Source organism: Chloroflexus sp. (genome assembly GCF_056331925.1).
This window is the reverse complement of sequence record NZ_JBWGQH010000006.1, coordinates 92,113-139,288: the sequence shown is the minus strand read 5'-3', so window position 1 is coordinate 139,288 and position 47,176 is coordinate 92,113. Positions and strand designations below refer to the sequence as shown.

Annotated in this window: 37 protein-coding genes, 1 tRNA gene and 1 pseudogene; 21 read left to right on the top strand and 18 right to left on the bottom strand. The window is 56.7% G+C overall.

Features of this window, described 5'->3' with window-relative positions:
- From AC01ZF_RS05140 to accB, 8 genes and pseudogenes are all read right to left on the bottom strand, one after another.
- Positions 1-1,025 (bottom strand): annotated as a pseudogene (locus AC01ZF_RS05140) (hypothetical protein); the annotation flags it as partial.
- A gap of 464 nt (positions 1,026-1,489) precedes the next feature.
- A complete protein-coding gene (locus AC01ZF_RS05135; RefSeq protein ID WP_424676793.1) occupies positions 1,490-3,115 on the bottom strand; it encodes a flippase in 1,626 nt (541 codons plus the stop codon).
- Complete coding sequence (locus AC01ZF_RS05130) at positions 3,112-3,897, bottom strand: ComEC/Rec2 family competence protein (protein ID WP_424676792.1); 786 nt, start codon at positions 3,895-3,897, stop codon at positions 3,112-3,114. The genes AC01ZF_RS05135 and AC01ZF_RS05130 overlap by 4 nt, the downstream gene beginning before the upstream one ends.
- A gap of 201 nt (positions 3,898-4,098) precedes the next feature.
- Positions 4,099-4,479, bottom strand: coding sequence for a RidA family protein (locus tag AC01ZF_RS05125; RefSeq protein ID WP_287908549.1), 381 nt, complete (start codon positions 4,477-4,479; stop codon positions 4,099-4,101).
- Positions 4,480-4,509: 30 nt separating this feature from the next.
- Positions 4,510-6,444 (bottom strand): hypothetical protein, encoded by a 1,935-nt coding sequence (locus tag AC01ZF_RS05120; protein WP_424676791.1) that lies wholly within the window; start codon positions 6,442-6,444, stop codon positions 4,510-4,512.
- Between the two features lie 13 nt (positions 6,445-6,457).
- Positions 6,458-6,658: an exodeoxyribonuclease VII small subunit gene (gene xseB / locus AC01ZF_RS05115; protein ID WP_012616201.1), complete on the bottom strand. Its 201-nt coding sequence runs from the start codon at positions 6,656-6,658 to the stop codon at positions 6,458-6,460.
- Positions 6,651-7,844: an exodeoxyribonuclease VII large subunit gene (gene xseA / locus AC01ZF_RS05110; RefSeq protein ID WP_428132813.1), complete on the bottom strand. Its 1,194-nt coding sequence runs from the start codon at positions 7,842-7,844 to the stop codon at positions 6,651-6,653. Before xseA ends, xseB begins: the two co-directional genes overlap by 8 nt.
- Positions 7,844-8,374 (bottom strand): acetyl-CoA carboxylase biotin carboxyl carrier protein, encoded by a 531-nt coding sequence (gene accB / locus AC01ZF_RS05105; RefSeq protein ID WP_424676789.1) that lies wholly within the window; start codon positions 8,372-8,374, stop codon positions 7,844-7,846. Before accB ends, xseA begins: the two co-directional genes overlap by 1 nt.
- A gap of 198 nt (positions 8,375-8,572) precedes the next feature.
- On the opposite strand from accB, the gene AC01ZF_RS05100 reads away from it, so the two are divergent.
- Positions 8,573-8,809, top strand: coding sequence for a YgaP family membrane protein (locus AC01ZF_RS05100; protein ID WP_424676788.1), 237 nt, complete (start codon positions 8,573-8,575; stop codon positions 8,807-8,809).
- Between the two features lie 120 nt (positions 8,810-8,929).
- Here AC01ZF_RS05100 and AC01ZF_RS05095 read toward each other — a convergent pair whose 3' ends face one another.
- Positions 8,930-9,910 carry a fructosamine kinase family protein gene (locus tag AC01ZF_RS05095; protein ID WP_424676787.1) on the bottom strand — a complete coding sequence of 327 codons (981 nt, stop codon included), beginning with the start codon at positions 9,908-9,910 and terminating at the stop codon, positions 8,930-8,932.
- Positions 9,911-9,921: 11 nt separating this feature from the next.
- On the bottom strand, positions 9,922-10,179 hold the full coding sequence (locus AC01ZF_RS05090; protein WP_424676786.1) for a PspC domain-containing protein: 258 nt from the start codon (positions 10,177-10,179) through the stop codon (positions 9,922-9,924).
- Between the two features lie 220 nt (positions 10,180-10,399).
- On the opposite strand from AC01ZF_RS05090, the gene AC01ZF_RS05085 reads away from it, so the two are divergent.
- Entirely contained in the window at positions 10,400-11,062 is a 663-nt protein-coding gene (locus tag AC01ZF_RS05085; RefSeq protein ID WP_424676785.1) for a hypothetical protein, read from the top strand.
- A 96-nt stretch (positions 11,063-11,158) separates the two neighbouring features.
- Here AC01ZF_RS05085 and AC01ZF_RS05080 read toward each other — a convergent pair whose 3' ends face one another.
- Together AC01ZF_RS05080 and AC01ZF_RS05075 are read right to left on the bottom strand one after the other, a co-directional pair.
- Positions 11,159-11,905 (bottom strand): SIR2 family NAD-dependent protein deacylase, encoded by a 747-nt coding sequence (locus tag AC01ZF_RS05080; RefSeq protein WP_476575176.1) that lies wholly within the window; start codon positions 11,903-11,905, stop codon positions 11,159-11,161.
- 45 nt (positions 11,906-11,950) lie between these two features.
- Positions 11,951-12,466 carry a histidine phosphatase family protein gene (locus tag AC01ZF_RS05075; RefSeq protein WP_428113219.1) on the bottom strand — a complete coding sequence of 172 codons (516 nt, stop codon included), beginning with the start codon at positions 12,464-12,466 and terminating at the stop codon, positions 11,951-11,953.
- A 166-nt stretch (positions 12,467-12,632) separates the two neighbouring features.
- Between AC01ZF_RS05075 and AC01ZF_RS05070 the strand changes: the two genes are divergently transcribed.
- The 3 genes from AC01ZF_RS05070 to malQ all read left to right on the top strand — a co-directional run bounded on the left by AC01ZF_RS05070 (position 12,633) and on the right by malQ (position 16,378).
- Positions 12,633-13,847, top strand: coding sequence for an ArsA family ATPase (locus AC01ZF_RS05070; protein ID WP_424676782.1), 1,215 nt, complete (start codon positions 12,633-12,635; stop codon positions 13,845-13,847).
- Positions 13,844-14,752, top strand: a complete 909-nt coding sequence (gene rocF / locus AC01ZF_RS05065; protein ID WP_424676781.1) for an arginase — start codon at positions 13,844-13,846, stop codon at positions 14,750-14,752. The genes AC01ZF_RS05070 and rocF overlap by 4 nt, the downstream gene beginning before the upstream one ends.
- A gap of 117 nt (positions 14,753-14,869) precedes the next feature.
- Positions 14,870-16,378 (top strand): 4-alpha-glucanotransferase, encoded by a 1,509-nt coding sequence (malQ, locus tag AC01ZF_RS05060; protein ID WP_428113239.1) that lies wholly within the window; start codon positions 14,870-14,872, stop codon positions 16,376-16,378.
- 67 nt (positions 16,379-16,445) lie between these two features.
- Here malQ and AC01ZF_RS05055 read toward each other — a convergent pair whose 3' ends face one another.
- Positions 16,446-17,531: a sigma-70 family RNA polymerase sigma factor gene (locus AC01ZF_RS05055; RefSeq protein WP_424676780.1), complete on the bottom strand. Its 1,086-nt coding sequence runs from the start codon at positions 17,529-17,531 to the stop codon at positions 16,446-16,448.
- 155 nt (positions 17,532-17,686) lie between these two features.
- Positions 17,687-18,409, bottom strand: coding sequence for an SDR family NAD(P)-dependent oxidoreductase (locus tag AC01ZF_RS05050; RefSeq protein WP_428113223.1), 723 nt, complete (start codon positions 18,407-18,409; stop codon positions 17,687-17,689).
- Between the two features lie 204 nt (positions 18,410-18,613).
- Between AC01ZF_RS05050 and AC01ZF_RS05045 the strand changes: the two genes are divergently transcribed.
- Positions 18,614-19,744, top strand: a complete 1,131-nt coding sequence (locus AC01ZF_RS05045) for a PAS-domain containing protein (RefSeq protein WP_424676778.1) — start codon at positions 18,614-18,616, stop codon at positions 19,742-19,744.
- Positions 19,745-19,889: 145 nt separating this feature from the next.
- Here the strand turns inward: AC01ZF_RS05045 and AC01ZF_RS05040 are convergent, their stop codons facing one another.
- Positions 19,890-20,294 carry a winged helix-turn-helix domain-containing protein gene (locus AC01ZF_RS05040; RefSeq protein WP_424676777.1) on the bottom strand — a complete coding sequence of 135 codons (405 nt, stop codon included), beginning with the start codon at positions 20,292-20,294 and terminating at the stop codon, positions 19,890-19,892.
- Between the two features lie 710 nt (positions 20,295-21,004).
- On the bottom strand, positions 21,005-22,090 hold the full coding sequence (locus AC01ZF_RS05035; RefSeq protein WP_476575175.1) for a polyprenyl synthetase family protein: 1,086 nt from the start codon (positions 22,088-22,090) through the stop codon (positions 21,005-21,007).
- 371 nt (positions 22,091-22,461) lie between these two features.
- Between AC01ZF_RS05035 and AC01ZF_RS05030 the strand changes: the two genes are divergently transcribed.
- Positions 22,462-23,070, top strand: a complete 609-nt coding sequence (locus tag AC01ZF_RS05030) for an RNA polymerase sigma factor (protein WP_424676775.1) — start codon at positions 22,462-22,464, stop codon at positions 23,068-23,070.
- 3 nt (positions 23,071-23,073) lie between these two features.
- A complete protein-coding gene (locus tag AC01ZF_RS05025; RefSeq protein WP_424676774.1) occupies positions 23,074-23,949 on the top strand; it encodes an anti-sigma factor in 876 nt (291 codons plus the stop codon).
- A gap of 72 nt (positions 23,950-24,021) precedes the next feature.
- Here AC01ZF_RS05025 and AC01ZF_RS05020 read toward each other — a convergent pair.
- A tRNA-Arg gene (locus AC01ZF_RS05020) sits at positions 24,022-24,098 on the bottom strand.
- A gap of 56 nt (positions 24,099-24,154) precedes the next feature.
- On the opposite strand from AC01ZF_RS05020, the gene AC01ZF_RS05015 reads away from it, so the two are divergent.
- From AC01ZF_RS05015 to AC01ZF_RS04990, 6 genes are all read left to right on the top strand, one after another.
- Positions 24,155-25,042, top strand: coding sequence for a dienelactone hydrolase family protein (locus AC01ZF_RS05015; RefSeq protein ID WP_424676773.1), 888 nt, complete (start codon positions 24,155-24,157; stop codon positions 25,040-25,042).
- 76 nt (positions 25,043-25,118) lie between these two features.
- Complete coding sequence (locus tag AC01ZF_RS05010; protein WP_424676772.1) at positions 25,119-25,901, top strand: TrmB family transcriptional regulator; 783 nt, start codon at positions 25,119-25,121, stop codon at positions 25,899-25,901.
- 37 nt (positions 25,902-25,938) lie between these two features.
- Entirely contained in the window at positions 25,939-27,861 is a 1,923-nt protein-coding gene (locus AC01ZF_RS05005; protein WP_476575174.1) for a heavy metal translocating P-type ATPase, read from the top strand.
- A gap of 1,104 nt (positions 27,862-28,965) precedes the next feature.
- Positions 28,966-30,315 carry a magnesium transporter gene (mgtE, locus tag AC01ZF_RS05000; RefSeq protein ID WP_424677175.1) on the top strand — a complete coding sequence of 450 codons (1,350 nt, stop codon included), beginning with the start codon at positions 28,966-28,968 and terminating at the stop codon, positions 30,313-30,315.
- Between the two features lie 162 nt (positions 30,316-30,477).
- A complete protein-coding gene (locus AC01ZF_RS04995) occupies positions 30,478-32,196 on the top strand; it encodes an ABC transporter permease (RefSeq protein ID WP_424677174.1) in 1,719 nt (572 codons plus the stop codon).
- Positions 32,197-32,268: 72 nt separating this feature from the next.
- Complete coding sequence (locus AC01ZF_RS04990) at positions 32,269-33,582, top strand: ABC transporter ATP-binding protein (RefSeq protein ID WP_424677173.1); 1,314 nt, start codon at positions 32,269-32,271, stop codon at positions 33,580-33,582.
- Between the two features lie 214 nt (positions 33,583-33,796).
- Here the strand turns inward: AC01ZF_RS04990 and AC01ZF_RS04985 are convergent, their stop codons facing one another.
- Positions 33,797-36,946 (bottom strand): hypothetical protein, encoded by a 3,150-nt coding sequence (locus AC01ZF_RS04985; RefSeq protein WP_424677172.1) that lies wholly within the window; start codon positions 36,944-36,946, stop codon positions 33,797-33,799.
- 105 nt (positions 36,947-37,051) lie between these two features.
- Here AC01ZF_RS04985 and AC01ZF_RS04980 point away from each other — a divergent pair, with 105 nt between their 5' ends.
- The 7 genes from AC01ZF_RS04980 (at position 37,052) to AC01ZF_RS04950 (ending at position 47,107) form a co-directional block, all read left to right on the top strand.
- Positions 37,052-39,439 carry a hypothetical protein gene (locus AC01ZF_RS04980; protein WP_424677171.1) on the top strand — a complete coding sequence of 796 codons (2,388 nt, stop codon included), beginning with the start codon at positions 37,052-37,054 and terminating at the stop codon, positions 39,437-39,439.
- A 185-nt stretch (positions 39,440-39,624) separates the two neighbouring features.
- Positions 39,625-40,482 carry a class I SAM-dependent methyltransferase gene (locus AC01ZF_RS04975; RefSeq protein WP_424677170.1) on the top strand — a complete coding sequence of 286 codons (858 nt, stop codon included), beginning with the start codon at positions 39,625-39,627 and terminating at the stop codon, positions 40,480-40,482.
- Positions 40,479-42,134, top strand: coding sequence for a lipopolysaccharide biosynthesis protein (locus AC01ZF_RS04970; RefSeq protein ID WP_424677169.1), 1,656 nt, complete (start codon positions 40,479-40,481; stop codon positions 42,132-42,134). The genes AC01ZF_RS04975 and AC01ZF_RS04970 overlap by 4 nt, the downstream gene beginning before the upstream one ends.
- A gap of 23 nt (positions 42,135-42,157) precedes the next feature.
- Positions 42,158-44,113, top strand: coding sequence for a hypothetical protein (locus AC01ZF_RS04965; RefSeq protein ID WP_476575173.1), 1,956 nt, complete (start codon positions 42,158-42,160; stop codon positions 44,111-44,113).
- Between the two features lie 57 nt (positions 44,114-44,170).
- On the top strand, positions 44,171-44,404 hold the full coding sequence (locus tag AC01ZF_RS04960; RefSeq protein WP_476575172.1) for a hypothetical protein: 234 nt from the start codon (positions 44,171-44,173) through the stop codon (positions 44,402-44,404).
- Positions 44,405-44,407: 3 nt separating this feature from the next.
- Entirely contained in the window at positions 44,408-45,523 is a 1,116-nt protein-coding gene (locus AC01ZF_RS04955) for a glycosyltransferase family 4 protein (protein WP_424677167.1), read from the top strand.
- A 378-nt stretch (positions 45,524-45,901) separates the two neighbouring features.
- Positions 45,902-47,107, top strand: coding sequence for a glycosyltransferase family 4 protein (locus AC01ZF_RS04950; protein ID WP_424676564.1), 1,206 nt, complete (start codon positions 45,902-45,904; stop codon positions 47,105-47,107).
- Positions 47,108-47,176: the final 69 nt, after the last annotated feature.

The window sequence follows — 47,176 nt, the reverse complement described above, 5'->3', positions numbered from 1 at the left end:
GTTTCGTTATTGTTGAAGGTTATACGCTGACCACCACCGTTAAAATTGGCACGGTAGAGTTCCCAGTAGCTACCGGTATCGATGTTCGAGGCGTAGATCAGCGGCGTGACCGGGTCGGGTGCGGCCCACGGCGTACCGAGGTGTGGATAGCGCCATTGGAAGTAGTGTTGCCCAACGTTGCCCATCTCAACCTGATAGCCGGCGGGGTTGTCAGGAGTGTAGGTCAGTACACGACGCTCAAAGAGTTGCACCAGTACATCGTGTTCGGTATCACCGACGACGGCCCGTACCCAGTAGGGATCGGTGATCGGATAGCCCATTGCAAAGAGCCAATCAACGATCGGCGCCGTCACCACACGCCCATTCTCAACCACTCGTCCACGTTGATTCATAAAATCCCAAAAAACTTTCGGAATGTTATGGCCGGTAACGCTGTTATACTGGACGATGGTTGTTTCAGGGCGGGCTAAGTCGTCGCGCACGCTCAAATTGCCACTACGGGCAATCGCTATATTCACCCGTTGATTCAGACGCGACGGATCACGATAGCCATTGTCAATGGTCGCTACACCGGCAAAGTCGCGGTAGCCTGGAGCGATGGTGTTGGCTGCACGAGGATTACCGGCAACCGGTACGTCCGATCCTTCGAGATACGTGACATCATACGGGTCGTCGCCGAACTGCATTCGTCCACTGATCAATTCTTTTACCAGTAGGCCGTTGGTAACGGTACCGTCAGCCGGGTTGTTAATCTCCATGCGCGCCTTGTCAAAATACTGTACAATACGCGCGCCATTCGGGCTTTGTCGGTAAAACTCACCGTAATCGAACCATGGTCCCGGCCCCCAATACCATGTGCGCCCACCGCGTACTGCCTCGCTGTCGGTGCGGGTCCAGATGGTTTCAAAGCGAGGGTCGGCAAACGTGGTGCGACCGAAGAAGGGTGCGGCGGTAAGTGGGGTTGCGCCCACGATCAACACCATCACCAAACCGATCGCACTCCAAAGCATATGTAGACGGTTCATGGGTTTCTCCTTTGTGTCTACTACTCACATGTAAAATACGATGTAGAGAATAGAAAAGTTCCTAAATCCTTCTGATAATAACATTACGCCTAAGTTAAAAGAAGATAAGAATAGGTTCTTTAAAAAGAAGAAATGTAGGTTTAAGTTAATTTTTGGTTTAGTGATATACTTTGTGAAAATATTACAATAATAGGGGCACGGCATGCCGTGCCCTACATCAATCCGTCCGGTGCGGTTGTACGATGATGAATGCGTGGTCATGCCCAATCCCGTGCGTGGAATCGTTTGGATTGTGGATGATGACGATGTCGGGGCGACGCACCGCGTCACCCATACGCACATCCGTCCGGTGCGGGGGTATTTTGTGGTCATGCCCAATCCCGTGCGTGGAATCGTTTGGATTGTGGATGATGACGATGTCGGGGCGACGCACCGCGTCGCGCCGATACAAATCCGTTCGTCTGTTACGATGTTCGTCCTACAATCCGCCGCGCCAGTGCGACCTCTTCCGTGCCGATGGCTCCGGTGAGCCATAACGCAGTGCCGTACACCGGCGGTCCGATCAGAAGTGCACACAGACTACCGATCCATCCCGGTAGCCAGAGGAGCGCTGGAAGCATGACACCGGCCATTGCGAGACTTGCCAATGCCGGTTGCCACATTAGGGGTAAGAGGCTCGGTTGCAATCCCTCTTGGTGTAAGACGGGACGGAAGACGGCGTAAAGTACAACTTCCGACAAGATAGTGATCAGCGCTGCCGCCAGGAGCGCGCCTTCGGGGCGGCCTAACCGGATAGCAAGCGGAATCGCGATGAGATTGGCAGTCAGGTTGAAGATCGCACCAATAACAAAAGCGCGGGTAATGGCGGTTTGGCGTTCGATAGCAATTAACACATACTGTAACAAGCCGTTAGTAAAGGAGAGTGGCAAAAACCATGCCAACACGGCGAGCACGGTAACCGACGGCAGATACTCGGCGAAGCGGCGACGGGTGAAGATCCAGACGAGATCGTCAGCCAACAGTGTCATACTCATTGCCAATGGGAAGGCAATCAACAGTAACAGACGCAGTGTGCGCTGTTGGGCGCTGAACAGCTCGCTGCGCGCACCGCCGGCGCGTCGTGCAAAGAGTGGAAAGACGGCGAAGGTTATTGCCGGTGGTAGCACGAGCGCGATGTTGAGGAGTTGGTAAGGCAAGACATATTGCTGTACCAGTAGATCGGCGTTGCTACCGCCGAAAGCACGAACAATGAAAAGGTCAAACCGAAAGAAGATGACACTGAGCAGATTATTTAGCATGAGCGGCAGCGCCTGCGGGATGAGCTTACGGATCGTAGGACCATCAAAGCTCAGGGTCGGTGCGAAAAAGGTACGGATTTGCAATCCAAGAAAGATCAAAGCCGTGATCGAACTAACCAAGACCGCTGCCCACGCGAGTCCAATGACGCCCCACCCAAGTGCAAGCACAGCGATACGGGCGAGAAAGCTGAGCAGTGCCGTCAACACCTCAACGGCTGCCGGTACTTCCATTCGTTCCGTTGCGTTGTAGAGCGCCGTCACCGCGCCACTGTAAGCACTGGGGATAAGGGTAAACAGCAAAATCCAGATCGCCCATCGGCCCTCAGCAGTGAGCGGTTCGCTCAAGCCAAGCGCACCAAGGCCGTTGTAGATACCGATGACGAGCCATGCTATCGGTGCGGCAGCAGCCACGATGAGGCATAAACGCAAGGCAAGGGTTACCCCAAACAGTTGGCGGGCTACAGCCGGACTACGGGCAACTTCGCGCGTGAGCCATACGCCAAGACCAAACTCGGTGAAGGTGGCAAGGTATTGGGCCACGAGCAGGGCAGCGGTGTTGTAAGCGCCGAGTGCTGCCGGATCAAGTGCGCCAACCAGCAAAAATAGGATGACCGTATCTAACCCACGGACAAAGAGACGTAGGCCAAAGGTAACTGCGCTATTTTTGAAGATGCGGCGAGTAGTATTGGTCGGATCGTCGTGGTAATAGCGTCGCCAAAGCCAGGTTCCCGCACCGAGTAACGTAAGCGCGGCACCAATAATGAGGAATACAAGGATCAGGCGATTGTTCATGGCGGTTGGGTCGTAATCGTTGCCCGGCGGCCATCACTGATAAGATGAATCACGCCGTCGATGTTCGGATGATAAAGATAGGGTGCAAGCTGGCGTCGTTCGGTGAAGCTATGGAGAGCCGGTTGGTCGGCCTCATAGCCGGTGCTAAACGCAACGGCCCGTAAGTGCAATCGGGTCAGTTCCGGTACGGTAATCGACCGTTGCCACGGATACACTAGCAGGTCAATTGGTTGGTCGGTAAGTGCTGTCAGGGCTGGATCGCCGGTACTTCCACCGGTATGGATCAAAATACGTACCGCGCGATGGGTGATCAGCAAGACGGCACCGCCCTCTTTGCCATCATTAACTGCTAATACCTGCAAGCGGACTCCGCCCAGGTTGAACTGTTGTCCGGGACGTAAGCGGCGAATCGGTGTAACCAGTTCGGTCAACAGTTCTCGCCATTCACCCTCAACGATAGTAGGGGTGAAAGCTACATCTGGGCGGTAACGCCGTAATATCCCTAACTGACCGGGCAGATGTTCTTCATCAGTACGGGTCAACACAATAGCCGCCAACCGACGTTGCCAGAAGGGGAGGTAGCGGCCTACCTCAACCGCTACCTCGGTCGGATCGCGTCCACCGTCGATAAGTGTAAACGAGCCGTCGGGTGCGCGGATCAGAAGAGCATCGCCTCTGATCGGTAACAGCATGACGTGAAGTTGACCATCAGGTCGTTGGAGCCATGCGATGAATGCCAGGATACCACCAAACGCGATAATTGTATGTAGCCATTGTCGCATAGTAAACCTGCCTTATCTGTACTGCTCTACTTTATAAACCGTGCGACAATGGCAAAAGATACGCTATTGTTGACAAACAGCGATTATAGTCACCCAAGGGTGAGGGTGACTACATCGATGTATCGACGTGAAACGGAATGAGAGGGGTACGACTATCGTACCCCGTTGTGGTTGGGCAATGTACCGCTGCGAACACCAGACTTACGCCAGTGCAATTACTTCGATTTCGATCCGGGCATCGCGTGGTAAGCGAGCGACTTGCACCGTCGAGCGTGCCGGTGGTTCATTGCCGAAATGTTCGGCGTAAGCTGCATTCATGGCGGCAAAATCGTTCAGATCGGCGAGAAAGACGGTCGTCTTCACAATCCGATCAAGTGAACTGCCGGCAGCTTGCAAAATAGCGGCAATATTGGCAAAAATTTGGCGAGTCATTGCGCCAATGTCATCAGTTATGAGTTCGTTGGTGGCCGGATTAATCGGTAATTGTCCGGAGACGAAGATCAAATGACCTGCTCGAATAGCTTGCGAGTACGGACCGATAGCTGCCGGAGCTGCGTCGGTAGTAATGCACGTGCGATCCATTGTACATAACCTCTCTCGGATACAATTAGGTTAGCGCACTAGCCAGAATCCTAGCATAATTATCAATTGCCATACAACAGGCAACAAACCACCGGTGATAGCCTGCACACCTTCCCATTCATATACCTCAACCCAGAGTGCGGCTGTGACCCAATACGCAATCACAAGGGCGAACAACCAGAACAGGGCGGCAAGCCATGGTACGTTGATCAGCAAACTGACCAGCGTGAGCAGCATTGGCAAGAGTCGTGGCATCTGGATTCGTGGGTACAGAGCGAATACCTGCTCTTGATCAGTACCAGATGTACCGTACATAATCATCGCAATAAGCCCAACGAGCGGCCATTCGAGTAAGCCGGCCATCCAGAATCCAATGCCACCAAACAAGGCGTTGCTACTCGGCCACCAATCGCCGTGAAGCAGGGTGGGAACGGTTAAGAACAAGCCGACGGGTAGCGCTACCAACGCCATAGTCTTCCCTGCTACCCACAAATGTTCCGCCGAGGAATTGCTCGCTATCACTAGATCAACGCGGAGAGTACGAATGGTCGCTACCGGTTGGCCGATCAACTGCACATTTGGCATGAATGCAGACGGTCGAAAACGTGGTTTCTCATCGATTGGCGGTAGGTGGCTCAGCCGTTCGGCGCATTGCTCGATGAACTGTGGCCATTGTCGCATCGTACCGACGAACACGGTTCCCGCCGTCCACCGTCCGGTCACCAGCAAACCGCAAAGATGACAAAGCCAGGGTAATCGCGGCGATTGAACAAACGCCAGAGTATAGCCAAACCCCAGATCAATCACGGAGAACGCACTGATGTGGCTCCACGGGATTGACCGCGTAAATGGCAACGGTCGTGGTGCAAAGCGGATGGTCAGGGTCTGTTGACCGGCGGTTGCGGCAACCGGTAGCGCAACAACCAACGCAATGATAGCTATTATGACCGATGCCAACATAAGATGCGCTGCGATCAGGAGCCAGATCGGCGCCGGCAAGTCAGATCGGCCAGCAATACCGAGCAAGGGGACGCTAACCCCCTGGTAGGCACTAAATATCTTGTTGTAGATAGGGATTTGGCTTACCCACAAGAAAGCGGATTGACTGCGCAAGTCGGGAAAGAGCAGGGTCAGCGCACGATCCCAGTAGCTCCGATAATGAACAAGACCGGCGATCAATGTCAAGCAAGCCGTACCAAGCGTCGTCAACCTTACGATTGACCAGGCGGACAAGGAGGTGGTAACATCTAGAGTGGTAGTGGGTGGAAGATCAACGTCCGGCAATATCTCGGCAGGTTTGCCCCGCAGGAAGAGGCTAAATAATGGTGAACGACGTTGCTCATTCACGACAACCGGTTGATGTCCTTCAAACGCACGGATTGCGCGACTATTCTCTTGCAAGATGGTATTGAGCAACTGGTCGAAGTCATCAATCGTTGATGTAATGAGGAAGGACGGTCGGATGGTGGTGCCGTAGAGCAACCCATACAACCGATGCCAATCGGTAAGCCGTTTTGCCGTCTTGGCCGGAATCACTAGGAGTACGAAGCGCAGCCCAGCCTCGTCGCCGGTCACGTGAATCTCATCCAAATCTTGCCACGCAACCGGTAGCCAACCGCCGGCAAATTCAATCAGGAGGCCGCGACTGCTCACCCGAATAGTGGGCAACGTATTGAAGAGGATCAACGCGACGCATAGCCCAACCGCTGCCCACAACAGAACCACTAATGCCTCTGAGAGCCAAACGTTCAAATCGCGCGGCGCGGGCGAAAGCCACTGGTAAAGTGGACGCAGCCATGGGGTACTACGCAGCCATGCAGCGAAAGGTGTGAACATGAGACCACGGAGCAGTTGGAAACCGGCTCCGTACAGGCTTATCACAACGAACACCCAGCCGACTGCCGAAAGCCACCAGCGTTGGCGCCAAGAATAGCGATAGACCTTTTCAGCAGCCGTTAAGCTCATAGTTGCTTATACCCTATCCAACACCTTCAAGCTGACGTACCCGCAACTCGGCAGCATCGAGTAGTTGCTGGCAAGCAGCGGCAAGTTCGGCACCGCGTTCATATAAACGCAAGGCTTCCGCGAGGGACAACTCACCTTGCTCGAGTCGCTCGACAACCGTCTGAAGTTCGGCAAGTAATGTTTCATACTGTTCGACGGCAGTTTGTTCACTCATCGGTGTGCTCCACAATAACGCGCACGATGCCGGCGCGGACGGTGAGAGTGAGTGCTTCACCGGCCTGTACTTGCGCCGGGTCGGTCACCACGTGACCATCAACCTGTTGGGCGATGGCATACCCACGGGCAAGCGTTGCCTGTGGGCTAAGTGTCGCAAGGCGAGCTTGTAGGCCTTGCAGGCGTGTTTGTTCGAGTTGTAGCCATCTTCCGAACGTTCGTCCGGCTTGGCGTGATAGATCATCAATGGTTTGGCGTGCAGCCTCGATCGTTCGGCGTGGATGGTTTCGTTGGAGAAGAGCATGCTGTTGAGCAACAATCTGACGTTGCCGATGCAGACGTTCGATAATAGCGACGGTTGCACGTTCGTGTAATTCAAGCACACGCTGACGCAGTTCGGTCAGCGGTGGTGCGGCCATTTCGGCGGCGGCAGAGGGAGTAGGTGCACGCAGATCGGCCACGGCGTCAACTAACGTCGTATCGGTTTCGTGACCAACGCCGGTAATAATCGGAACGGGGCTAGCTGCAACCGTTCGTACAACCTGTTCATCGTTAAAAGCTGCCAAATCCTCACTTGCGCCACCACCACGGGCTAAGATCACCAGATCGACGGCTTCGGTGTAGACGCGGCGGAGGGCAGCAACGATACTGGCCGGAGCTAATTCGCCCTGTACAAGACAGGGGGACAACAATACTTCCGCAAGCGGGTAACGACGGCGTAAAATGGTTAGCATGTCTTGCAAGGCAGCCGCTTGCGGTGAGGTGACAATGCCGATTCGGCGTGGCAGGGGCGGCAACGGGCGTTTGCGGCGTTCATCGAACAAGCCTTCAGCTTCGAGGCGAGCGCGTAGTTGGGCGAGTTGCGCATTGAGCAGCCCTACACCGGCCGGTACAATCTGATCGACAACAAACTGTAGCTCACCGCGTGCCTCATAGAAACCAACCCGCCCATGCACCAATACAGCATCGCCGTTCATCGGTAGGGTTGCGATACGTTCGGCAGCACTCCGCCAAAGGACGGCTCGGATGCTCGCTTGCTCGTCCTTGAGCGTGAAGTAGCAGTGACCCGACGGATACCGTCGGAACTCGACTACTTCGGCGAGCAACCAAAGGTCGAAAAACAAGCCCTCGCCCTCAAGATGAGCGCGGAGGGCACTGTTTAAATCGGAAACGGTTAATACATGCATCAAAGCGGTTCGATTACCATCAACGGTTGACCGTACTCAACCGGTTGACCATTCTTGACCAAGATACGAGCCACCCGTCCGGCGACATCGCTCTCAATTTCGTTCATCATTTTCATCGCTTCGATGATACCCACGGTATCACCAACACGCACCTCATCACCTTCTTGGACAAACGGCTTATCCTTTGGCGATGGGGCTGCGTAGAACGTACCGACCATTGGCGCCGTGATGGTATGGCCGGCAGGCATTTCAACCGGTGGCCCTTCTGGGGCAGGCGGTGGTTGCACGAATGGGGTGACGGGCGCAGTCGGTAGGGGTGTGGCAATGGGTGCAGGTACGGGCTGGTTCATTGGTGCGGAATAGATCATCCCAGTCGGCTGGCCACGTTTCACGTGCAGCTTAGAGTTGCCACGTTCTATGGTGATCTCGTAGACATCGCTCTGTTCGAGCATCTGAAGTAAATCTCGCACAGCGGAAAGGCCGAATGGATCGTTTTGATCGGCTGGTATTTCAGTAGTTTCGTCCTTCATAGCTCCCCACAGCATAAGTTCGGCGAAACAGCTTTATTGTAGCATAAGAATCAATGCGCTTTGATCGGGTGGAAACGGGACAGTGCCTCACAATTGCGATAAGCAAATGTTACACTTCGTAGCAAAATCTTTACCGACAGGGTGGAGAGTGATTGTTATGCTATGCACGAGAAAGGTCTAACGGAAAGGATGATCGCCATGTTTACCCGTAATGTTGGCACGCTTGATCGTGACATCCGGCTGGTGTTGACAATGACATTCGGCCTCATATCGCTATTCGGTCAGATCTTTTGGTTGCAGATCATTACCGGTTTTCTCGCATTGATCATGTTTGCCACTGCGGCGTTTGCCGTGTGCCCCTTGTATTGGCCGTTTGGTATCAATACCTATAAGCGTGAGCAGGAGCGCAAGCAAGCGCACGAACGATCACGTTAGCTAACGGTACATGATTTTTGTTGCGGGCTATATTTCGTATACATATCACTAGGTGGTGGGGGAACGACTCGTTCACCCCCGCTTTTTACATCTTGGTGATGAAAGAGATCACCGGTTTTTCTACCCATACCGCCGGGCAATAGCATCAACTTGTGCACCGTATCCTTCACCGAATAGGTTAAGATGGTTGAGCAAGTGATACAGATTATACAAGTCACGCCGTTCGGTGTAGCCAGGCTCTAGCGGCCAAGCAGCCTGATACGCCGCGTAAAAACGTGATGAGAAGCCACCGAACAGCTCGGTAAATGCTAATTCGGCCTCGCGGTCGCTGTACGAGATAGCCGGGTCGATCAGCACCGGTGTACCGCGAGCAGCGGCGATGACATTACCGCTCCACAAATCGCCGTGGATGAGCGAAGGGCAACGCGGCACGCCGCCAAGCCACTTTTCTAGTCGACTAACGACCCGCTCGAGGGCTTGTCTGCGGTGCGCTGGAAGTAGTCGCTGACGCTCTGCCAGCTCGATCTGCGGCCAGAGGCGTCGTTCCCGGAAGAAGGTGATCCAATCTTGCATCCAGCCATTGTGTTGCGGCGTGCCACCGATAAAGTTGTCGTGATCAAGGCCATACGCCGGCGCCGTACAGCGGTGCAGTGCGGCAAGCTGCTCGCCGAGCCGAACCGGATCGGGAGCGCGTCCATCGCTATCAATCCACTCACTGAGCACAATGGCCGGTTGCGTGATCGTCGCTTCACAGGTGAAGACAACTGCTGGAACGCGAATGGTATTTGTGGCAGCCAGTACCTGTAAGCCACGCGCTTCGGCTGCCACCATCGCTGCCGGTTTACCGCCAGCAGCCCATTTGAGAGCGAACCGTTGATCGCCGATGGTGACGCGCGCTAACTGTGCGCCAAAACTGCCGCCGAGTGGTTCGACGCGATCAATTGGGCTGTCAAGTGCGGCAGTGATCAGGTTTGCAACAGTGACCGGTAACGTTATCATTCCATCACTATCATGCGGTGAGCAGGCTTCGCTGATATGATACACCTTCTGTTTGGACAACATTAACGAAGGGCGGGGGAGAATCCCGCCCTTGTCAATCATCTTAACGTTGCTTAGCGGAGTTTCTGCCCGGTGTACGGGTCATACTTCCACTCACCGGTGGGGTCTTGAGGTGGGGAAGCGGGCAGTTCTTCCTGCGGCATAATAATCCAGAGTACGAGATAGATAAGCGGGCTAAGCCCACTCAACACGGCCAGCACGAAAATCAGGCGGACGATGGTGCTATCAATCCCGAAGTAGCGGGCAAGACCGCCACACACACCGCCAAGCATGCGGTCGGTAGCGCTGCGCGTTAAGCGATTGGTTGTCATCGTTTTTCTCCTCGTGTCACTCCGTTCGACTCCTACCTATACGACGCTGTCGGCAGCATTTTGTTGCAAGTACTACGTTATTGCGAGTTGGCTTATCTCCATAAACTGCTCATTGTCAATTCATCATCTCTTCACAATGGTTGGCTACGGTATAACGTGTCATCACCCGTATTCGTGAGGGTGATCGTCATCAAACCAGCAAACAAATGGAGGAGGTAGGATGAAACGAGCATTACTCGGCAGTTTGGCAGGTGCTGTATTGGCCCTGATCCTGCTCTGGAATCAACCGATACCGGTGCGTGCAGCGCAAACCTCTGTCGTACCGACCGTTGGTGAGACGAGCTACGGACGTGGCGGTGGCTGGCGTGGAATGTGGGTCAGTGTTGGTCAGCTTATCCGGGCGTTGAGCAACCTCACCGGCGTTGATAAAGCGACCATTCAGGCTGAGTTGCAAAACGGGCGTAGTTTGGCGCAGATTGCTGCAGCCAATGGGAGTAGTGGTGATGCGCTCGTGCAAGCGGTAGTTGATACGGCGAAAAGCCGGCTTGATCAAGCGGTCAGCAATGGTCGGCTAACGCAAACCCAAGCCGATCAAATGCTGGCGACGATCCGTGATCGGGCAACAGCGTTGGTAAACGATACGACGTTAGGTTCGCAACTCGGCGCACACGCGGCGAAGGTATCGCAGCGGAGCACATTAGGTTGGCTGATTCAAGCGACTGCCGATCAGACCGGGTTGGATGTGGCGACCATCCGAACTCGGTTGCGCAACGGTGAAACACTGCGAGCAATTGTCACTGGGGCCGGCGCTGATCCGCAGAAGGTGATTGATGCGGCGGTCGATGCCTTCCGGCAAGCGGCGACGGCAGCAATGCAGGAATAGTTGACAAAATCCGCATAGAAACTATACCGAAGAGGTATAATCGGTACAGAGGCGGGTTCATCGAGCGTGAACCCGCCTCGTGATTGAGCACAACGGTTATACCGGAAATGCCATCTTCACGATGCGCGGCAAGATCTCACCGGCCTTGCCGTTGATGGTAAACAATGGTGGCCGAGCAGCCGTTTGCTGTTCGAGGTTCAGAATTAGCACCGTCGCATTACGACTGAGAGCGACGCGCGGGAGGGAAGCAGCCGGCTCGACGACACCCGACGTTCCAATTGACATAAATACATCGCAATCAAGGGTTGCAGACCATGCCGTCTCCAATGCCGTCTGCGGTAGCATCTCGCCGAACCAGACCACATCGGGGCGGAGCAATGCACCGCAGTCCGGGCAATGGGGTAGTTCCTCATCGTAATCCCAAGTCGTATGCAGCGAGCCATCGGCCATACAGCGGGCACGGTGAAGGCTGCCATGGAGTTCGATCACATTGCGGCTACCGGCGCGTTGATGAAGGCCATCGATATTCTGGGTGATGAGCGTAAGCCGAGGAACGCGTTTGTCCAATTCGGCCAGTGCATAATGGGCAGGATTCGGTTGAGCAGCACAGGCTTTGACCCGCCGTTCGGCGTACCAACGCCAAACAAGCGTCGGATTGCGCGCAAACCCGGCTGGTGAAGCGAGTTCTTCGGGATCGAAGTGCGACCACAAGCCGGTTTGCGCATCACGAAAGGTAGGAATCCCACTCTCGGCCGAGATACCGGCTCCGGTCAGGACGGCCACGTGGTGAGCAAGGCGCAAGCGGTTGGCAAAAGCTGTGATCACGGTATCGAGGTTGTCCATTCGTTCCTCCTTATGAGAAATGCAACGGACCACCAGGTGACCATCTCAGACCGGCTTGAAGGCCAAGACAAACTGACAAGCACGTTGATGTTCAAACTTCACATGCCAGACTCCACAGGTCGGTGCGGGGTTACCACCGGCATAGACATGTCCACGCAAATCGATCTGATCGTGGCTGAGTTCAAGTAAAAATGCTCGGATCGGCGAGCCGTGGGTGACAATTCCCACCCGCCGGTACGGCGAATCGGCCAACCCGGCCAACACCTCACGCACGCGCTCACGAACGTGCTCAAACGTCTCGCCGGGGGCATGCTCTTGTACCAGCTTGGTAAAGGTGACCGGTAGACCAAGAGCATCGACCAAGACCTCGGCGGTTTGTGTCGTGCGCGCGAATGGAGAGACCAAGAGATGTTCGACCGCTTTATCGACCAGAAAAGCTGCGACTTGTCGTGCTTCAGCGCGTCCGCGTTCGGACAAATCCGGCCCCGGTGGAGTATGGTATGGAATGGTCGGGTTGTGAACCGGTTGTCCGTGACGAATAAGAAACAGATCGAAAAGCACTGATAATCCTTACACCTTGATGTAGCGACGTTGATCCGGTATGATCTACCATAGTGTACTATAGCTTATTGACGGTCCGAACTGCAACATATACAATTGATGCGGCGTCGGATTCACAGAACGGTGACCGGTTCTGTTCGGAGACAAACAGACGAAGGATTCATCAATGCGGCTGATCCTCTATCTCGGCAAAGGCGGAGTGGGTAAGACCACGACTTCGGCGGCGACAGCAGTACGAGCTGCCGAATTGGGGTATCGCACGCTCGTTGTCAGTACTGATGTCGCGCATAGTTTAGCCGATGCGCTCGATACTCCTCTCGGATCGCTCCCGACACAGATTGGCGAGCGACTGTGGGGACAAGAGATTAACGTGCTTGATGAAGTGCGTCAGCACTGGGGGGAATTGCGGGTCTATTTGAGCAATCTCTTGCGTCGACGTGGTGTTGACGAGGTAGCTGCTGAAGAATTAGCGATCATTCCCGGTATGGAGGAGGTAGTCAGTCTCCTCCACATCCGACGGCAAGCCCGTGAAGGTAATTTCGATGTGGTGATCGTTGATGCAGCTCCGACCGGCGAGACGGTACGTCTGCTGACCATGCCGGAGACGTTTCAGTGGTATGCCGCACGGGTGATGGATTGGGAGCCAACGACGCTGAAAGTCGCGCGTCCACTCGTTAAGCAGTTGGTACCGGCAACCGATGTCTTTGCGAAGCTCGAACGGTTAACGAAGGGGGTTGAGGCGTTACGGGCCACCTTAACCGATCCACAGATCAGTTCATACCGATTGGTCGTTAACCCTGAACGGATGGTGATCAAAGAGGCGCAACGGGCTTCGACCTATCTTGCTCTCTTTGGGTATCCGGTTGATGGTGTTGTCCTCAACCGGGTATTGCCGGTCGATCAGGTCGAAGGCGAATTTATGAAGGAGCTGGCCCGCATCCAACAGGGCTATCGACAAATGGTGTATGACCTCTTCCGACCATTGCCGATCTGGGAAAGCCCATACTATGCCCGTGATCTGGCCGGCATTGACGATCTCGCGATGGTTGGTCGGCAACTATTCGGCGATGATGATCCGGTGAAGGTGCATTTTATTGGGAAAACGCAAGAGATTGTCAAACAGGGTGATGAATATGTCTTGCGTTTGCCGTTGCCACACGTTGAGATCGGCAAAGTCTCAATGACGAAGCGCGGTGATGAGCTGTTCATCGAGATCGGTAATTTCCGTCGCGACATGTTGTTGCCGACAACGCTGGCCGAACGACCGGCGCGGCGAGCCTATTTTCGCAATGGTGTGCTCGAAGTCTTCTTTGGCCCGCCGGAGACATTGCCGCTGACGAACGATGATAAAGATACGGAAGCGGAGGCGGCAGCCTCATGAAGACTGACGCCGCTATTGCCATTATTGGGGTGCCGCTTGATCTGGGGGCTGGTCGGCGCGGGGTTGATATGGGGCCGAGCGCAATTCGTTATGCCGGTCTCAGTCGCCGGCTTGCCGAGTTAGGCTATCAGGTAATCGATTACGGTAATCTGGTAACACCGATGGTCGAGACCATACCGTTGCCACCACCCGACGTGCGGTTACGCTATCTCGAACCGATTACCGAGGTATGTGAACGGTTGGCCGATCAGGTTGCTAAGGTGGTTCAGCAAGGCATAACCCCGCTTATCCTCGGCGGTGATCACAGTCTTACCATTGGTTCGGCCAGTGGTAGCGCGCGGGGACGACGGCTTGGGTTGCTGTGGATCGACGCGCACGCCGATTTTAACGATGAACATACGACACCGAGCGGTAATATTCACGGTATGCCGCTGGCCGTGCTGACCGGACGTGGGCATCCACGGTTGACCGGATTGGCCGGTTGCGTGCCGGCGTTTGATCCGGCCCACGTCGCGTTGGTCGCAGTACGCGATCTCGATCCGCTTGAGCGCGAAGCGCTACGTGCCTCGCCAATTTCTGTCTTCACAATGCACGATATTGACCGACGCGGGATGGCGGCGGTGATGGAACAGGCGCTGACAGTCGTCACGACTGCTCCTGATGGCTTTCACCTCAGTTTTGACCTCGACGTTGTTGATCCACGTACCGCACCCGGTGTCGGTACGCCGGTGAGTGGCGGTATTTCGCGACGCGAAGCGCATCTGGCAATGGAGCTGATCGCCGAATGTGGTGCGTTACGGAGTCTCGATGTCGTCGAAGTGAACCCCATTCTCGATGAACGCAATGCTACCGCCGAGCTGGCCGTCGAATTGGTGTTGTCGGCGTTAGGCAAGCGGATTTTGTAAAGCTCCACCCTGCAATTGCCACGTGTATTCACCTTCCGTCTCAGTACGCATAATTGGTTCCCCATGTTATAATTGCGAATACAACGAAATATTCGGTGGGTGACATGAGGTGGTATGATGTACAATCGGCGGGTGAGCGGTATTCTTCTACATCCTGCGGCGTTACCGGGCGCGGGCGGGATTGGTGATATTGGCGATGCAGCCTATCGGTTTATCGATTGGTTAGTGGTAGCAAAACAGCGGCGTTGGCAGATCATGCCGTTGGGACCGACGAGCTACGGCGATTCACCGTATGCCGGATTATCGGCATTAGCCGGCAATCCACTGCTCATCGCGCTTGAGCAGCTCGTCCGGGCGGGTTGGTTGGACGAACGTGCCCTGACCGATGCACCGGGGGCGTATGGCGATTGGATCGATTACGGGGCAGTCATTCCGTGGAAGATGGCGCGGCTTGAGTGGGCGTTTGGCGGGTTCCGTGCGCACGCCAATGCCGAACAGCGGGCGGCGTTTGCCGAGTTTTGTGCCGAGCATGCGTCGTGGCTCGATACATTTACCCTCTTTGCTGCGTTGAAAGAGGCCTACCGCGGTGAGCCGTGGAACCGCTGGGATACGGCCCTGGCCCGGCGTGAACCGGCGGCGCTGGCCGAGGCGCGTCGCCAATTGGCCGAGCGCGTGTATTTTCAGCAGTTTTTGCAGTGGGTTTTCTTTACGCATTGGACGGCGTTACGTCGCTACGCCAACGAGCGCGGTGTGCAGATCATCGGTGACTTGCCTATCTTTGTTGCCTTTGACAGTGCTGATGTTTGGGCCAACCCCGATATTTTTCATCTCGATGCTGAAGGCAACCCAACGGTGGTCGCCGGCGTACCACCAGACTACTTTAGTCCAACGGGTCAGCGTTGGGGAAATCCGCTGTACCGCTGGGATGTGTTAGCCGAACGCAGATACGATTGGTGGATCGAACGGTTTCGTCTCCTCTTTCGTCTCGTTGACATCGTGCGGATCGATCATTTTCGCGGGTTTGCGGCGTACTGGGAAATCCCAGCGCATGCAGCGACGGCAATGGAGGGGCGTTGGGTGGCCGGCCCTGGGGAAGCGTTGTTTGCTGAAGTACGTGCGCAGTTGGGACCGTTGCCGATCATCGCCGAAGACCTGGGCTTGATCACACCTGACGTTGATCTGCTGCGGCGACAGCTTGGTTTTCCTGGTATGGCGGTATTGCAATTTGCATGGGGCGGTGACGCCAGCAGCAATTATTTGCCGCACAACTATACTCGTGATCTGGTCGTGTATACCGGTACGCACGACAACGATACCACCGTAGGTTGGTGGTCAACTCTCGATGAGCACACACGACAGCACGTGCGTAACTACCTCGGTGCGCGCGATGAGACGATTGCGTGGGATTTCATCAGAGCAGCGCTGATGTCGGTTGCTGATACGGCTATCATTCCGATGCAAGATGTACTGGGGTTAGGCTCGTGGGCACGGCTCAATTTACCGGGACGGGCAGAGGGCAACTGGGCATGGCGAATGCGGCCTGAGCAGCTCAATTTCGATCAAGCGTACCATCTGGCGTATCTGACGTCACTGTACGGGCGAGAGCCGTTGGTAGTGGCCGAATAAGATATGATCCAAAAGCGCAGCCAACCCGGCGGGTGGTGGCTGTGCTCTTGGTGGACGATCTTGGGTATCATTCGAGATAGCCGAACAATCGGTTGCCGACGCTCGGATGGCGCAAGCGGCGGAGGGCTTCGGCCTCGATCTGGCGTGTGCGCTCGCGGGTAATGCCAAACGTAGCACCAACCTCTTCGAGAGTGCGTCGCTGACCATCGAGTAAACCGTAGCGCAACTGTAAAATCTTGCGTTCGCGTTCGGGTAGCTCGTTGAGCGCCGCATTCAGTTCAGCTTGCAGCATATTCTGCTCGGCTATCTCCATCGGTGAAGCGGCGGCCTCGTCGGCGAGGGTCTCGCTCATCCGACCCTCTTGATCGGCATTAAGCGGTTGTTCGAGCGAGATCGGTTGGGTTGAAGCGCGCAACAACCGCTTGACCTTCCGTAGGCTCATGTTCAGCGCATGTGCTAGCTCTTCGGGGGTCGGTTCGCGTTCAAGCTCTTGTTCGAGACGGTAAATGGCACGACGCAAATGAACAATCGACTCGCTGAGGTGTACGGGCAAGCGAATCAGACGGCTTTGTTCGGCGATGGCACGCGTCACCGCCTGCCGAATCCACCATGTGGCATATGTACTAAATCGATTGCCTTTGGTGTAATCAAATTTCTCAACCGCCCGCATCAGACCGATGTTACCCTCTTGGACTAAATCCATGAAGGCCATCGGGCTACCGATATATTTCTTCGCCACACTGACCACAAGACGCAAGTTAGCCTGAATCAAGCGCCGACGTGCCTCTTCACCACGGGCCTGCTCGATTTCGAGCCGCATCCGCTCGCGGTCATTTGCGTAATCTTCGTTTTGCAGACGCTGACGGGCCTCTTTGCCGCGACGGTACTGCCGGGCCAGCTCTACCTCCTCTTCGGCGGTAAGGAGGGGAACTTGCCCGATCTCCTGTAGGTAAAGCTGGACCGAATCTTCGACCGGCTCGATATCGACATCGATCTCATCGCTGAGGTCTTCAAGCGACTCAACGAGTGCTTCATCCTCGGCTCCGAGTTCAACATCGCCATCCCACTCAGCATCGAATTCGGCATCCTCAGCGGTCTCTTCCGGTTCAATTTCACCGTCGGCAAGGTGATGATTCTGAGGGAAGGCTTTCACGGCAGTACTCCTTGGCTCCGGTCGGATGGGTACGACGCGGCCGGTTGTGCTCTGAGAGGCGTCGATTGTTCTTTATCTAGATATACGCCTCTTCAAAGATTTCGGATGAGTATATTTTCGATCTTTGCACAGATTTTGTCAAGATATTGAAAAGACTAATTTGACACCAATTTGCGTGCGTGGGCATCAATCGTCTGGCCGGTCTGGCTCCGCGGTGGCAGACCGGCGAGTTCAACAATCGTTGGGCCAATCTCATCGGGGCTGAGCAAGCCAGTCCGTACTTCGGGCACAGTTGTGCGCACCAGATGGGTGTCGGCGAAACCGCCGGGATGAACAAGATTGACGTTAATGCCAAAACGGCGCAGATCCTTGGCCATCACCCGTGCTAAGCCGTCGACACCTGCTTTAGCGGCGTAGTAAACGGCAAAACCGGGCACAGCAATCCGTTCGAGTGGCGCTCCGATGATAATGATGTTACCGCCACCTGCCTCGACCATGTGTGGGATCACGGCGCGTGCGCTGAGAAAAACGCCTTTGAGCAACGTATCGACCACTTCATCCCATTGCGCTTCACTTGTTTCGTAGATCGGCGCGCGCAGACCGATGCCGGCGGCTGCGACCAGAACGCGGATGGGACCAAAACGAGCACGGGCCTGGGCGACGGCCTGTTCAAGCTGGTAACTATCACGGACATCGGCGGTTAATCCTAATCCTTGTTGTCCGCTCTCTTCGATCAGCCAGGCGGTTTCGGTGACTTCGTCGGCACTGCGCGCGATGACCGTGACCGCAGCGCCGGCGCGGGCCAGTGCCAGTGCGCTAGCGCGGCCTAAGCCCCGTCCACCGCCGGTTACAAAGGCATGAACGCCGTTGAGAGTCATGGTGTTACTCCTCTGTTTGAATTTTGTAAAGCTTTTGCACACCTACTTTGTTATACCACATGTTACGTAAGTGGGTGGTTCATGGATGGGTGGTTGACAAATAACGGGCTACGATCGTAGCGGTGGCAGTATTCTGGGGTATAATGCAAGCGTTTTCAGCCTATTCTGGAACCGATACTACAAATAAGCCACGAGAGTGCTGCTATGTTGCTTGATGATTTGCCACTGCCGACGGCCTATGCCCCCGATGATGGTCCGGTTCAATGCAACCGGCGATGGTTGGAATGGCGTGATGTTACCGAACCGCCGGTCGATCTCGTTACCGCGTGTGCGCAGGTAGTGGCGTGGGAAGCGTCGGATGTGGCAGCAGCCCGTGAATGGATTGCATTACTTACGCCTGATGATCCGCCATTACAGTTGGGAGCGCCGTTGCGCTCTGATCGATCAAAGTATGTTCAGGTATTGATTCGTCGCAGTGGATCGGCATTGGTCGCGCAGCTTGTAGATGTGACGTCGTTGCTCGATGGACAGCGGGCGGCAGAGCGGCGACTTGAAACGATACTGGGGGCATTGGATAGTTTAGAGGAAGGCTTTCTGTTGCTTGACACTGAAGATCGGATCGTTATGTGCAACCGACGCTACCGGGAGTTATACGCTATTAGTGCCGATCTGATTGTGCCGGGGCGACCTTTTGCGGAATTTATTAGGTTGGGTGCTGAGCGCGGCCAATACGCCGATGCAATTGGGCGGGTTGACGAGTGGGTGGCCGAGCGGTTGCGGTTGCATGCCGAGTTGGCTCCGATTGAGCAGCGTCTTGCCGATGGACGTTGGATTCGGATCGTCGAGCGGCGGACTGCGGATGGTGGGGCTGTCGGTTTGCGGATCGATATTACCGATATTAAGCAAGCCGAAGAGTTGCGTCGGCAGTTGGTGGTCAGGGAAGAGGTGATTGCGGCACAGGCAGCGTTGTTGGCCGAACTCTCGACGCCGTTGCTCGAAGTGGCGGAACGGGTGTTGTTGGCACCGATGATCGGGGCATTTGACAGTACGCGGGTGGAGAGTTTGATAGAGATGCTGTTGCGAACGGTTCAACAGTGGCGTGCACGGGTTGTCGTGCTCGATGTGACAGGTGTTCCTGTGATCGATACGCAGGTGGCACACGCGATATTGCAGTGTGCGGTTTCGATCCGTTTGTTGGGGGCGCAGTTGGTGCTTACCGGTATTCGACCTGATGTCGCGCAAACGCTCGTTGCGTTGGGGGTTGATTTGAGTACGATTGTGACACGGGCTGACTTGCGGGATGGGATACGCTATGCGTTGCGGAGTCAGGGGTAGGAGGGATACGGATCGGAGGGGACACGGATGGGACTGATGCGACGGATTGGCACGGATCGGAGGTGTGATCCGTGTTCATCCGTCTGATCCGTATCATCCGTGTACATTGTAAGCGAGGGGACACGGATGGGACTGATGCGACGGGTTAGTACGGATCAGAGCGTGATCCGTGTTCACTCATCTGATCCGTCTTATCCGTATGCGCTTTATCATCCGTGTGCCCATCGGAATGCTCACTCGCGGGGCATCCAGCTTTACACATTGGTATACTCAAACGATACCCAACCCCACGCACACAGGTTATAATTTCGGTATGTTTACTATTGCGATTGAGTTTGGTTTGTAAGTAATACATACGTCCGCGTACCAGTTTTCTGGCGTGGTCTTCAGACAAATGATTCAGGTAAAACAGATCGATCAGGTCTCGATAGGTGTAAATATGACCTTTTGTAAGGGTAAGATACTGTAACACGCTCAACTCTTCTTGATTCAAGAACACATCTCGATCACAGAAGCGGGCAATTTGGCGTGTACTATCAATCTCAAACATGCTACACGGTCTTTCGCAGAGGCGTCTGCTCTGCTCCGAGGGTGACAGTACCTTATGAGGCAAGTGGTGCGTAGCTAAAAAGGATTGTAAGGCATCTTGGGGCGGAAGATAGGGTAAACAGATCATCCGCGATGCAACGGTGTCGGGAAGATCAGGCAAGGGTAATAGCGTGTTTCCACTCAGAACGAGTCGCTGATGTGGGCTAAGGGTTGTCAAGAGTGTGTGAAAATCTTGCCATAGATCGCTTAAAAGCTCGGTGTTAACAATGCAGAGGTGTACTCTCGGATCGTGGAGATAGTATATAAGTGAAGTCAAACTATCGGTGGCCAGTAATGGCCATGTCCATTGATAAAGGAGTTCACTCAAGACGACACGTTCCTTGGTGTCGTGATCGAGAATAAGGGCAACTGTTGGGTACATAGGGAGAGCGTTTCATAGGTGCGAGAAGAGAATTGTCGCGCCGTATTATATGCGATAGTTGAAAAATTGGCAAATCATCTTATCACTGATTTATATACATATATAGATTCTAAAATATTTCTTTATTTATACCAAAAAACTATGACCATCTGGTTCAGCGATCTATTGAGCACAGCAGCGCGGACAGGCGGTAGAGAAACCCTGCGCACCATCAACAAAAAAAGTTGAGACGTTCGATGACAACGTCTCAACCACAACCATACCTTTGCCCATGCGAATACTGAGTGCTATTACACCTTACGTTCAATCACAAAGTGTGCAATATCGATTAACGCCTGGCGAGCCGGACCAGGTGGGAAGATGTCGAGATGAGCGATTGCCTGCTCGATATAGCGTTCCGCTTCGGTTTGGGCGGCAGCCACCCCACCAACCGCAATGACTTCACGAATAACCTCACTCACAAGAGGATCAGGTGGCGGATTGTGCATCAAAACCTCGCGTAGAAGGGGGTTCGGCGATACAGCCGTCGCATAGATAAGCGGTAAGGTAATCGTTCCTTGCCGCAGATCATTACCCGCCGGCTTTCCCAGTATGCGTTCATCGCCGATAAAATCGAGTACATCATCGATGATCTGAAACGCCATACCGAGATCGTAGCCATACTGACCCAAGGCAATGATCTGATCATCACTACCACCGCCGGAAACCATCCCAGCTTTACATGCCGCTTCAAACAACACCGCCGTTTTCGCTCCGGTCTTGTACAGATACTGGCGCAGAGCACGGTCGAGCGGCTCGGCGACGGTAACGGGGCTTAATTCACCCTCGCAAATGGTTTGCACTGCTTCGGCGTAGAATGTAATAATACGCGGGTCAGGACTTCGCGCCATTTCAGCAGCAGCGAGCGCAAAGAAATAGTCACCGACCATCAGCGCAACATCGTTATCCCAGCGGGCGTGGACGGTGATTTGACCACGACGGCGATTCGCTTGATCGACTAAATCGTCGTGAACGAGCGAGGCGGCGTGGATGAGTTCGGCGGCGGCGGCTGGATGTATCACGCGGTTGAGCTGGTAATAGCCAAGCCGCGCGGCTAAGACGGCGAGCGCCGCGCGAAGCCGTTTGCCGCCGGAGCGTACAGTGTGGGCGCCGGCAGCACTAATGACGGCAACTCGTGAATGGGTTAATTCAAGGAGCCGCTGCTCGATTGCGCCGAGATCGGCCAAAATACCGGCTCGGTGGAAGATACCGGCCAAGCCACCGGCCGTTTGTGGTGGTAGTTCGCCGGTATTGTAGCTGCTATGAGTTGTTGGTATGCGCGCCTCAGGCAGCGAAACCGATCCCGACGGGTTAAGATGCGGTTGGTAGCCGGCCATGCGGCTGTTCCTTCCTAGGATCGCCGAACCGGTCTGGCGCCGGAGGCGACGACGATCCGATGACTGTGACGTGCATGTGCCAGAGCAACAAGGTGAAGTCGTTCACCTTGTGATATTCGCCACAATCCCAACTATAACATAACTAATATGTATGTCAAGCATGTTTGTATTATTCAATATAACTCTACCATAAGTTGCCGAAAAATGCACGGAAGAAAACCAAGGTACTGTCTGCCGATGCGTGATAATCGCACCGATGTACGTCGCTTGAAAGAGATGTGTATAATAGGGAATGAGCATCTTCGTACATCACCGGATTGTGAGGCATCCGATCGGCGGTGATGTACGTATTATGATACAAGAGGTTGGTAGTGGCCCAGCCCCACGATGCGGCTCGGTTAGCCCGTTTAAGCGATGAAACTTTGATGGAGCTGGTAGCGGCCGGTGATAGTGCAGCGCTCGCTCAGCTTTACGATCGGCATGCGCGAGTCGTTTACGGTTTAGCGTTGAGAATGTTAGGAGCTGCTGAGCCGGCTGAAGAGGTTGTGCAAGAAACCTTCTGGCGGGTTTGGAAGCGGGCGGCTACGTTTCAGATGCAAGGCGCCTTCTTGCCATGGATGTTCGGGATTGCCCGCAATCTTTGCATTGATGAGTTGCGACGGCGGCAAGTTCGCCCGATGACATCTGGTGCGAGTGAGGAGTTGTTGACGTCTCTACCTGACCAGATGCAGAATGTCGAGCAGTCGACGCTTGAAGCGGAACGTCGTCGGCTGATTTCCCACGCCTTGGCTGATTTGCCGCCGGATCAGCGTGAAGTTATTGAGTTGGCTTATTTTGGTGGGCTGTCGCAGCGCGAGATTGCCGAGCATTTACAAAGTCCTCTCGGAACCATCAAGACACGGATTCGGCTTGGTTTGCAGAAATTGAAGCAAGCGTTGCTTCACTACGGCATAGATGCTCACGATCACCAGGAATGTTAATGAATGATGGACTCCTCTGAGCAAGAGCAGACTGACGCCCTGCTGGCAGCAGCGGCATTGGGTAGTCTCGATCCTGCCGATCTGGCTGCACTCGAGCAGGTATTGGCAATGTCGCCCACTGCTCGGGCTGAGTTACAACAGTTGCGTGAAACGGTCGCGCTGTTGCCATACGCGGCTGCGCCGGCCGAGCCGCCTTCCCATGTGCGTGATCGGCTAATGGCCCGGATTGCTGCTGATCAAGCGCAGCGAATGCCTCCAACGCGCTCACCGCGGCCTGCGGGCTGGTTGGTACCTACAATCTTGACGGTGTTGGTCGTGGTGATCATCGGCTTAGGTGGGTTGACACTGACCTTGCAACGACAAGTAGCAACCCTTGCGGCGAACAATCAGCAGTTACTGACGGCGATCGGTGAATTACAACAAGCTGTTGCTGCCGGAGAGGCACAACAGGCGCAGTTGAGTAGGCAACTGGCCCGTTATGAGCAGCAGATCGCTCGCTTGAACGAGCAAATCGCGCAAGAGCGATTACTCGTCTCGTTTGTGAGTGCCCCTGGTGTCGCTACCCGCGAACTGCACCCTACACGGGCGGGTTTGGCGGCGCGTGGCGAGATGTATATGTATCCCGGTGAATCTCAGGCGGTGGTCGTGTTTAGTGGTTTGCCGCCGTTACAACCGGATCGCGTCTATCGGTTTTGGCTGAGCGATGGTACCCAGCGGATCGCGGCCGGTACCGTTCAGGTGGATGCTGCCGGGTTTGCAACGCTGATCGTGACTGCACCGCGAGAGGTGAATGCGTTCACCGAGGTGATGGTGACGGTAGAACCGGCGACCAATGCATCTCCGGGCGAAGGTGAGGTCATCTTGAGCGGGACGCTGTAATGGGATTGGTGACGAGTTGCGCGTCACCACACTCGCACGATAAAACCCGCCCACAATGGGCGGGTTCTTTACTGGCGACTCCGAGTGGGCTCGAACCACCAACCTTCAGCTCCGGAGGCTGACGCTCTATCCAGTTGAGCTACGGAGTCTTTCCATTTCAGAGTATACTCGATCATAGGCAGTCTGTCAACGTGAGGAGGTAGATGTGCAACGGCTGAGACGAGTGTTAGGGTGGATCGGGCTGGTGATCGGGATCGCTATCGTCGGGGTTATCCTGAGCATTCCGCTCGATGCGGTAATCGGAAGTGGGCGGGTGGAGGAGCTAACCAATGTTACGATTCCCGGCCCCGCCGGCCCGATCCGGGCCTTTGTCGCCGAGCCGTCTACTCCCGGCCCGCATCCGGCCGTGATCATGATCCACGAATGGTGGGGGTTACGACCTGACATCATCGAAAAGGCGACCGCACTCGCCGCCGACGGCTACGTGGTCGTCGCCCCCGATACCTTCCGTGGTGCGAGTACGACGTGGATCCCACGCGCGATCTATCAGGTTTCGACAACACCACCCGAACAGGTGCAAGCCGATCTCGATGCGGTGTTCGCGTGGCTGACGGCGCGACCCGATGTGTTGGCAGATCGGATCGCCGTGATCGGTTTTTGCTATGGTGGCCGCACGTCGCTGCTCTACACCTTGCACAACCCAGCGGTAGCGGCGACCGGCATCTTCTACGGCATGGCGGAAGTTGATCCTGAGGCGTTGCGCCAGATTCGCGGCCCGGTGCTGGGCATTTTCGGCGGGGCCGATGCCTCTATTCCGCTGAGTGAAGTAGAACGACTCGAACGCGATCTGCGCGTCGCCGGAGTGACGACGCGCTTTGTTGTTTTTCCCGATCAGCCACACGCTTTTGTTGGTGGCATCGACTCGATCAACGCCGGTGGTGCTCCCGGTGAGGCATGGCACGTGCTGCGCACGTTCCTCGCCGAGACGTTGTTGGGTAGGTCACAGTCGTACCCTCGCTTCCCACAAGGATCGGTTGCGCAGCATGTGACGCTGTTCGGTGTGCTCCATCATCGTTTCGTGTGTGGGTGGTAGGGGTCGTCGGTGAAAAAAACCTCTTGACAAAGTTGTGGTGCGTGGTACAATTTTAGTAGTTCGGAAGTAAACAACTATGATAGATACAAATCTGCTAGAACAATTAACGGCGCTGGGGCTAACCGAGTACGAAGCACGGGTCTATTTGGCATTGCTAACCGACTATCCGGCCACCGGCTATCAGATCAGCAAGCTGGCCGGTGTGCCGCGGTCGATGGTCTACGAAGCGTTGGGGCGATTAGAGGCGCGGGGTGTCGTTCTCAAGTCGGTTGAAGAGAAGGCGACGTTGTATCGCCCGATTTCACCGGCCATTTTGCTCGACCGGTACGAGCGTGAAGCACATGAGCGGGCCGAGACGTTGCGAAACCAGCTCATACCGCTCTTTCGGCACGAGGAGAATGACCGCTTATGGAACTTTAGCGGGCGACGTGAGGCGTTAACGGCAGCGCGTGATCTGATCGAAGGTGCTGAGCGTGAGTTGATGTTAGTACTGACTGACGCCGATGTTGAAGCGCTCTATCCGGCGTTGGCTGCCGCCCATGCGCGCGGAGTTGCGCTGGGGGTGATACTCACCGGTACAGCTCCCTTTTCTTTCGGTCAGGTGGTACGCCATCCCAAACGTGAAACCGAACTGCATGGTATGGTCGAAACGCTCATCGTGGTCGCCGATGAGCGAGAGTTTCTGATCGCTTCCGGCCATCTGGCGACGACGGCTACGGTCACCACCAACCGCAACATGGTTTTGATCGCGCGCCAATTTATCTGGATGGAGTTGTTTGCGCAGCGCATCTTTGCCCGATTAGGCGAAGACCTACTCGCCCGTCTCGATCCAGAAGATCGACAAGTTTTGCATTCGTAGCTCGGTTACGTTACCCGGCGGCAGAGAGGAGATTGTCATGACAACTATATCGAACACGGCACCCCGGCAGCGCCTGACGCTGCTGCTCAACGACGAGATCCTCGAACCGGCCTTTGTCGCTTTGACCCTGATCGGTATTGTCACTGGTCTGATACTGGAAGGATCGGGTGCGCCGGAGTCGATCACGCTGGCCGCCCACCTGGCGACCTATTTCTTTGGCAGCTTTTACGCCGTGCGCGCTATCATTGCATCGCTACGCCATTGGTCGATTGAAGTTGACCTGTTGATGGTATTGGCAGCGCTCGGTGCGGGCTATTTAGGCGATTTTACCGAAGGTGCGATTCTACTCTTTCTCTTTTCGTTGAGCAATGTGTTGCAAGCCTATGCAATGCGTCGTACCGAGCAGGCGATTACCGCGCTGATGCAGTTGCGCCCGGATATGGTGACGGTTCGTCGTGATGGGCGTGAACTCGATCTGCCGGTTGAGGCAGTGCAAGTGGGCGATGTGGTGGTGCTCCGCCCCGGTGACCGAGTGCCGCTCGATGGTGTGATTGAACGGGGTAGTGGTTCATTTGACGAATCGGCGCTGACCGGTGAGTCAATGCCGGTGCAAAAAGGTCCGGGGATGGCAGTGTTGGCCGGCACGCTCAACCAGACCGGTGCGTTGGAAGTTCGGGTAACCAAGCCGGCCAGCGAGAGTACGTTGGCCCATATTATCACGATGGTGAGTGAAGCACAAGCGCGCAAGGCGCGGTCGCAGAGCTTTCTTGAATATTTTGAGCAGCGGTATGCAATCGGCGTGATCGTCGCGGTGATTTTGTTTATCCTTGCCGTACCGGCGCTAACCGGAGCCGACTTTACCGATACGTTCTACCGCGGAATGGTGCTCCTCACGGTTGCTTCGCCGTGTGCGTTGGTGATCAGTGTGCCGGCTTCGTTGCTGAGCGCGATTGCAGCCGGGGCGTGGCGTGGGGTGCTGTTCAAGGGTGGAGTGCATCTTGAGGAATTGAGCAAGGTACGGGTGATCGCTTTCGATAAGACCGGCACGTTGACCTTTGGCAAACCGACGATGACCGATCTTGTGCCGATGAATGGGGTGGACGAAGCCGATCTATTGGCGATTGTTGCCCGTGCCGAGCAACCTTCAGAGCACCCAATTGCGCGTGCCATTTTGCAAGCCGCCGAAGAACGCGGGATCACGGTTGCGCCACCCGAGCAGTTTACGGCTGTGACCGGGATGGGTGTGCGTGCGATGTGGGAAGGGGTTGAGACACTGGTCGGTTCGCCGCACTTGTTTGCCGAGGCCGGGGTGGTTGTGCCGCCGGAGTTGTCGGTGCGGGCCGATGAGCTAATGGCGCAAGGGCGCGGGAGTGTGTTGTTCGTTCGGCGTGGCGAGCAGTGGTTGGGATTGATAGCGGTGATGGATCGCGAACGGCCCGATGCAGCCCAACGCATTGCCGAGTTGCGTGCTGCCGGTATTGAGCGGATCGTGATGCTGACCGGCGATAATCCACAGGTGGCGGAAGCGATGGCGCGCCGGCTGGGTGTGGACGAGGTGCATGCCGGCCTGTTGCCCGCCGATAAGCTGCGTATCGTTGAGCAGTTACGCCAGCGTTACGGTGGTGTGGCGATGGTCGGCGACGGTGTGAATGACGCACCGGCGTTGGCGGCGGCGACGGTGGGAATTGCAATGGGGGCTGCCGGTACCGATGCGGCACTCGAAACCGCCGATCTGGTCTTGATGCGCGACGACTTAAGCGCGATCACCTACGCGCTGCGCCTCAGCCGCCGCACACAGCAGGTCGTCTGGCAAAATATTATCTTTGCGCTGGCGGTTGTGGTCGTGTTGGTAACAACAACATTGACGGTGGGTGTGCCGTTGCCACTCGGTGTGGTCGGTCACGAGGGGAGCACAATTATCGTGGTGCTCAACGGGTTACGGTTGCTGCTGTTCCGGTAGGAAAGTCCATAATCCATAATCTAGGACTCTTGTCACTCTGGCATACTATCCTTGTTGCCTGTTACCATGCTGCATAGCGTGGTCGAGGTTCAGGAGGGTGGTATGCCTACTTGTATCCGCACCGTTAGTTCGGTGGTGCTAAGCCTCTTGTTAATGGCGATCCCTGTGCCGCCTGCGTCGCCGAATGCACAGGGCGATATTGTTCAGTAGAACTCACCAACGATGCGACTCAGCAACGACGGGATCAATTGGACGGAATGGATGTCGTATCAATCTAGCATCGCATAGACATTAGACTCAGGGAATGGGGTACAGACTGTTATTGTGGAGATCCGAAATGGCTCAACAGTCTATCAGCAAAGTGATTCAATAATGTCATTTCGAGCGTAGCGAGCAATCTTCCTCACTCCTTCCCCACGTTAGGATTGCTCGGGCACTGGCGTGCCCTCGAAATGACAAAGGGGGACGCCTCTGCGCCACGTTAAGATTGCTCGGGCACTGGCGTGCCCTCGAAATGACAAAGGGGGACGCCCCTTCCCCACGTTAGGATTGCTCGGGCACTGGCGTGCCCTCGAAATGACAGTGGGGGGCAGTACTATTTGTCATTTCGAGCGCAGCGAGAAATCTTCCTCACTCTTCCCCACGTTAGGATTGCTCGGGCACTGGCGTGCCCTCGAAATGACAAAGGGGGCGTGCGAGCGCAGTACTATCTCATGTCCGAACCTTGGTTTTCGGCAGCCCACTTGGGAGTCCGGTATTGACGTTTTATTGTTAACTTGGGTGTCCTAATCTCAATCTCCGAACCTCAGTCATGATAGATTGACAAATCCTCGCTTCAGGCGTATAGTAATGAAGCCTATTGGGCACCGGTTAGACACGATGAGGAACGGAACCGCTATGGATAGTAGTCATTCTGGCCAGCGGCAGAGTGTGGTGATAACAATCAACGCATCTACCGGCCTCATCGGTTTGTTGTGCCGGCATGAATAGGCTGTAGCCTAATCATCGCAATGCACCCCGGTGAGGTAATCCCACCGGGGTTTTCTGTGTTTGCGTTGTGGTTATCACCCCTTTGTCGCTGACACGATGTGCAAGGGGGTGACAATGACCACTTTCCCAACTCCCCGTATTGATGAAGTGCAGACGCTTATCGCCGGGCAACGCTGGCTTGATTTGCGCGATCAACTGTCGCGCTGGCCAGCCCCTGAGATTGCCGATCTCTTGCGCGAACTTTCTGCCGCCGAGCGCATACTGGTTTTTCGTGTGTTGCCACGCACGTTAGCCGGCGATGTCTTTTCTTACCTTGAACACGATGATCAATATGAGTTGTTGACCGGCCTCAGTCAGGAAGAGACGCGGTTGCTCTTGGCTAGCCTTAGCCCCGATGACCGCACGCAATTGTTCGAGGAATTGCCCGGTCAGGTGACGCAGAAGCTGCTCAATCTGCTAAGCCCGGCGGATTTGCGCGAGGCTCGCCAGTTGCTTGGCTACCCTGAAGAGAGTGTTGGGCGCTTGATGACGCCTGATTATGTGGCCGTGCGACCTGATTGGACGATTGCTCGGGCACTCGAACATATTCGTCTGCGTGGTCGGAATAGCGAAACGATTGACGTAATTTATGTCACCGACGACAAATGGCGGTTGCTCGATGCCGTTGAACTGCGTCGGTTTATTTTGGCCGAACCGTCGCAAACAGTGCGCAGCTTAATGGACGAGAGCTATGTGGTGTTGTCGGCCTTTGATGATCGCGAGCGAGCGGTTGAGGCGTTGCGCCGGTACAGTTTGCCGGCGTTGCCGGTGGTTGATTCGGATGGGGTGTTGGTTGGGATCGTCACCTTTGATGACTTGATCGATGTGGCGGAGGAGGAAGTAACCGAAGATTTCCACCGCAGCGCGGCGGTTGAGCCGTTGCGTGGCAGCTATCTTGAAATACCGGTGATTGAACTGGTGCAGAAGCGGGTGCCTTGGCTAGTGGGGCTAGTCTTTGTGAATGTTTTTTCTGGTGCAGCAATTGCAGCCTTTGAAGAAACAATCGCCGCAGTGGTTGCGCTTGTCTTTTTCTTGCCATTATTGATCGGCAGCGCCGGCAATGCCGGGTCGCAGTCAGCGACGCTGACGGTGCGCGCCTTGGCGACCGGCGATATCGAGTCGAGCGACTGGTGGCGTTTGTTAGCGAAAGAATTGTTGGTCGCGTTGCTGCTAGGCGGGGCAATGGCGATTGCGGTCGGGTTGTTGGGAGTGATCCGAGTGGGCTGGCAGGTGGCCGGGGTGGTTGCACTGACGATGCTGATCTTAGTGCTGATGGGAAGTTTGATCGGGATGTCATTGCCCTTTATTCTGCGGCGGTTGGGCCTTGATCCGGCGACGGCGAGTGGGCCGTTGGTGACGTCGTTGTCGGATATTGGTGGGGTGTTGATCTACTTCTCACTGGCGACGTACTTGCTGGGACTTTAACGCAAAGGCGCGAAGGTCGCTCACGCAACGAGCGCCACCTGTAGGGGCACGGCATGCCGTATCCCCACGACGGGCAAAAGGGCGCACAGACGGTAACGCAAAGACGCGGAGGTTCGCAGTGGATACGGTATGAGTTTGATAAGAGGATAAGAGGTTGGCGTGATGTTTAAACCGCGTACTTTTACTCCCGCGCCGCCAGCGCAATCGATCTTGACGCGGGCCGATGTTTGGTTGTTGCTAGTGCTGATCGGGTTGCTGGCATTGGTGATTGGCGCTGCCGAAAGCGCGCCGGCGACGGTACAGGGGCCAGAGATTGACCTCTCATTGAGCGCGTTGCCCTTCTACGCTTTGCGTTCGGTGGGACGGATGGCCTTGGCCTATGCGCTGTCGTTTCTGTTTACGATGATCTACGGCTACATTGCAGCCTACAATGCGCGCGCCGAGCGAGTGCTCATTCCGTTGCTTGATGTGTTGCAGAGCGTGCCGATTTTGTCGTTTCTGCCGGTGGTCTTGCTCAGCCTGAGCACGGTGCTGCCGGAAGCGCTGGCAGTGGAATTGACCGCGGTGGTGCTCATCTTCACCAGCCAAGTCTGGAATATGACCTTTGCGTGGTACCAGTCGCTGACCACCATCCCGCGCGAGCTGCGCGAAGCGAGCAGTATCTTTCGCTTCTCGCGCTGGCAGCGTTTTACGACGCTGGAGTTTCCCTTTGGTGCGCTGGCGTTGGTTTGGAATAGTATGATGAGCTGGGCTGGTGGTTGGTTTTTTCTCATGGCAGCCGAAATCTTCACACTCGGTGAGCGCGATTTTCGTCTACCGGGGTTGGGGTCGTTTCTACAAACGGCGGCTGATACCGGTGATCTGGCGGCCATTGGCTGGGCTGTGTTGACACTAGTGGCGGTGATTGTCGTGCTCGATCAGTTTGTGTGGCGACCGTTGTTGGCGTGGGCCAGCCAATTTCGGCTAGAGATGATCGAGCGCGATGATGATGAGGGTCAGTCGTGGTTTTACAATTTGATCCAGCAGTCGGTATTGGCAGGTTGGATGGGTAGATTGGCGGGTGCCATTAATCAGGTGATTACCCGCCAATTTGGCCGCGATCCTGCCCCCGATCCTTACCTCAGTGACGCGCCCCAGCGTTCGTGGGTGGGGATTGGGCTGCTGGTAGTGAGTGTGTTATTGGTCGGTTGGGGTGGCTGGGTTGGAAGTCGCTTGTTGCTAAGTGTGACGCCAGCGCAATGGGGTGTAATTGTGCTTAGCGTGGGGGCGACGATGCTGCGAGTGGCGACGGCAATGATTATTGCGCTGCTGTGGACGGTGCCGGTTGGTGTATTTATCGGGACCCGGCCACGCGCGGCGGCCATTTTGCAGCCAATCGTGCAGATCGCGGCGTCGGTGCCGGCGACGGCCCTCTTTCCGGTGTTGGTGTTGGCATTTCTGGCCCTGCCCGGCGGTCTGAATCTCGCCGCGGTCGTCTTGATGATGCTCGGCACTCAATGGTACATCCTGTTTAACGTGATTGCCGGCGCGGCGGCCATTCCGCAAGATTTGCGCTTTACCAGCGAATTGCTGCAACTGCACGGCTGGGAACGCTGGCGCACGCTGATCTTGCCCGGTCTGTTTCCCTATCTGATAACTGGCCTGATTACGGCTAGCGGCGGGGCGTGGAATGCTAGTATTGTCGCCGAGTATGTCGTGTTTAACCAACAGACCTATCAGACTTTTGGTATTGGTGCGCAGATTGCCGCTGCGACCGCCGCCGGTGATTTTGCCGGTTTGTTTGCAGCAACCCTAGCTATGATTATCGCCGTGGTTGCGATTAACCGCTTGGTGTGGCGGCGGTTGTACCGACTGGCCGAGACAAAGTATCGGATGGAATAGAATGACCTGTGACGGTGGCAGAAGACGGATCGAACTCCAGTGTCGAGTTATGGAATTGATGAGGAGCGACCCATGCAGATAACGCAATCCAAGCCACTGGTAGAACTGATGGGTGTGGCGCAACGGTACGGGCGTGGCGCGCGCCAGTTTACCGCCATTCAAGATATTAATCTGACCATTGCCGAAGGTGAGTTTGTCGCTTTGCTCGGCCCGTCGGGCTGCGGCAAGAGCACGCTCTTGCGCATCATCACTGGTCTCAACCGGCCTAGCGAGGGGCTGGTGCGCTATCGGGGCAAGGCGCTAGAGGGCGTGAATCCGTATGCGACGATCGTCTTCCAAACCTTTGCCCTCTTCCCATGGTTGACGGTGGAAGAGAATGTCGCGGTGGCCTTAAAAGCGCGGGGTAAAGATGAAGCGGAAGCTCACCGGAGAGCGGTGGAGTTGATTGATCTGGTTGGTCTTGATGGTTTCGAGCAAGCCTACCCGCGTGAGTTGTCGGGCGGTATGCGCCAGAAAGTGGGGATTGCCCGTGCGCTGGCGGTTAACCCAGAGTTACTCTGCCTCGATGAGCCGTTCAGTGCGCTCGATGTGCTGAGTGCCGAGACGCTGCGCGGCGAGGTGCTAGAATTGTGGACGGGCGGCAGTCTGAAGATTCGGGCGGTGTTGATGGTCAGCCACAATATCGAAGAGGCGGTTTTCATGGCTGACCGGATCGTGGTGATGGACAAAAATCCGGGCCGGATTGTAGCTGAAGTGCCGGTCAACTTGCCCCACCCACGCGATCGCAAATCCGATGCGTTTGCTGCCTTGGTAGCGCGGGTGTACGCGGTGCTAGCCGGGCAAACCCAACCCGAAGCGATTGAATACGGCACCGAGCCTGGTCAAAACGGGCAAACGCGCCTGCTGCCGGCGGCATCACTCACGGCGCTGGCCGGTCTGCTCGAACAGGCCAATGCTACCGACGACGAGCGCGATCCGCTGGCGAAACTGCAAGATGAACTCGGCTTAGACCTCGACCAGATGCTGCCGCTGATCGAGGCTGCCGAGCTGCTTGGGTTTGCGCAGGTTGAAAGCGGCAATCTGATCCTGACTCCGTTGGGGGAAGCGTTTGCCGAAGCCAGCATCCAAACCCGCAAAGAGATTTTTGCTTCGCGGTTGCGGCGGTTGCCGTTCTTTCGCTGGATGCTGCGCATGATCGCCGCCGCCGACAACCAATCGTTGCGCTGGGAGGTGCTGCGGACTGCCCTCGAGCCGGAATTTCCGCCCGAAGTGGCTGAGCAGCAGCTCGACATCGCGCTGGAGTGGGGGCGCTACGCCGAGCTGTTTGCGTATAACGATGCTGAAGGGCGCTTTTTCATCGAAACACCGACGACGGTGGTGGAGTAAGTTTGTCGGAAGGGGACACAGATTGAACGGAGTTGTGGGCATGTAGGCACACGGATGAGACGGATTGAACGGATGTTCACGGATCGAATAGATAAACATCTTGCCAAATCGGTGACCATCTGTCACATCTGTAACAATCCGTGTGCTGTTAACCGGTGTCTTCTTCAGGGTGCCCTGTCGTGCGATCCGCGGGGAGCTCTGCCTTGCGCCACTACTACGTTGCGTCCGCTGCGTCTGTGCGAGTCCATATTCGCCCGAACTGGACGTGCAACACCCGCCGGTCGGTCAGGCGGGGGTCTTCGTTGGCCGGGATCCATGCCGGCCCGGTGAGATGGAGCAGGAGCGCACCGGAGGTAGTCGGGGGAAGGTGGGTGGGATCGAGGGTGACATGCACGAGCGTCGGTTCTTGCCCGATCTGATGGCAACCGAGTTCGACGAGGGGAGAGCTGGTAGTAGGCCACAAGGTATCTTCGCGCTGGGCTGCAATGCAGAGGGTGGCTGGGCCGAGATGGTCTGGGCGGAGGCCACTCGCAACTTCGATGACCAGCGTTTGCCGGGTAACACCGTTCGGCCAAGGCAGACGTAAGATTGCCTCGCCGTTGCTCCAACTGTACTGCCAGCCGTCCTTGTTCTGTTCGGGCCGGTAGAAACCGTTGACCTGCGCAGCAAATGCAGTTGGCGTGAGCGGTGGCGATGCGGTATCGACCACCGGCGACTCGACCGGATCGAGCCGGTAAATGGCGAAGGGAAGGGTCAGTCGGGAAACATTCTGCGGCTTCTGATCGGTCAGTTGCTCGAATTCGGCCAGATCGAGCGCAACTTCGGTAACGAAGGTGAGATGAAAGCCAGGTAGCGCGAGATTACCGCCGCTCGCGCTCAGCATCAGATAGACGGTGCGTCCAGCAGCTTGCCAGCGCTTGACCTGTTCGACCAGTAGCGTAGCGTATGGCGCGGTAGACACACTCTTGACCGTAAAGGCATTGATGTCGTAGGCAAAGCGCAGCGGCGTCGCCAGCAAGTCAGGAATATCGCGCGCGGCGCTGCTGATCGGCGCGCCACCGCGCAACAGCACAATATCGCGATCAGGAGTGAAGTGTTGGGCAATCGCTTCGACTTGGGCTAATGCGCCGGCATATTCGGTATGTACAAAATAGTATCGTCCCGTCCAGCCAAGGAAGAGCAGCAACAACCCGGCAAGTCCGGCGGCTAATCCTTGCCGCCAGCGGGCGGCGTGAGGCTGGAATTGCCACGCTCCAGCCAAGGCGGCAAGTGCATAGGCTGCGCTAAGAGCGAAGATAGGGTAGGCAATCGGTACAAACCGGCGTAGAATATAGATGTACGTCTGCTCAGACGTGCCGTAGGTCTGGCGAAGATAAAAGAAGCTGCCCAGAAACCCAACGGTGAGCATTAGCCAACTGGCCGCACTCAGTCCGCGTCGCCACCAGAGAGCAAACCCGATCACGGCCAATATCACGCCGAGTGGTGATAGATACCAGCCAACTCGGACCAAACCGGCCAACGGGATCAATTCTTTGGGTTGGACAGGTACCGGTTCGCTGGTAAAGGTGCTGGTATCAGCTAGCATGCGCTGCCACCAACTCATGCCGTTGTATTCCTGATAATAGAGCACCAGCGGCAAGCGGATCGGTGCACCGACATACCCCTGAATGCGCAGCCAGTTGAGAGTCTGGTTTGAAAACGGCCCCTGCCATGGGCCGCGTGCGGCGGCCAGCTCGGCGCGCAATGCCTCGGTCGCAGCCAGATCGGGTTCGGCTTCCCATGGTCGTCCGGTCAGCACCACGCCGGCTTGTAAACGGGCCTCGGTAGGAGTCATCACACCGCTCCGCACATCCCCTGCCACGAGGGTCGGATCGCGCGTCAATGGATCGTTCCAGCCGCCGCGGGTATTAAAGAGCAGATCGGCATCGATAATCTGCGGGCGCACAAAATAGGCCCAACCGGCTAAGAGCAACAAACCGAGCGCGATCGCGTTCTGGCAGCGTTGCCGGCGTGCAACCAGCCAGTGCTCGATCCGCCCAATCCAGCCGCTGCGGCGGAGCAGAATCAAGCCGGTGATCGCAATCGCTACCAGCGCCAGCTCGATCCAGATCCGCCACGGATCATCGAGCGAGCTAAACCGCGAAGTAAAGTACGACTCGCGTACAGTGGGAGTGAGGAAGGGCAGCGCGACCAATGAGGTCAAGGCGAAATCTTGAAAGCGGGCAAAGCCGGTATCGAAGAAATAGGCGCGGGCGATGAAGATAATGTGCAGAGCGGCATGGATCAGCATTGCCAGCATGCCCAGCGCCAAGGCGGTTTGTGCGCGCTGCCAACGGCGGCTCAGCCAGCAATAGCCAAGGTAGAGCATCGCCGGGGCAAGTAGAAAGAAATCGATTCGGGCCAGCGCCACCTGCCCAAAGGCGATGCCGGCCAGTGCTGCGTATGTCAGGCGCGCGCGCGCCGGCAAGCTGCGGTCATTGACCTTGGCAAATAGATACAAACCGCCCCACGTCAGAAACTGAGCGGTAGTTTCGGCGGTTGAATAACGGGAAAACCAGACCTGCACCGTATTCAGGCCGAGCAGCACCATCCCCAGCCAACCGACCCACGGCCCAGCGAGCCGACGCCCGATCATGCCCACGCTCCACACACCGAGCAAGCCGAGCAAGCCGGTGGCAAACAGACCGAAGAGCGGGCCGCCGGCGGCAGTCAGCAAACCAATCCACGCCGGGAAGAGGTGGAACCCCTGGGGAACAATCCGCCCCTGTGCAAGTTCACCTTCGTTAATCAAAAAACCGGCTGCTCGCAAGCGGGTCGCGATATAGCGATCACGGGCCTGCCCGATCATCAGATTACTGATCGCCTGCTCAGCCGGCTCACGCACTACCGGATCGCTGCTCTGCGCAGCTTGGCCTAGCTCGGCGACGACTGCATCGGTTTGGACGATGCTGCCGGTACGGGCGATGGCAAACCCGGTAACCGCATAGACGCCAGCGTCGCGCACCCCCAGGATAACCTCGAAAGGCCGGGCAACCAACAGCGCCAGCACTAACAACGCAACCTCGTACCCGCGCACGGCAGTGCGCGGCACGGCAGTGCATGGTGGCGAATGCCGTTGTCCCCACCAAATCGCACCGGCGCTCACCGCCAACGTAATGCCAAGGTGCAGCCAAATTGAAAAAATGCCGAAACTGGCCAACACCAACGCTAGCCAACCGCTCCAGAGTGCGCCGATCAAGCAGCGCTCGAAATGGCGTTCAAGGCCGTCGTTGTTGCCAAGTTCCGGGATCACCCGCGCCAGCGCCCATCCCGGCGCGTAGATAATAATTGGTAAGATTAGAATACCGACGATAATCTGTACCATGCTTGTTTCCGGCGATAAATGCCGTGCGTGATTATAGCATAGCCTTTGCATGGTACAATGCGGCGATGGCGAAAACGTCATAGAGATACATAGACGTACATAACGATGGCTTCTTCTCTGATTAAACGTATCAACCTGCGCACCGTTGCTGGCAGCCAAGTGCGCCGCTTGCCCGGCGTGACGATACCCACGCTCTGGCTGGCGGTGATCACGGTTGTGACATTATTTGCCGGGTACGCAGTCCGGCCAGTCGTGACCGTTGATATTGGCGATAACCGCGATGGCGCGTTTCTGGTCAATTTCAACGCGCGCGAGATCGATGCTACCGGTGCGTATGAGCGCTTTGAGTGGCCGGCAGGCGCTGCCACTGCCACAGTGCCCGGCGGGCGCGAGGGCATTTGGCTTGCAAGGGTCATTGCCCGCCCAGAAGCTGACCCGATCATTTTGCAACGCGAGTCGGCGGCGACGGTGAATGGAGTGCGGTTAGAGATGCCGCGTCGCAGCGGGACGGAGATGTTCGTTAAAATTCCGGCCCAGATTGCTGCTGCTCCTACCCTCACCTTCGAGCTGGTGTCGCCACTGGTCGGTGGTGAAGCGCCGCCCGCCGGCGTGCCGCTCGCGGTTGAGTTGGCGCCGGCCCGTACCTACCGTTGGAGTGCTGACGAGAGCCAGATCGTCTTTCCGCGCTTGGGGAAAGGAAACTGGATCGTGCGGCTTGATGCGGTGGTCGCCCATCCCGACGGTTCGCCAGTCAATGCGCGAATCAGCGCCAACGGCGTTGAGTTAGCGCGGTTGCCGGAACGAGCGCAATTGCGGCGCATCCAGATTCTCATTCCGGCGGCTGTGATGAATGGGGGCGATCTGAATCTGACCTTGCAATCCGATCCGTTCCGCGATCCACGCCCGTTGGGGATGTTGGTGGCCGATGTTTCGGTCGCGCCGGCGGCAAGCCCCTTGCTGGCAACGATTGCGCCGCCGTCGATAGCGCTGGGGCTGGGCCTGTTTATCGTACTAGGGATGTTTGCCTGTCTGGCGCTGCTCACGGCTGACATCCGGCGACGCTGGCATCTCGATGCCACTGGCTGGGCAGCCGTTGGATTAACGCTAGCGGTGCTCGTTGCCGGGTGGGCAATCGTTGTCTACCGTTTCCCCAGCGGGCAGATGATTGACCGGCTAGCGGCGGTGACACTCCTCAGCCTGCTGGTCATAGTTGCGATGCGTCCGCTCACCCGCTGGCTTATGTCTCAGACCGGTGCTCAGGTGACGTCTGAGTTTACGGCGGCGCTGCTGATTGTCTTTATGGTCGGGTTCTGGCTCAAAGCGATTGGCATGCTCTACCCCTACTACGTGGGGATTGATGTCTTTTGGCACATGGATAAGGCGCGGCGCATCATTTACGATGGCGCATTGCCGCTCTACTACAGCATCAATAGCCCGCTCAACGAGACGACGATGCCGGTCGCGGAGTGGGGGCGTAATCCGCCGGTGATCCCCTATTCGCCGTGGTTTCACATATTAGCTACCGGTTATGCCATCTTTCCGTGGCCGATGGAATTAACGGCGAACTTTGTGAGCCTGCTCATGGATATGTCGCGGGTCGTGCTAATTGCGGCAATTGCGCTCAAGGCGGAGTTTAGCCAGCGCACGGCGCTGTTGGCAGCAGTGACATACGCTGTGCTACCGGTGACGTATCTGCTGCATATCTGGGGCAATGTGCCGACCGCTGCCGGCTTGTGGCTCAATCTGCTGGCGCAAACGGCCATCTTGCTAGGGTGGGATCGACTGGGTGAATGGAAGGTGCAGCTCTGGTTGGTGCCACTGCTGGTGTTGGCGTTCCTTGTCTACACAGTCACCGGCGTCTTTACCGGCGTGTTTTTGGTTGTCTTGACCATCTTGATCTGGCTGAATACGCGGCGCGGGCCGGAGTGGCGCGAGCTGCTGCCGGGTCTCAAACCACTCTGGGTGTCGGCAGGGGCAGCGATCGGACTAGCGATTGCGATCTACTATGGCCAGTATTTCCAACCGATTGTGGAACGCACCATTCCCTATCTGATGACCGTCTTTACCCGTGGGCCAGAGACGGTCGGCGTTTCGCGTCCGCCCTTCCACGAGTATCTGTGGTCGTTTGTGCCGCATCTTGGTTATCACATTTGGCCAAACCACTACCTCTACTACGGGTTGGCAATCCCGTTGATCTTCTTCATTCCGGGGTACTGGGCAATGCAGACGAAACCCTTGCTCTGGCTGGTGGTTTCGGCGTGGGGCACAGTGGCACTGCTGTTTTTGTTAGCCGGCTACCGAATTTCGATGGTTGACAAGCAACTGTTCTACCTGATTCCGGTGATCTGTCTGGCATGGGCGATCATAGCTGACCGGTTGTGGGAACGATGGGCGGGGCGACTGTTCGTACTAGCGACGCTGGTGTTGTCGCTTGGCAGTGCGTTGTGGTTGTGGGTGTATCGGATCAGCATTTCGCCAGTTCAGGGGAATTGAGGGGGGTATGTCATTTCTTGGCTCCCCTTTTAGCCTCCCCCACTGGGCGGAGGAGATTGAGGCGTGAAAAAGGAGCGAACGACAGCGGTTTACAACCGAGAACTCGCTCTACGGCAGCAACTTAATATGGAGTGTGGCGGTTTGACTGCCGCACTCCATGTGGCGCGTGGATTCAGGAGTACAGATTGGACGCTATAACCACCGACATCGATCACCAACTCGCGGCGGCGATTGATCCGTGGCTGCAACATATGACGTGGCGGCGCGATTTTGCGGCGTGGCGCGAGCGCCGGTTGCGCCAAGAGCGTTATCAAGATGAGCGTTTAGCGCAGGCGCGCGCGGCGATTGGCGAGTTGCGCGGCGCGCGGGTGCTCGACCTTGGTGCGGGGATGGGCGGGTTTGCGGTAGCGGCGGCGTTGGCCGGCGCGCGAGTGATGGCGTGCGAGTACAACCCAGCCTACTGCCGGATCATTCGCTTGCGCGCAGCGCGCTACAATCTACGTTTCCCGATTGTCAACGCTGCCGGCGAATCATTGCCGTTGCTGAGCGCCGCGTTCGATCTGGTCGTTGCGTGGGATGTGCTCGAACACGTGCAAGACCCGGTAGCGGTGTTGCGCGAGATTGCGCGCGTGTTGCGGCCCGGTAGCCATGCCCTGATTACGGCGATCAACCGGCGAGCGTGGATCGATCCGCACTACCATATGCGCGGGATCAACTGGTTGCCGCGTCCGTTGGCCGAAACTCTGATCGAACTACGCGGACGCACGAAGCGCGGTGCAGCCTTCCGCGATATGCAGCGGTTGAGCACGATGCACTACTTTCACTATCACGAGCTGGTGCAACTCTGTGAGCGGTTGGGGTTTGCCGTGACCGATCTGCGCGAGCAGGCATTGTTGGCCGGGCAGTTACCGAGTCGCCGACCGTGGCGACGGGCGGTACGTGCGATCTTGCGACGGATCGGGCTAGAGCGAGCAGCCTATCGATGGCAGCGACGCTTTTATACCGGAATGTTTGAACTCGATCTGCGCAAGGAGGGGGCATGACGGCGCAACGGCCTTCGCTGGCGACGCAGGTGTCGCGAGCGGTGTTATGGAATGCGCTCTTTGCTCCCCTGCGCTTGCTGACCGAGGTTATCGCAACGTTGGTGAAACTCAACCAGCTTTCGCAAGCTGGTTTTGGTTTACTGGCGTTGGTGCGGGGTGCGAGTAATCTGTTCGGGACAGCGCTTGATCTCGGAATTGCACGTGCGTTGCCTAAGTATATTCCCGAAACCGAACGGGAAGGAGGGATGCGGGCAGCCCGTCGGCTCTTTCTCCTAGTTGCGACGATCCAATTAGCGATCTTGTTGGTGATCGCCGTCGGTCTGGCGTTGACACACCGTCAGATCGAGGCCTATCTGCAAGGCCTGCTCGGTGGTGAGGTGATGGTCGAAGCCGCTGCGCGTGCTGAACTTAGTCAATTCGTAGCCGAGTTTCACTGGCTGATTATTGCCGCCATTGTCATCTTGCTCGGTCTGGGAGCATTGTACGATCTGTTAATGGCGGTGTTGAGCAGCTTTTTTCGCCAGAAGGCGTGGAACAGTATTGCGCTGGCCGCTGGTCTGTTGCCCCAGGTCTTAGTGGTGGTGGCGATCCTCGCTTTGCCTGATCGTTGGGACATTCTCGGTGTGTTGGTAGCGATGGTGGTGGCACCGGCGATAGCGGTGGCGATGGCCGGTTGGCAGGTTTGGCGCTTGCAGGCCGGTATCGCACACGAACCGGGATCGAGTGTATGGGCCGATGTGCGCGACGGACTACGTGATCTGCGACAGGCATTGCCGAACGGGTTCGTGCGGTACGCTGCGGTTTCGTACTTGATGACGGCAACCGACTTTATCGCTAGCTTCGAGTTTATCAATTTCTTTAACAGTGATATTCGCGATGTGTCGTTGCTGGCTGCCGGCGCGCTGTTGGTACGTATGGCGCTTAGTTATTTGTATACACCCCTGGTAGGCGTGCAAGTGCCACTGTTTACGCGAGTGCGTCAAGGCGAGGGTGGTACAACGAACGGTGCTTACCAATCACTCGTGCGCTTGCAGTTGCTGCTGATGATTCCCGGTGGTGTGGGGTTGATCTTGTTGGCGGCACCCGGATTGCTGGTGATTAGCCCGCAGTATCTCGATGCGGCACCGATTGTTTGGGTGTTGACGCCGTGTCTATTCAGCGAGAGTATCCTAACGACAGCGCATAACGCGCTGATGGTGAACGAGCGGCTGCGTGTCGTGATCGCTGCACGGCTGATCGCATTGTTGACGGTCGTTGTCCTAGCGTGGTGGTTGCCAAGCCAATTTGGCTTGATCGGGATGGCACTTACCTTTGGCTTGGCCCGGGTTGCTGCCGGTTTGTGGGTTACGGTGGCCGGGATGCGCTTGTTGGGGTTGCGTTGGCCGGGTCGGTTTACCCTACGGGTAAGTGCGGCGGCAGCGGTGATGGGTGTCGTTGTGACCAGTTTGCGTGGATTCATCGTGCTGCCCGAGGGTACCGTGGATCTGGTGTCACGTTTGGGGATCGCTCTCCAATTGGTGCTGTTGGCCGGGATCGGAGCGTTGATCTTTTTGTTGACGCTACGCCTCCTGGGTGGGCTTGACCCAGCCGACCGAGCGCACGTGCTGAAGTGGCGTTTGCCGTTGCAAGGTGTGATCCGGCGATTATTGTGATGGTTGCTCTGCATTGAGGCGATATGCGTCATCCGGCGCTGACAACAAAAGATAAACGTGGTCGGATGGGGATCACGATCAGTCACTGGTGGAAGTGTTTGCCGACGACGTATAGGGTGCAGTTGGTGCGGGTATTGGCCGCCTATTTCACAGTCATTCTCTGTGTGGTTGGGTTCAATTGGCTGCTCGCCAATACCGGTCAGCCCCAAACGGTTGCTCCGGCAAGTGCTAGCCGTTGGTTACTGGCCAGCTTGAACCGGGTCGAAGCGAGCGAGTGGGGTGATTTTCGTTGGACGGATGGGAATAGTCAGGTTTGTGTGCCCGATGTTGGTACTGCGCCGCGCAGTCTGGTAACGGTACGCTTGTCCGGTGCATATGCCCGCGGTTTAGGGGTCGAGACAGTTACGTTGCAGGCCGGTATGGCAGAACCGATACAGGTGCCGCTGGGTGCCGACCTCCGTCGCTATACCCTCTTGACCGGCGCTGACCATCAGCCAGGGGCCGACGTTTGTGTCACCATTCAGAGCGTTGCAGTGCGTGATCCGAATAATCCGCGTTGGCTGGGAGTGCCGTTCCACGGGTTGAGCGTGTTGCCCCTCACGGCTGCCGGAAGGGTGATCCCGGCGCCATCCGGCTTGCTCGTCGGACTGGCACTTGCCGTCGGCTGGTTGGCACTGCTCCATCTAAGTGGTGTGCCGTTATTACTCGCGACCGGGTTGGTTGTCGCGATCAGTAGCTTGATCACCTATACACTGGTCGGTGGCCTTACCCCGTTTGGAGCCGGTACGCTGCGTTGGGCATTGCCGATGGTGGTTGGGGTATGGAGTGGCGTGATCGGTTTGGCGGTCGCCCGTCGTTTCCCGTTACGAAGATCATGGCTGGCCGAGCTGACCGTCATCCTCTTTTGGAGCGGTGCGTTACTCAGTGCATTTTGGCTGTTGCAACAGATTAGCGGGCATAGCGGAGTGTGGCCGCTCAAATCACGGATCGATCCTTCACCGACGTGGTGGGTAATGGTGCCGATTGGGTGTGCAATCCTCTGGTTTGCGCTCGGTTGGCGATGGTTGGCGCGGCCATTGCAACCGGTGCCGGTGACTATCTACACCTTCATTGGTGCTCTTTTCTTGCCGTTGATGTTTGATATTGCTGTGCATGGGCTTGACGCGCCAATCGCTCTCTTTCGCGATAGTCCTTACGAATACCTCCGCGACACACCGTATGTATTCAGCGATCCGATTGGGTTCATGACCAACTTCGAGACCATCGCCCCGATGCTTTCCGTGCATGGTAGCACCCACCCACCGGGAGCCATCCTATTTTTGTGGCTGATCGAGCAGGTATTTGGGCCTGGGCCGGTAGCGACGAGTTGGCTCACCATTGGTTTGACGGCGCTTATGCCACTCGTCGCAGTTTGGTTAGGATGGCGGCTTGGCGGTGGTCAATTGGCGTTGGCCGCCGGCATGGTCGCTGTGGTGATGCCGGGCCAGATGATCTACGGTGTCACCTCACTTGATGGCGTGTTCAGCCTCTTCATCGCGGTTGGCGCTGCCGCCTTCTTCCTCGCGTTAGAACCGCCGTATCGGCTATGGTTAGCCGTGGTTGCCGGTCTCAGTATTGCCGCCGCGCTCTTTATGACCTATGCGACAACCCAGCTCTTTTTCTTTGGCGTAGCAGCAGCAGCATTCGCATTGGCGCGCCATCGGCAGATATACGGTTGGCGAATGACCCTTCTCATGATCGTCCGTCAGGGGTCAGTTGCTGCCGGTGTTATTGGATTGATCTATCTGGTGATCTTCCTGTTGACCGGTTTTAACGTGATTAGTGCTGCGCGTACCGCCACTCAGATCAACGGTGAGATGATGGAACGGTTTCGCGAGTACGGTCCGCCACCGACTCCTTTCCTGCCACCGAGCTACGACTATTATCTCCGCTTTGCTGCCGCTAATCTCGTCTCGTACCTTGTCTTTCTCACGCCATAGATACTCGCGGCACTCAGTGCGCTCTATCTCCGGGCGAGGGTCGAACGTTGGCAACCAATGTGGGCAGCACTCCTCGGTTCGCTCGGCGCATTAGTGCTAGGTATGTGGCTCAGCGGCCTATTCAATCGCGAAGTTGAACGAATCTGGATGTTTACCTATCCGTTAGCAGCGGTCGTGACGGCCTATTATCTGACGAACGGGACGATTGATCGGCGACGATTAATCGTCTACGTCGGCTTGACGTTAACCTTCGTGGTCATTATCAAACTGACGCTGTACACCATCTGGTAAGCGATGCGGATTGCGCTTTACAATCTCACTACCACCACTAAAATCGGTGGCGTCGAGAGTTTTGTATGGGATTTGGCGCGCGAGTTGGTGAAACGCGGCCATGCGGTAGATATTCTGGGCGGGGTGGGAACGCGGCGCGAGACTACCGGGGTGCGTGTCTTCACGTTCCCCTTCATCTCACGCCGGTTTTGGCAGGCGCTACCGCCGCTACGTCGGGCGTATGCTGAAGCGAAACTGCTCGAACGGCTAACGATGGCGATTGCAGCCTTACCGACACTGGTGTGCGGCAACTACCAGATCATTCACTTGCAGAAACCCTACGATCTCTTGCCGGCGTTACTCGCCCGCCGATTGAGTGGGGCCAAGGTCATTCTCGGCTGCCATGGTGAAGACTTCTACCGCGGCGACCGCTGGCTAGCCCGACAAGTTGACGCTGCCGTCTCATGCTCGCGGTTCAATGCGCAGACTATCGCCGGGCGCTACGGGTTTATGCCGGAAGTGGTGTTCAACGGGATCGATACTGATCTTTTTCACCCGCAACCGCCCGACCCCGCCCTGCGCGCGCGACTAGGTGTGCCGGCGACTGCGCCGCTGCTGCTGTTTGTGGGCCGGTTGCAACCGTGGAAAGGGGTCGAGACGGCGATCCGGGCATTGCCGCAGATTCCGCAGGCGGTGCTGCTGATTGCCGGCGACGGTGAAGATCGGGCGCGGCTAGCCGCTATCGCCAACGAACTCGGCTTGAACGAACGGGTACAGTTTTTGGGTAGTGTTCCGCGTTTGCAACTGCCGGCGCTCTACGCATCGGTTGATCTGCTGGTCGCCACCAGCTATGCCAGCGAAACCTTCGGGATTGGGCCGGTTGAAGCACAGGCGTGCGGGTTGCCGGTGGTGGCTACCCGGTTTGGCGGCTTCCCAGAGGTGGTGGCCGATGGTCAGACCGGCTTGCTGGTACCGCCGCGCGATCCGGTGGCGCTGGCGGCGGCGGTCAACGAGCTGCTCGCCGATCCGGGCCGGCGCGCGGCGATGGCCGCAGCGGCCCCTGCCTGGGCAGCGCAATTTGCGTGGCCGGCCGTCGTTGACCGGATCGAAACGGTCTATCGGTCGGTATTAACAACGTAGGGAGCACGCCTGTGGCGATGTTTCGGTCGCTGACGCTCCCTCGCAATGACAGGGGGGCTGTCTTTGCGAGAGAGCACCGTTGTTGCGAGCAAATAACTGTCATTTCGAGCGCAGCGAGAAATCTGCCTTGTCTACGCTCCTGTGGTAAGATTTCTCGGTCGCTGACGCTCCCTCGCAATGACAGGGGGGGCTGTCTTTTCTACGCTTCTGTGGTAAGATTTCTCGGTCGCTGACGCTCCCTCGCAATGACAGGGGGGTGCTGGGGTGAGCGACGTAGGGGGCACGCCTGTGTAGTCGGGGTGCATAGCGGTGCTTCCCGATGGTGCATCCCGTCAAATAGTTTGGTACGTCGTTTATAATGAGTGGTCAAACCACATCATGCGTATTCTCATCATCGGTCTCGGCGGCGTCAGCCGCACATTTCGCAACTGGCCCGAACGTACCCTCGGCCAAGCACTCGTCGCTGCCGGTCATGAAGTAATGGCGCTGACCTATTGGCAGCCCGACCGACCACAGCTTGGGTTAGGTGAACGTAGCGAAACGATTGACGGCATCGTAGTGCGGCGGGTGAAGCCAGAACTCTGGCCGGGACACGAAACGGTTGCGGCGTTAGAGTCGATGCCGTTGCCCGATGTCGCCCATGTTATCCACCCGCGCAATGTGTTGGCCTTGCAAGCGGTGTGCTGGCTGCGTCGGCGCGGGGTACCGGTCGTGTGGACGTGGCTCGGCCCGTACCATGATCGTTGGCTGGTGGCCGACCGGGAACGGCCCTACGAGTCATCTATCCACCCCGAAAGACTCATCTTCTCGTGGGCGCAGCTCATTCGGCGTGGCCTGCGTGATTGGCAGTGGCGCGATCATTGGCGCAACTATGCCATTCACCGCCCCTTACGTGATGTTGCCGCCTTCATTCCCTGTTCCCACCACGAAGCGCAGGTCTTACGCGAACTGGGTTTTACGCAGCCGATGACAGTTGTGCCGTTATGGCTCGACATGGCATTTATGGAGGGGCCGGCGCCGCCGTTGGCCGCCACCTTCACCCCGCCGATCATTCCCTACATCGGTCAGCTCACGCCGCGCAAAGGCTACGACGTGCTGGTAGCGGCGATGCCGGCGATCATTGCCCGCTACCCGCAGGCCAGTTTCGTCTTTGTCACCCACAACCCGGCCCAACGGGCCGAACTGCAACGGCTGGCCGGCGAGCTTGGCGTGGCGGCCAATATCCATTTTCTCGGCACGCTGAGCGAAGAGCAGAAATTAGCCCTCTTGCGGGCTAGCGCCGTCTTGCCGTTTCCCTCGCGCTACGAAGGGTTTGGCTTACCGGTGTTAGAAGGGATGGTCGCAGGAGTGCCGGTCATCAGCACCAACATCCCGGTGATTAACGAACTGATTCGTGATGGCGAGGATGGTCTTCTGATCCCGTACAACGATGCGGCTGCGCTAGCCACCGCCATTCTCCGTCTCCTCGATGATCATGCGCTGCGGTCACGGATTATCGCCGGCGGGAGGCGGGCGGTGCACGAACGGTTTGCGCCAGAGCGGTTGGTGGCGCAGGTTATTGCAGTGTATCAATCGGTAGTGTGACGATTACTTCACGCCCTTCGCGTCTTGCGAGGGATGCATGGCGGTACGTTGCCGGTAGGGTAAGGCACA

Coding starts and splice junctions, on each gene's coding strand:
- AC01ZF_RS05135 (WP_424676793.1), bottom strand. CDS start 3,115: ATGAACAATCGCCTGATCCTTGTATTCCTCATTATTGGTGCCGCGCTT.
- AC01ZF_RS05130 (WP_424676792.1), bottom strand. CDS start 3,897: ATGCGACAATGGCTACATACAATTATCGCGTTTGGTGGTATCCTGGCA.
- AC01ZF_RS05125 (WP_287908549.1), bottom strand. CDS start 4,479: ATGGATCGCACGTGCATTACTACCGACGCAGCTCCGGCAGCTATCGGT.
- AC01ZF_RS05120 (WP_424676791.1), bottom strand. CDS start 6,444: ATGAGCTTAACGGCTGCTGAAAAGGTCTATCGCTATTCTTGGCGCCAA.
- xseB (WP_012616201.1), bottom strand. CDS start 6,658: ATGAGTGAACAAACTGCCGTCGAACAGTATGAAACATTACTTGCCGAA.
- xseA (WP_428132813.1), bottom strand. CDS start 7,844: ATGCATGTATTAACCGTTTCCGATTTAAACAGTGCCCTCCGCGCTCAT.
- accB (WP_424676789.1), bottom strand. CDS start 8,374: ATGAAGGACGAAACTACTGAAATACCAGCCGATCAAAACGATCCATTC.
- AC01ZF_RS05100 (WP_424676788.1), top strand. CDS start 8,573: ATGTTTACCCGTAATGTTGGCACGCTTGATCGTGACATCCGGCTGGTG.
- AC01ZF_RS05095 (WP_424676787.1), bottom strand. CDS start 9,910: ATGATTGACAAGGGCGGGATTCTCCCCCGCCCTTCGTTAATGTTGTCC.
- AC01ZF_RS05090 (WP_424676786.1), bottom strand. CDS start 10,179: ATGACAACCAATCGCTTAACGCGCAGCGCTACCGACCGCATGCTTGGC.
- AC01ZF_RS05085 (WP_424676785.1), top strand. CDS start 10,400: ATGAAACGAGCATTACTCGGCAGTTTGGCAGGTGCTGTATTGGCCCTG.
- AC01ZF_RS05080 (WP_476575176.1), bottom strand. CDS start 11,905: ATGGACAACCTCGATACCGTGATCACAGCTTTTGCCAACCGCTTGCGC.
- AC01ZF_RS05070 (WP_424676782.1), top strand. CDS start 12,633: ATGCGGCTGATCCTCTATCTCGGCAAAGGCGGAGTGGGTAAGACCACG.
- rocF (WP_424676781.1), top strand. CDS start 13,844: ATGAAGACTGACGCCGCTATTGCCATTATTGGGGTGCCGCTTGATCTG.
- malQ (WP_428113239.1), top strand. CDS start 14,870: ATGTACAATCGGCGGGTGAGCGGTATTCTTCTACATCCTGCGGCGTTA.
- AC01ZF_RS05050 (WP_428113223.1), bottom strand. CDS start 18,409: ATGACTCTCAACGGCGTTCATGCCTTTGTAACCGGCGGTGGACGGGGC.
- AC01ZF_RS05045 (WP_424676778.1), top strand. CDS start 18,614: ATGTTGCTTGATGATTTGCCACTGCCGACGGCCTATGCCCCCGATGAT.
- AC01ZF_RS05040 (WP_424676777.1), bottom strand. CDS start 20,294: ATGTTTGAGATTGATAGTACACGCCAAATTGCCCGCTTCTGTGATCGA.
- AC01ZF_RS05035 (WP_476575175.1), bottom strand. CDS start 22,090: ATGGCCGGCTACCAACCGCATCTTAACCCGTCGGGATCGGTTTCGCTG.
- AC01ZF_RS05025 (WP_424676774.1), top strand. CDS start 23,074: ATGATGGACTCCTCTGAGCAAGAGCAGACTGACGCCCTGCTGGCAGCA.
- AC01ZF_RS05010 (WP_424676772.1), top strand. CDS start 25,119: ATGATAGATACAAATCTGCTAGAACAATTAACGGCGCTGGGGCTAACC.
- AC01ZF_RS05005 (WP_476575174.1), top strand. CDS start 25,939: ATGACAACTATATCGAACACGGCACCCCGGCAGCGCCTGACGCTGCTG.
- mgtE (WP_424677175.1), top strand. CDS start 28,966: ATGACCACTTTCCCAACTCCCCGTATTGATGAAGTGCAGACGCTTATC.
- AC01ZF_RS04995 (WP_424677174.1), top strand. CDS start 30,478: ATGTTTAAACCGCGTACTTTTACTCCCGCGCCGCCAGCGCAATCGATC.
- AC01ZF_RS04990 (WP_424677173.1), top strand. CDS start 32,269: ATGCAGATAACGCAATCCAAGCCACTGGTAGAACTGATGGGTGTGGCG.
- AC01ZF_RS04985 (WP_424677172.1), bottom strand. CDS start 36,946: ATGGTACAGATTATCGTCGGTATTCTAATCTTACCAATTATTATCTAC.
- AC01ZF_RS04980 (WP_424677171.1), top strand. CDS start 37,052: ATGGCTTCTTCTCTGATTAAACGTATCAACCTGCGCACCGTTGCTGGC.
- AC01ZF_RS04970 (WP_424677169.1), top strand. CDS start 40,479: ATGACGGCGCAACGGCCTTCGCTGGCGACGCAGGTGTCGCGAGCGGTG.
- AC01ZF_RS04965 (WP_476575173.1), top strand. CDS start 42,158: ATGCGTCATCCGGCGCTGACAACAAAAGATAAACGTGGTCGGATGGGG.
- AC01ZF_RS04960 (WP_476575172.1), top strand. CDS start 44,171: ATGTGGGCAGCACTCCTCGGTTCGCTCGGCGCATTAGTGCTAGGTATG.
- AC01ZF_RS04955 (WP_424677167.1), top strand. CDS start 44,408: ATGCGGATTGCGCTTTACAATCTCACTACCACCACTAAAATCGGTGGC.
- AC01ZF_RS04950 (WP_424676564.1), top strand. CDS start 45,902: ATGCGTATTCTCATCATCGGTCTCGGCGGCGTCAGCCGCACATTTCGC.